General features: G+C 62.1%; 47 protein-coding genes (1 of these 47 running past the window's edge). 13 read left to right on the forward strand and 34 right to left on the reverse strand.

The window, feature by feature from the left end:
- On the forward strand, window positions 1-3,429 hold a 3,429-nt coding region (locus BLR29_RS09680), incomplete at its 5' end, for a GAF domain-containing sensor histidine kinase (protein ID WP_143018431.1).
- Between the two features lie 20 nt (window positions 3,430-3,449).
- Here BLR29_RS09680 and BLR29_RS09685 read toward each other — a convergent pair.
- From BLR29_RS09685 to argH, 3 genes are all read right to left on the reverse strand, one after another.
- Entirely contained in the window at window positions 3,450-3,845 is a 396-nt protein-coding gene (locus BLR29_RS09685) for a hypothetical protein (protein ID WP_255371168.1), read from the reverse strand.
- Between the two features lie 201 nt (window positions 3,846-4,046).
- Window positions 4,047-5,009 carry a Bug family tripartite tricarboxylate transporter substrate binding protein gene (locus BLR29_RS09690; protein WP_092136742.1) on the reverse strand — a complete coding sequence of 321 codons (963 nt, stop codon included), beginning with the start codon at window positions 5,007-5,009 and terminating at the stop codon, window positions 4,047-4,049.
- A gap of 19 nt (window positions 5,010-5,028) precedes the next feature.
- On the reverse strand, window positions 5,029-6,549 hold the full coding sequence (argH, locus tag BLR29_RS09695; RefSeq protein WP_092136744.1) for an argininosuccinate lyase: 1,521 nt from the start codon (window positions 6,547-6,549) through the stop codon (window positions 5,029-5,031).
- A 164-nt stretch (window positions 6,550-6,713) separates the two neighbouring features.
- On the opposite strand from argH, the gene BLR29_RS09700 reads away from it, so the two are divergent.
- Window positions 6,714-7,604 carry a LysR substrate-binding domain-containing protein gene (locus BLR29_RS09700; RefSeq protein ID WP_092136746.1) on the forward strand — a complete coding sequence of 297 codons (891 nt, stop codon included), beginning with the start codon at window positions 6,714-6,716 and terminating at the stop codon, window positions 7,602-7,604.
- 33 nt (window positions 7,605-7,637) lie between these two features.
- Here the strand turns inward: BLR29_RS09700 and BLR29_RS09705 are convergent, their stop codons facing one another.
- Window positions 7,638-8,387 (reverse strand): oxygen-binding di-iron domain-containing protein, encoded by a 750-nt coding sequence (locus BLR29_RS09705; protein ID WP_092136748.1) that lies wholly within the window; start codon window positions 8,385-8,387, stop codon window positions 7,638-7,640.
- A gap of 224 nt (window positions 8,388-8,611) precedes the next feature.
- Here BLR29_RS09705 and BLR29_RS09710 point away from each other — a divergent pair, with 224 nt between their 5' ends.
- Both BLR29_RS09710 and BLR29_RS09715 read left to right on the forward strand, forming a co-directional pair.
- Window positions 8,612-9,052, forward strand: a complete 441-nt coding sequence (locus tag BLR29_RS09710) for a helix-turn-helix transcriptional regulator (RefSeq protein WP_092136750.1) — start codon at window positions 8,612-8,614, stop codon at window positions 9,050-9,052.
- Between the two features lie 75 nt (window positions 9,053-9,127).
- Window positions 9,128-9,538, forward strand: coding sequence for a VOC family protein (locus BLR29_RS09715; RefSeq protein ID WP_092136752.1), 411 nt, complete (start codon window positions 9,128-9,130; stop codon window positions 9,536-9,538).
- 51 nt (window positions 9,539-9,589) lie between these two features.
- Here the strand turns inward: BLR29_RS09715 and BLR29_RS09720 are convergent, their stop codons facing one another.
- The 6 genes from BLR29_RS09720 to BLR29_RS09745 form a co-directional block, all read right to left on the reverse strand.
- Complete coding sequence (locus BLR29_RS09720) at window positions 9,590-10,576, reverse strand: Bug family tripartite tricarboxylate transporter substrate binding protein (RefSeq protein WP_092136754.1); 987 nt, start codon at window positions 10,574-10,576, stop codon at window positions 9,590-9,592.
- Window positions 10,577-10,674: 98 nt separating this feature from the next.
- Window positions 10,675-11,961, reverse strand: coding sequence for a phosphopyruvate hydratase (gene eno / locus BLR29_RS09725; RefSeq protein WP_092136756.1), 1,287 nt, complete (start codon window positions 11,959-11,961; stop codon window positions 10,675-10,677).
- A gap of 9 nt (window positions 11,962-11,970) precedes the next feature.
- Window positions 11,971-13,389, reverse strand: coding sequence for a pyruvate kinase (gene pyk, locus BLR29_RS09730; protein WP_092136758.1), 1,419 nt, complete (start codon window positions 13,387-13,389; stop codon window positions 11,971-11,973).
- Between the two features lie 14 nt (window positions 13,390-13,403).
- Window positions 13,404-14,672 carry a glycerate kinase type-2 family protein gene (locus BLR29_RS09735; RefSeq protein ID WP_092136760.1) on the reverse strand — a complete coding sequence of 423 codons (1,269 nt, stop codon included), beginning with the start codon at window positions 14,670-14,672 and terminating at the stop codon, window positions 13,404-13,406.
- Window positions 14,673-14,689: 17 nt separating this feature from the next.
- Window positions 14,690-16,045, reverse strand: a complete 1,356-nt coding sequence (locus BLR29_RS09740) for a dicarboxylate/amino acid:cation symporter (protein WP_092136762.1) — start codon at window positions 16,043-16,045, stop codon at window positions 14,690-14,692.
- 146 nt (window positions 16,046-16,191) lie between these two features.
- Window positions 16,192-17,280, reverse strand: a complete 1,089-nt coding sequence (locus tag BLR29_RS09745) for a tartrate dehydrogenase (RefSeq protein ID WP_092136764.1) — start codon at window positions 17,278-17,280, stop codon at window positions 16,192-16,194.
- Between the two features lie 113 nt (window positions 17,281-17,393).
- Here BLR29_RS09745 and BLR29_RS09750 point away from each other — a divergent pair, with 113 nt between their 5' ends.
- Window positions 17,394-18,317: a LysR family transcriptional regulator gene (locus BLR29_RS09750; protein ID WP_092136766.1), complete on the forward strand. Its 924-nt coding sequence runs from the start codon at window positions 17,394-17,396 to the stop codon at window positions 18,315-18,317.
- A 74-nt stretch (window positions 18,318-18,391) separates the two neighbouring features.
- Here BLR29_RS09750 and BLR29_RS09755 read toward each other — a convergent pair whose 3' ends face one another.
- The gene (locus BLR29_RS09755; protein ID WP_176860915.1) at window positions 18,392-19,186 is read right to left on the reverse strand and encodes a DUF899 domain-containing protein; all 795 of its coding nucleotides are present in this window, start codon (window positions 19,184-19,186) and stop codon (window positions 18,392-18,394) included.
- Window positions 19,187-19,445: 259 nt separating this feature from the next.
- On the opposite strand from BLR29_RS09755, the gene BLR29_RS09760 reads away from it, so the two are divergent.
- A complete protein-coding gene (locus BLR29_RS09760) occupies window positions 19,446-20,126 on the forward strand; it encodes an alternative oxidase (RefSeq protein ID WP_092136770.1) in 681 nt (226 codons plus the stop codon).
- Between the two features lie 89 nt (window positions 20,127-20,215).
- Here BLR29_RS09760 and BLR29_RS09765 read toward each other — a convergent pair whose 3' ends face one another.
- Both BLR29_RS09765 and BLR29_RS09770 read right to left on the reverse strand, forming a co-directional pair.
- A complete protein-coding gene (locus tag BLR29_RS09765; protein ID WP_092136772.1) occupies window positions 20,216-20,821 on the reverse strand; it encodes a flavodoxin family protein in 606 nt (201 codons plus the stop codon).
- Window positions 20,822-21,114: 293 nt separating this feature from the next.
- On the reverse strand, window positions 21,115-21,981 hold the full coding sequence (locus tag BLR29_RS09770; RefSeq protein ID WP_092136774.1) for an RNA polymerase sigma-70 factor: 867 nt from the start codon (window positions 21,979-21,981) through the stop codon (window positions 21,115-21,117).
- A 359-nt stretch (window positions 21,982-22,340) separates the two neighbouring features.
- Between BLR29_RS09770 and BLR29_RS09775 the strand changes: the two genes are divergently transcribed.
- Window positions 22,341-22,802: a carboxymuconolactone decarboxylase family protein gene (locus BLR29_RS09775; RefSeq protein WP_092136776.1), complete on the forward strand. Its 462-nt coding sequence runs from the start codon at window positions 22,341-22,343 to the stop codon at window positions 22,800-22,802.
- Between the two features lie 135 nt (window positions 22,803-22,937).
- Here the strand turns inward: BLR29_RS09775 and BLR29_RS09780 are convergent, their stop codons facing one another.
- The 6 genes from BLR29_RS09780 to BLR29_RS09805 form a co-directional block, all read right to left on the reverse strand.
- The gene (locus tag BLR29_RS09780; RefSeq protein ID WP_092136778.1) at window positions 22,938-24,026 is read right to left on the reverse strand and encodes an NAD(P)H-dependent flavin oxidoreductase; all 1,089 of its coding nucleotides are present in this window, start codon (window positions 24,024-24,026) and stop codon (window positions 22,938-22,940) included.
- Between the two features lie 74 nt (window positions 24,027-24,100).
- Window positions 24,101-24,988: a LysR family transcriptional regulator gene (locus BLR29_RS09785; protein WP_092136780.1), complete on the reverse strand. Its 888-nt coding sequence runs from the start codon at window positions 24,986-24,988 to the stop codon at window positions 24,101-24,103.
- 281 nt (window positions 24,989-25,269) lie between these two features.
- Window positions 25,270-25,707 carry a nuclear transport factor 2 family protein gene (locus BLR29_RS09790; protein ID WP_092136781.1) on the reverse strand — a complete coding sequence of 146 codons (438 nt, stop codon included), beginning with the start codon at window positions 25,705-25,707 and terminating at the stop codon, window positions 25,270-25,272.
- Window positions 25,708-25,838: 131 nt separating this feature from the next.
- Entirely contained in the window at window positions 25,839-26,822 is a 984-nt protein-coding gene (locus tag BLR29_RS09795; RefSeq protein WP_092136782.1) for an SLAC1 family transporter, read from the reverse strand.
- A gap of 16 nt (window positions 26,823-26,838) precedes the next feature.
- A complete protein-coding gene (locus tag BLR29_RS09800; RefSeq protein ID WP_092136783.1) occupies window positions 26,839-28,044 on the reverse strand; it encodes an NnrS family protein in 1,206 nt (401 codons plus the stop codon).
- 483 nt (window positions 28,045-28,527) lie between these two features.
- Window positions 28,528-30,156 (reverse strand): hypothetical protein, encoded by a 1,629-nt coding sequence (locus tag BLR29_RS09805; RefSeq protein ID WP_092137289.1) that lies wholly within the window; start codon window positions 30,154-30,156, stop codon window positions 28,528-28,530.
- A 138-nt stretch (window positions 30,157-30,294) separates the two neighbouring features.
- Between BLR29_RS09805 and BLR29_RS09810 the strand changes: the two genes are divergently transcribed.
- Entirely contained in the window at window positions 30,295-31,155 is an 861-nt protein-coding gene (locus BLR29_RS09810) for an OXA-1206 family carbapenem-hydrolyzing class D beta-lactamase (protein ID WP_092136784.1), read from the forward strand.
- Window positions 31,156-31,158: 3 nt separating this feature from the next.
- Here the strand turns inward: BLR29_RS09810 and fliR are convergent, their stop codons facing one another.
- From fliR to fliL, 7 genes are all read right to left on the reverse strand, one after another.
- The gene (gene fliR / locus BLR29_RS09815) at window positions 31,159-31,944 is read right to left on the reverse strand and encodes a flagellar biosynthetic protein FliR (protein ID WP_092136785.1); all 786 of its coding nucleotides are present in this window, start codon (window positions 31,942-31,944) and stop codon (window positions 31,159-31,161) included.
- Window positions 31,945-31,954: 10 nt separating this feature from the next.
- Window positions 31,955-32,224, reverse strand: a complete 270-nt coding sequence (gene fliQ, locus BLR29_RS09820) for a flagellar biosynthesis protein FliQ (protein ID WP_061958832.1) — start codon at window positions 32,222-32,224, stop codon at window positions 31,955-31,957.
- Window positions 32,225-32,236: 12 nt separating this feature from the next.
- Window positions 32,237-33,031, reverse strand: coding sequence for a flagellar type III secretion system pore protein FliP (gene fliP, locus BLR29_RS09825; RefSeq protein WP_255371169.1), 795 nt, complete (start codon window positions 33,029-33,031; stop codon window positions 32,237-32,239).
- Window positions 33,028-33,549, reverse strand: coding sequence for a flagellar biosynthetic protein FliO (fliO, locus tag BLR29_RS09830; RefSeq protein WP_092136786.1), 522 nt, complete (start codon window positions 33,547-33,549; stop codon window positions 33,028-33,030). Before fliO ends, fliP begins: the two co-directional genes overlap by 4 nt.
- On the reverse strand, window positions 33,546-34,019 hold the full coding sequence (gene fliN / locus BLR29_RS09835) for a flagellar motor switch protein FliN (RefSeq protein ID WP_092136787.1): 474 nt from the start codon (window positions 34,017-34,019) through the stop codon (window positions 33,546-33,548). The genes fliO and fliN overlap by 4 nt, the downstream gene beginning before the upstream one ends.
- On the reverse strand, window positions 34,012-35,022 hold the full coding sequence (gene fliM / locus BLR29_RS09840; RefSeq protein WP_092136788.1) for a flagellar motor switch protein FliM: 1,011 nt from the start codon (window positions 35,020-35,022) through the stop codon (window positions 34,012-34,014). Before fliM ends, fliN begins: the two co-directional genes overlap by 8 nt.
- A 144-nt stretch (window positions 35,023-35,166) precedes the next feature.
- Window positions 35,167-35,655, reverse strand: a complete 489-nt coding sequence (fliL, locus tag BLR29_RS09845) for a flagellar basal body-associated protein FliL (RefSeq protein ID WP_092136789.1) — start codon at window positions 35,653-35,655, stop codon at window positions 35,167-35,169.
- A gap of 518 nt (window positions 35,656-36,173) precedes the next feature.
- Here fliL and BLR29_RS09850 point away from each other — a divergent pair.
- Window positions 36,174-38,765 (forward strand): bifunctional aconitate hydratase 2/2-methylisocitrate dehydratase, encoded by a 2,592-nt coding sequence (locus BLR29_RS09850; protein ID WP_092136790.1) that lies wholly within the window; start codon window positions 36,174-36,176, stop codon window positions 38,763-38,765.
- Window positions 38,766-39,223: 458 nt separating this feature from the next.
- On the opposite strand, the gene BLR29_RS09855 is transcribed toward BLR29_RS09850, so the two are convergent.
- From BLR29_RS09855 to BLR29_RS09865, 3 genes are all read right to left on the reverse strand, one after another.
- Window positions 39,224-39,964 (reverse strand): hypothetical protein, encoded by a 741-nt coding sequence (locus tag BLR29_RS09855; protein ID WP_092136791.1) that lies wholly within the window; start codon window positions 39,962-39,964, stop codon window positions 39,224-39,226.
- Window positions 39,965-40,258: 294 nt separating this feature from the next.
- On the reverse strand, window positions 40,259-41,722 hold the full coding sequence (locus tag BLR29_RS09860) for a DUF6035 family protein (RefSeq protein WP_143018432.1): 1,464 nt from the start codon (window positions 41,720-41,722) through the stop codon (window positions 40,259-40,261).
- An 80-nt stretch (window positions 41,723-41,802) separates the two neighbouring features.
- On the reverse strand, window positions 41,803-45,756 hold the full coding sequence (locus BLR29_RS09865) for an NACHT domain-containing protein (protein ID WP_143018433.1): 3,954 nt from the start codon (window positions 45,754-45,756) through the stop codon (window positions 41,803-41,805).
- A 257-nt stretch (window positions 45,757-46,013) separates the two neighbouring features.
- On the opposite strand from BLR29_RS09865, the gene BLR29_RS09870 reads away from it, so the two are divergent.
- Both BLR29_RS09870 and BLR29_RS09875 read left to right on the forward strand, forming a co-directional pair.
- Window positions 46,014-46,592, forward strand: coding sequence for a hypothetical protein (locus BLR29_RS09870; protein ID WP_092136794.1), 579 nt, complete (start codon window positions 46,014-46,016; stop codon window positions 46,590-46,592).
- 189 nt (window positions 46,593-46,781) lie between these two features.
- Window positions 46,782-48,176 carry an AlbA family DNA-binding domain-containing protein gene (locus BLR29_RS09875; protein ID WP_092136795.1) on the forward strand — a complete coding sequence of 465 codons (1,395 nt, stop codon included), beginning with the start codon at window positions 46,782-46,784 and terminating at the stop codon, window positions 48,174-48,176.
- Between the two features lie 216 nt (window positions 48,177-48,392).
- On the opposite strand, the gene BLR29_RS09880 is transcribed toward BLR29_RS09875, so the two are convergent.
- The 3 genes from BLR29_RS09880 to BLR29_RS09890 all read right to left on the reverse strand — a co-directional run bounded on the left by BLR29_RS09880 (window position 48,393) and on the right by BLR29_RS09890 (window position 54,407).
- On the reverse strand, window positions 48,393-49,313 hold the full coding sequence (locus BLR29_RS09880) for a hypothetical protein (protein WP_092136796.1): 921 nt from the start codon (window positions 49,311-49,313) through the stop codon (window positions 48,393-48,395).
- Entirely contained in the window at window positions 49,310-50,116 is an 807-nt protein-coding gene (locus BLR29_RS09885; protein WP_092136797.1) for a HipA family kinase, read from the reverse strand. The genes BLR29_RS09880 and BLR29_RS09885 overlap by 4 nt, the downstream gene beginning before the upstream one ends.
- 145 nt (window positions 50,117-50,261) lie before the next feature.
- On the reverse strand, window positions 50,262-54,407 hold the full coding sequence (locus tag BLR29_RS09890) for an NACHT domain-containing protein (RefSeq protein ID WP_176860916.1): 4,146 nt from the start codon (window positions 54,405-54,407) through the stop codon (window positions 50,262-50,264).
- 722 nt (window positions 54,408-55,129) lie between these two features.
- Between BLR29_RS09890 and BLR29_RS09895 the strand changes: the two genes are divergently transcribed.
- Window positions 55,130-55,705: a hypothetical protein gene (locus BLR29_RS09895; RefSeq protein ID WP_092136798.1), complete on the forward strand. Its 576-nt coding sequence runs from the start codon at window positions 55,130-55,132 to the stop codon at window positions 55,703-55,705.
- 50 nt (window positions 55,706-55,755) lie between these two features.
- On the opposite strand, the gene BLR29_RS09900 is transcribed toward BLR29_RS09895, so the two are convergent.
- Together BLR29_RS09900 and BLR29_RS09905 are read right to left on the reverse strand one after the other, a co-directional pair.
- On the reverse strand, window positions 55,756-56,232 hold the full coding sequence (locus BLR29_RS09900; RefSeq protein ID WP_143018434.1) for a hypothetical protein: 477 nt from the start codon (window positions 56,230-56,232) through the stop codon (window positions 55,756-55,758).
- Window positions 56,233-56,302: 70 nt separating this feature from the next.
- Window positions 56,303-57,319, reverse strand: a complete 1,017-nt coding sequence (locus BLR29_RS09905; protein ID WP_092136800.1) for a GlxA family transcriptional regulator — start codon at window positions 57,317-57,319, stop codon at window positions 56,303-56,305.
- A 98-nt stretch (window positions 57,320-57,417) separates the two neighbouring features.
- Between BLR29_RS09905 and BLR29_RS09910 the strand changes: the two genes are divergently transcribed.
- Window positions 57,418-57,671: the beginning of a DJ-1/PfpI family protein gene (locus BLR29_RS09910; RefSeq protein ID WP_092136801.1), read on the forward strand. It continues 433 nt past the right edge of the window; 254 of the gene's 687 nt are visible here — the first part of the coding sequence; its start codon is at window positions 57,418-57,420; its stop codon lies off the right edge, out of view.

Genomic DNA, 57,671 nt, shown 5'->3' on the forward strand with positions numbered 1-57,671 from the left:
CGCACGCCTGCCGAGAAACGGGAGGAGGCGATCTTCGAGATCGTCAATCAGCTCAACCGCGGCGCGCCGCTGATCACGCAGCCAGCGGAGCGGGACCAACTCGCCGAGCTCAACCTGATGGCGGGAAAGCGTGCCAAGGGGTCCACCGCCTATGCCTCGGCACTCACCTATCTGAATATCGGCGTGGGGCTACTGGCGGAGGATAGCTGGGAGCGTCAGCACGAGATCATCTTCGCGCTGGAGCTGAACCGGGCCGAATGCGAATTCCTGACCGGCCAGTTATCGGTCGCGGACGAGCGATTGGCGGCACTGGCGAATCACGCCACGACAACGGTCGAACAGGCCATCGTCGCCTGCTTGCATATGGATGTCTGCCTGGTTCTCGATCAGAGCAGCCGCGCCATTCTGGTCGGCCTCGGTTGCCTCCGGCATTTCGGTATCGATTGGTCGCCGCATCCGAAAGACGAAGACGTACGACGCGAATACGAGCGCGTCTGGTCAACGCTCGGGGACCGGGCCATCGAAGATCTGATCGATATGCCGCTGATGGAGGACCCGGCGCCCCTGGCAACCGTCGATGTTCTGATGAAGCTCTGGACGCCGGCCTTATATACGGATGAGAACCTGGCTTCCCTGACCATCTGCAAGGCTGTCAGTCTGAGCCTTGAGCACGGCAACTGCGATGCTTCCTGTTTCGCGTATGTCATTCTCATCAGAATCGCGGGACCGCATTTCGGCGACTACACGGCGGGATTCCGATTCGGCCAGCTTGGCTACGACCTCGTCGAACGGCGCGGGCTGAAACGCCTCGAGGCGAGAACCTTTGTTTGCTTCGCGCTGTTTGTCGTGCCCTGGATGAAACACGTCGGGGCTTGCCGTGATCTGCAGCGCCGCGCTTTCGACGCGGCAAACCGCTGCGGCGATCTCCAGTACGCGGCCTACACGCGGAACGATCTGAATTCGAACCTGATTTTCTCCGGCGAGCCGCTCTCCGAGGCGCAGGACGAAGCCGAACACGGCCTCGCGTTCGCGGAGAAATCGCGGTTCGGCCTTGCCATCGACATCATCGCCACGCAAGTCGCGCTGATTCGGACGCTCCGGGGCCTCACGCCAAAATTCGGTTGCCTTGACGATGCGAAGTTTGACGAGCTTCGCATCGAGCGCCGTTTTGCGGAAAACCCGGAACTGGCGATTGCGGCATGCTGGTACTGGATCCGGAAACTGCAGGCGCGCTGTATCGCCGGCGACCACGCAGCGGCGATGGATGCCGCAGCGAACGCGAAAGCGCTGCTCTGGACCACAGCTTCGTTTTTCGAGGAAGCCGAATACCACTTCTATGGCGCGCTGTCCCACGCCGCCTGCTGTGATTCCGCATTGGCTGGCGAGCGACAGCAACACCTCGATGCGCTGGCCACGCATCACAGACAATTAGTGGTCTGGGCGGAGAATTGCCCGGAGAACTTCGAGAATCGCGCCGCGCTGGTGGGCGCGGAGGTCGCCCGGATCGAAGGCCGCGATCTGGATGCGATGCGCCTTTACCAACATGCCATCCGCACGGCACGCGCCAACGGCTTCTTGCACGTCGAGGCGCTTGCCAACGAACTCGCGGCGCAGTTCTACGCGGCGCGTGATTTCGACGTCATCGCCGAAACGTATTTGCGTAACGCGCGTTACTGCTACCTGCGCTGGCGTGCCGAGGGGAAGGTGCGGCAACTCGAGCAAATGCATCCGCACCTCAGGACGGAAGCGCCCGCACCCGGCCCAACGGGCACGATCGCCACGCCGGTCGAACACCTCGACCTCGCAACCGTGATCAAGGTGTCGCAGGCGGTCTCGGGCGGCATCGTCCTGGAAACGCTGATCGAGATGGTGATGCGTACGGCGGTTGAACAGGCCGGCGCCGAACGCGGTCTGCTGATTCTTCCGAACGGTGGCGACCAACGGATCATCGCGGAAGCGACGACTGGCGGCGAAGCCGTCGCCGTACATCTGTACGACGAGCCCGTGACTGCGGCGTTGCTGCCGGAGTCCGTCCTCTACTACGTCCTGCGGACCCGGGAGAGCGTCATCCTCGACGATGCTGCGGCCGATCCGGCGTTCGCCGCCGATCCTTACATTGGTCAGCGTGGTGCGCGTTCCATTCTCTGCCTGCCGCTGATGAATCAGGCGAAGCTCACCGGCGTGCTCTATCTCGAAAACAACCTCACTACCCGCGTGTTCACGCCAGATCGCATCGCCGTACTGCGGCTGGTGGCCTCGCAGGCCGCCATCGCGCTGGAAAATGCCCATCTGTACCACGAGCTTGTGAAGCGCGAAGCGAAGATCCGGCGCCTCGTCGACGCCAACATCATCGGGATCATCGTGTGGAATGTCGCGGGCGACATCATCGAGGCCAATGACGCATTTCTTCGCATGGTGGGCTACGCGCGCGACGATCTGGTCGCGAGTCGCATCCGCTGGCGGGATCTGACCCCGCCGGAATGGCGCGAGAGCGACGAACGAGCGCTGCGAGAGATCGAGGAAGCAGGGCGCACGCAGGTCTACGAGAAGGAGTTTTTCAAGAAGGACGGCAGCCGCGTGCCCATCATGGTCGGTGCGGCCACGTTCGAAGCCAGCCGGATGGAAGGTGTTGCATTCATGCTCGATCTGACAGAGCGCAGGCAGGCGGAGGAACTCGTCCGCGAGAGCGAGCGACGCTATCGCGAGGTGCAGACGGAGTTGGCCCACGCGAACCGCGTCGCCACGATGGGGCAGCTAGGGGCCTCGATTGCGCACGAAGTCAAAAGCCCGATCGCCGCGACGGTGACCAACGCCAAGGCTGCGCTGCGGTGGCTGAGCGCCCAGCCGCCTGACGTGGAGGAGGTTCGGCAGGCGCTCGGCCGTATCGTCAACGACGGCGATCGGGCGAGTGCCGTGATCGGCCGCATCCGCGAACTGGTCAAGAAAGCGCCGCCACGGAAAGAACCGTTCGACATCAACAAGGCCATCCGCGAGGTGATCGAACTCACCCGCGGCGAAGCATCGAAGCACGGCGCCTCGGTGCGGACGCATCTCGCAGACCCACTGCCGCTCATTCAAGGGGATCGGGTCCAGTTGCAGCAAGTCCTGCTCAACCTGCTCATCAACGCGATGGAGGCCATGAGCGGTGTCAGCGACGGCGTGCGGGAATTGCTGATCAGTACAGGAATAACGGACGCCGGCGGCGTGCTGGTGACGGTGAGCGATTCCGGGCCAGGCCTGGCACCGGCCAACGCCGAGCGCATTTTCGCGCCGTTCTACACCACCAAGTCCACCGGCCTGGGGATGGGGCTGTCCATCTGCCGCTCGATCATCGAAGCGCACGAGGGCCGCTTGTGGGCGAGCGCGAACGAGCCTCGCGGCGCGATCTTTCAATTCACGGTGCCCGCCCATCCGGCTGATTCATCGTGATACCACGCCATGTGGGCCATTCAGCGTGCCGTCTGCGGGCAATCCGCACCGCCAGCCGCGCCGGGTTGCCCCGCATTCCTGAACGTCACCACCAGCTTGCTGTCCTTGGCCATGGCGAGCGTGTTGCCATACGTGACGGTGGGCATGAACGCGATATCGGGTGCGACACCCACTGGCGACTCCTTGGTGCCATCCACACTGAGCGCGAGCTCGACGGTATAGGAATCGACACCCGTGCGCTGCCCTTGCGGCGTTTGCGCGAACTTCTGCTGGAACGCACACATGTCACTGACGATGGCGTCCAGCGCGCTTTGGATGGAGAGAGATTTTCCGGGTGGGATCGGCGCGGTATTGCAGGCGGTGAGCAGCACGGGCGCGAGACTCGCCAGAACCACGGAGCGCATGGGCATATTCATTGTCATCTCCTGCACGGCGCCTGCCGTACATTCGATTCACTCTAGCGCCGACGCATCCCACGCTCCATTGGCCCAAAGACCAATCCGGCGACATGACGGCGGCGTCGTGATTGTGATGCCAGCGGCTCATGCAACCGCCGCTCCGCTCCCGGCGCTCCCGAACTTGCTGCCTTCAGGAAATTGCCAGCGATCTCGGCACGATCATTCCAGTTGAATGTTGGCCTGCCTGATGACCTCGCTCCAACGCTTGCTGTCGTCGGCAATCAACTTGTCCATTTCCGACCCGGTGCCATAGAACGGTTGCGCGCCCTGGGCCGTCAACTGCCTGACCATCGCAGGGTCGATGGTGATGGACCTGACCGTATCCTGGAGCTTCTTGATCACCTGTGCGCTGGTGCCGGCCGGCGCCATCAGTGCTGACCAGGACTCCGTTTCCGCATCCTTGATGCCAAGTTCCCCAAAGGTCGGCACATCGGGGATCGCGGCATTCCGCTGCTTGCTGGCCACGCCGAGCAACCGGACGCGGCCTGACTTCACGAAGGGTTGCAAGGCGGGAAGATTCGCGAAAAGAATCTGTATCTGACCGCTCAGCAGATCGGACGTCGCGGGACCCGCGCCCTTGTACGGGACGTGCGTGAACTTGACGCCCGACCGGAGCATGAAGAGCTCGCCGATCATGTGATTGACGGACCCTTGCCCCGCGGAGCCCATATTGAGCTTTCCCGGATTGGCTTTCGCGTACTGGAGCAGCTCCGCCATGTTCTTTGCCGGCGTGTTGGCGGAGACGGCCAACACGTTTGGCACCGTGGCAAAGAGCGCAATGGGCGCAAAGTCCTTGGACGGTGAAAACGGCAGGTTCCTGGACAGCAGCGGGGCAATGACCTGATTGCCCATCGTCGCATACAGCAGCGTGTAGCCATCGGCGCGCGCCCTGGCGACGAATGCCGCGCCAATGGCTCCGCCTGCGCCGGGCTTGTTATCCACAATGACCGGTTGGCCCAGCACCTGGGACATGCGGGTCGCCAGCAGCCGCGCGGTCAGGTTGACGGTTCCGCCGGGTGCAAACGGCACGACGAGGTCGACCGGCTTGTCGGGATACCCTTGTGCGCTGACGCCAGAGCAGAACCCCAAGGCAGCCACGAGCACCGTAGTGAACTTGAACATGGTTATTTCCTTGCGAACGTCAACGGGCTTGCGGGTCGGACGAGACGAGCGCCTGGGTACGCCGCTCCAGCAACGCCGATGCCTCGCGAATCCTCCGGTCGGTCGCCTCGACGGCGTCAGCCCGGTGCTCAAGCGCGATCTTCTGTTCATCGAGTCGAGTCATCACGGCTTGCGGCGCGGGCGCGCCGTATGACTGGCGAGCCTCCACATTGCGGATCGGGTCCAGGCATTTTGCAACGTCCTCGCGGGAGAGCGCCACCGGTCGTCCGACTTGCTGTTCCGCGGCGGCATCGATCATCTCAGGCGTGATCGCGGCAGCCGGGAGGCCCTCGTCGAGCGCACGCCGCACGACAGCGCCGATGATGTGATGGGCGTCCCGGAACGAGAGGTCGGCCTTCCGGACCAGCAAGTCGGCCAGATCGGTCACCGTGGAGAAATCCCCTGCGGCCCGCGACGCCATGCGCTCGCGATCCGGTTGAACGTCCCGCACCAGCAGCGTCATCAGTTCGAGGCATTTCAGCGCTTCCTCACAGCTCTCCCAGCAGGTCCGCGTGCTTTCGCGACTGCTGTCGCCGGAATGCGTGAAGTGGGTGGACTTCACCGTCGTGAGCGCGGCGGAGGTCAGGCCGATCAGATGCGCGGTCTTGCCGCGCAGGTATTCCAGCACAACCGGGTTTTTCTTTTGCGGCATGATGCTGGACGTCCCGGCGATGCTGTCCGGAAAGTTCAGATATCCGAACTCGGGCGTCGACCAGATATAGAAGTCCTGCACCATCCGGCTGCACGTGATCATCATGATCGAGAGCGTCGTGCTTAGCTCCAGTGCAAAGTCGCGTGACGCGACGCTGTCCAGCGCGTTCCCGAGTGGCCGGCTGAAGCCCAGCAAGCTGCTGGTCAGGGTGCGATCGATGGGGAATGACGTCCCGGCCAGCGCGCACGCCCCGAGTGGGCAGCCGTCGACCGTTTCCAGTACATGCAGCAGCCGGTCGATGTCCCGCGACCACGCCTCGACCAATGCCGAGAAGTAGTACCCATACGTGATCGGCTGCGCCGCCTGCATATGGGTATATCCAGGCATCACACAGGTGGCGTATTCGGCCGCCTGGGCCAACGCCGCATCGCACAGCCCTAGCAGGGCCGCACTGATCCGTACGACAAAGCCGCGCGCACGCATCCGGTCATTTGTCGCGCCAATATCATTCCGGCTCCGTGCCGTGTGCAGGCGACCGCCGAGATTCTGGCCGACCAGCTTGATCAGGTGCGCTTCGTAATTGAAATAGGCGTCTTCTCGCGCCGCATCCAGCTCGACCACTTCGGGGCCTTCCCGCCGCATTTTCAGGAGGGCATTGGCAAGGGTCGAAGTCGTCTTCCTGTCGATGATGCCCTGCTGATCCAACATAATCAGATGAGCGAAATTAATCTGCGTCAGCACCTCGAAATTCTTGGTGAAGAATTCCCGTGTGGTGCGCGGCTGGAAAATGTACTGGATGACTTCCCTTGCAGGAGGTTGCTTGAGCCGGCGGCTAACTTTGGATTCCATTATCAAAACCTGTCGAAGAAAAACATGAATTGAGTTTGGATTCCGGCAACCCATACGTCAAATCAGCACCTCGCAGCTTCTTATACAATCCTGATATGGGTCGCGTGGTGATGCGGCGCGCACGGCACGGCGTGCCACAATCCGTTCCTTTTTGGAGCCGCTGGATGAACTTCAAGCAGATCGAGGCGTTTCGCGCCGTGATGATGTCGCGCTCCATGACAACGGCCGCAGGCCTTCTGCATACCTCGCAACCCAATATCAGCCGCTGGATCGCCCTGCTGGAGCACAAGGTTGGCTTTCAGTTGTTCCAGCGTAGTGGGACCAAGCTCATCCCGACTGCGGAGGCGGAAGCGTTTTATGCCGAAGTCGAGCGGGCATTCATCGGGCTGGAATCGCTCGATGAAAGCGCGAATTCCATCCGGCAGCGGGGCACTGGCTTACTCCGGATCGGCGCAGTCGGCTCGATTGCCGAGAGCGTATTACCCGATGCAATCCGGGTATTCAGGGAGACCTTTCCCGATATTCCGGTGCTCGTCAATATGGGCAGGTCGGACGTCGTTGCAAAATGGACAGCGACCGGGTTTTGCGATATTGGTTTTTGCTCCGTGCGTACCGAATTACCCAGCCTGGATTATGAAGAGATCAACCTGGCGCGCGGGGTTTGCATCGTCTCCACATCACATCGCCTGGCGACGAGGACGGTTCTGGAACCTGCGGATTTCGAGGCGGAGCACTTTATTTCGTTGCCGATGGAAAGCTCGAACCGGCGCGAGATCGACAGCCACTTTCCGGCGGGGTCCCGAGTGCTTGCCATCGAAACGCCGTACGCCACGACCATTTGCAAGATGGTGAGCAAGGGGCTCGGGGTGTCGATCGTTAGCCCGATCGTGAGCCGTGCGCTCAGGCTCTCCGACGTGCGCGAAGTACCGTTTTCGGGCGACGTGCTGTTCCGAAGCTACGCGGTGACGTCCGACCACTTTCCCCTGAACGTCCTGGCAAGCCGCATGGCGGCATGCGTGCGCAACACCTTTGACGCCTTCAATGCGCAATCCTGACGTCGCCTTCGCCATCCGCTCCCGGGCGATCCTTCAGCGTGGAGCCGGGTCGCGTTCGACGCTGTCGGCGAGCGCGCGCAGCAAGGCCGCGCCATCGCCGCGCCACGCGCTGCCGTGCATGCAGGCGAGCGTTGTCGGTTGCAACGCAGCAAGGCGTTCCAGCATGGTGCGGGCGCTTTTGGTGTGTGAGAAGTAGTCCAACTCGCGGCGGAACGCCTCGCTTGGTTCGAGGATGTCGCTCTCGGTCAGCGGGGGGTGATGCGAGCCGCTCTGGGTAAACAAGTCGCCGCAGAGCAGCGTTGCCGAGGTGGTCTCCATGAGGAATCCGCATTCCCATGCGTGCGGCAGATGCGGGGTATAGAGCCAGCGCACGCTGTGCTGCCCGAGCGAGATCGTCTCGCCGTCATCCAGCGCGCGTGGTGGCCGGTCGGCATAGTCACCCACCGAGACCATGGCCGCGATCTGGCCGCACAGTGGCTCCGCACGCGGCGCAGCCGCGAGAAACTCATTGAGTGCGCCGCATTCGTCGGCCTCGAAATGCGAGAAACCGACATAGCGCAAACGATCGATCGGCATGACCCGCTCGACCGCTTCCCTGACGACCGGAAACAGCTTGCGCAGGCCGGTATGAAATAGCAGCGGCTCGTCGTCGTCGATCAGGTACTGGTTGAAAGAGAATCCGCCACCCCCAGGAATCTCGACCGGCGTGGAGATGCGATAGATGCGGTCCGCAATCTCGTCGATTGTTGTACCGCTCGAAAGGGAAAGAGACAGGGTCGCCATGGTGCGCTCCTTCTTTCTTGGGGAACCGACTGGGGCAACTGCCGTGGTCCGTGCCCGGCCGGATCGGCGGTGCACGTCCGGCGATTGTCGGCCATCCGGATACCGCTGTCCATCGACCCCTTCCGGCCCGAAAATGCCCCGTGGCCTGCCGATCCCTCCGTCCCCCAGCCGGCGCCCACCGGCGCCGGGTTGAACGTGCCCGCCGGGCATGGCAGGATACCCCGATGCCCGCCGCCGCCCCCGACACCGTTCTCCGTGATCTCGCCCGCCTGCGCCGCGTCCGCGACCGCATCGACCGCGACTACGCCCAGCCGCTGGACGTCGAGGCGCTCGCCCAGGGCATCCATATGTCGGCGGGCCACCTCAGCCGGCAGTTCCGGCTGGCGTACGGCGAGTCCGTCTATTCGTACCTGATGACGCGGCGCATCGAGCGCGCGATGGCGCTGCTGCGCCGCGGCGATCTGAGCGTTACCGAGGTCTGTTTCGAGGTCGGGTGCTCGTCGCTGGGCACCTTCAGTACGCGGTTCACCGAGCTTGTCGGCGTTTCGCCCAGCGTTTACCGACGCGATTGCGCGCGCGAGGCCGAGGGCATCCCGTCCTGCGTCGCGAAGCAGGTGACACGACCGATCAGGAATCGAGAAGCGCCCGAAAAGGAGCCCACGTAGACTGCCTTCCATGGTTCCGGACCAACGCGGCGACGGCCGCGGCCACCGCTTCCCTATCCACCACGGAGACTGATCTTGGACATCACCATTCACTCGACCTTCCTTCCCCACACCGATCCGGACGTCTCGCTGGCGTTCTACCGGGACGCGCTCGACTTCGAGGTCCGCAAGGACGTCGCCTTTGGCGATAACCGCTGGATCACCATCGGCCCGAAGGGCAAGCCCGAAACCTCCATCGTCCTGTACCCGCCCAACGCCACGCCCGGCGTCACCGACGAGGAAAAGCGCACCATCGCCGAGATGATGGCCAAGGGCACCTTCGCGATGCTGCTGCTTGGCGCGAAGGACCTGGACGCCGCCTTCCAGCGCCTGCAGGAACGGGATGCCGAGATCGTCCAGGAGCCGACCGACCAGCCCTACGGCGTGCGCGACTTCGGCGTACGCGATCCGGCCGGCAACATGATCCGAGTCCAGCAACTGAAATGAGATTGGATGGGCCGGCGCCCGCGCGCCGGCATTCGCAGGCCCGCCGTCGGCCTACTCGATCGCCACCTTGCCCTCCTTGACCAGCTTCGCGAATTTCGCGGTTTCCGTGTCGATGCGCTTTGCAAACTCATCGGACGTGCTTGCCATAGGCTCGGCACCCGCGGCGAGCATGCGTTGGCGGAAATCCGGAGAGTTGACGATCTTCACGATCTCGGCGCTGAGTCTGGTGACGATGGGTTTCGGCGTGGCTGCCGGGGCGAGCACGCCAAACCACGTTCCGATATCGAAGCCCTTGAGCCCTGCCTCCTCGAGTGTCGGCACGTCGGGCAACACGCTGGAACGCTTTGCAGTGGTGACCGCGAGTGGCCGAAGCTTGCCGGCCTTGATATGAGGAAGCACCGTCGTCAGCGTATCGAACGACATCGTGACCTGGCCGCCAAGCAGATCCGTTGTCAGCGGGCCGCTACCCTTGTATGGGACGTGCAGCAGCGGCGCGCCGGTGGCCGCCTGGAACTGCGTGCCGATCAGGTGTTGCGCGGTTCCATTGCCGTTCGAGCCATAGGCGAACTCCGTCGGCGCCGTCTTTGCGAGCGATACCAGTTCCGCGACCGTCTTGGCCGGCGTCTTCGCGGGGTTGATCACCAGCACATTCGGCACCATCGCCACGGTAGCGACCGGCGCGAGGTCCTTCTGGAAGTTGTAGGGCAGCTTCTTGTAGACGCTCGTCGCGATGGTGTGGTGTACCGCACCCATCAGCAGCGTGTAGCCGTCCGGCTTTGCCTTGCTGACGTAGTCCGCGCCGACCGTGGCGCCGGCGCCGGGCCGGTTCTCCACAATGACAGGCTGGCCAAGCTGCTTTGACAACTGGTCGCCGATGGCCCGTGCCAGGACATCCGTGGTGCCACCGGATGGAAAAGGCACCACAAGGCTGATCGGTCGCGTGGGCCAGTCTTGCGCACTGCACAGGGCCGACGCGCCGAGGCCGAGCGCCAGAAGCGATACACGGATGAACTGCTGCACTGCATGGGAAGTACGCATGGCTTGTCTCCTGTCGTCAATAAGTGTTCGATCTCTGCTGGATCTTCGATGCATGAATTCCCGCCGCCCAGCGTGGCGAGGCGGCAAGGCGGGTGTTGCTAGGCCGGGACCGCCAAGGCATCGCGGCCCGCGAACGTCGCTGCGCAACCGAGTTCCGCCTCGATGAAAAGCAGCCGGTTGTACTTGGCCACGCGATCCGAACGGGAGAGGGAGCCGGTCTTGATCTGCGTGGCGGCCGTGCATACGCTCAGGTCGGCAATGGTGGTGTCTTCGGTCTCTCCGGAACGGTGGGAGATCACGGACGCGTACCCCGCCGTCTCGGCCAGTTCGATGGCGTTCAGTGTTTCGGTGAGCGTGCCGATCTGATTGGGCTTGATCAGGATCGCGTTGGCGGCGCCCCGGTCGATGCCTTCCTGCAGGATCGCCGTATTGGTGACGAACAGGTCATCGCCGACGAGCTGCACCTGCGCGCCCAGCCGCTGCGTCAACAGCTTCCAGCCGAGCCAGTCGCCTTCCGCCATGCCGTCCTCGATGGTCACGATGGGATACTGCTTCACCCATTTGACGAGCAGGTTGACGAAGTCGCCCGCGTCGTAAGCCCTGCCTTCCGACTTCAGTTCGTAGAAGCCATCGCGATAGAACTCGGAGCTCGCCACGTCGAGCCCCAGCGCGATATCCCGTCCCGCCTTGAAACCCGCCGCCTCGATGGCGATCATGATGATTTCCAGCGCCTGCTCGTTCGATTTCAGGTCGGGCGCGAATCCTCCCTCGTCGCCCACTGCGGTGGACATCCCGCGTTTTTTCAGCACAGCGCGCAGCGTGTGGAAGACCTCTGCGCCCCAGCGGAGCGACTCGGAGAAGGAGGGCGCTCCCACCGGCAGGATCATGAACTCCTGCATGTCGACGTTGTTGTCGGCGTGCGCCCCGCCGTTGATGATGTTCATCATCGGCAACGGCAGGCGCGTGCCCCTGTCCCGCCCGCCGATGGCGCGATACAGCGGCAGGCCGGCCGATGTGGCGGCGGCCCTGGCGTTGGCCAGTGACACGGCCAGCAGCGCATTGGCGCCAAGGCGCGACTTCTCCGCCGTGCCATCGAGGCGGATCATGCAGTGGTCGATGTCGGCCTGATTTCCGGCTGCCATGCCCTGCAAGGTGCGGGCGATGTCGACGTTGATGTGCTCGACGGCCTTGCGTACGCCTTTGCCGAAGTAGCGTTGACGATCGCCGTCGCGCAGTTCCAGCGCTTCGCGTATTCCCGTCGACGCGCCAGAGGGCGCTGCCGCAAAGCCTTGCGCGCCGTCGGAGAGCACGACCTGGGCGGCGACGGTGGGATTGCCGCGGGAATCGAGAATCTCGTAGCCGCGAATGTTCTGGATGAAGGGCATGTCGCTTCCTTACTGGACTTGCGCAATGCGCAGGAGATTGGTCGTGCCGGCCACCGTGAAGGGCAGGCCCGCCGAGATGACGATGGAATCGCCGGCCACGCCGAAGCGCTCCTTGAGAACGGTGCGGCTGGCAAGATCGGTCATCTCCAGCACGTCGATCACCTCATGGCAGAGCACCGCATGCACCCCCCAGGCCAATGCCAGGCGTCGCGCGGTGGCGACTCGCGGTGTCATGCCGAGGATGGGCACCTCCGGGCGCTCCCTCGCCATGCGCAATGCCGAGTAGCCGGAACTGGTGTACGCCACGGTGGCGGGCACCTTGAGCAGGCCGGCAACGTGGCGCACGGCGTAGCCGATGGCATCGGCGGCTTCCGCGCGCGGCGGCGTATGCGAGGCCTGGATGGCATCGTGATACAGCGGGTCCGACTCCGTGCGGGTGATGATGCTGTCCATCATCCGGACCGCCTCCACTGGATACTTGCCCGAGGCGGATTCGGCCGACAGCATCACCGCATCGGCGCCGTCGTACACGGCGGTGGCGACATCGGAGGCCTCGGCACGTGTCGGGACCGGCGCCGAAATCATCGATTCGAGCATCTGCGTGGCGACGATGACCGGCTTTCCCGCCTTGCGGCATGCCCGCACGATCTGCTTTTGCAGCGACGGCACCAGCTCCGCAGGCATTTCCACGCCGAGGTCGCCGCGCGCCACCATGACGGCATCGGCCTCCGCGACGATCGTTTCCAGGCTCTGGATGGCGGCGGGCTTTTCAAGTTTCGCGACGATGCCGGCGCGGCCCTTCACGATCTCCTTGATCTCCAGGATGTCCTCGGGCCGTTGGACGAACGACAAGGCGATCCAGTCCACGCCGAGCGTCAGCCCGAAGTCCAGGTCACGCCTGTCCTTCTCGGTCATCGCCGACAACGGGAGGACCACGCCGGGTACGTTGACGCCTTTGCGATCCGAAAGCGTGCCCCCGTTCACCACGGTGGTCTCGGCAAAATCCTTGCCGCACCGCTCGACGCGCAGGCGGATCTTGCCGTCGTCGAGCAGCAGTTCGCTGCCTTCCTGCAGCGCAGCGAAGATCTCGGCGTGCGGAAGACTTACCCGGGTTTGCGATCCGGCCACGGCGCTATCGAGATCCAGTCGGAACGACGCCTCGGCTTCAAGTTGAACCGGGCCTTCGGCGAAGGTGCCGATGCGAAGCTTGGGCCCCTGCAAATCCAGCAGTACGCCAATCGGGCGGCCCCGGTCACGCTCGACCGCGCGAATGGTATCGAGCCGTTGCTTGTGGTCCTCGTGGCTGCCGTGGCTGAAGTTGAGCCGGAACACATCGGCGCCGGCTTCAAACAGGGCGTCGATGATCTCGGGCGCCGTGCTTGCCGGCCCGAGTGTTGCCACGATCTTTGCATTGCGAAGGCGTCTCATCGTATTACTCCAGGTCACCGCGCGATCAGGATCGCGCGGAAGTCATTGACATTGGTCCTTGTCGGGCCGGTGATGACGGCATCGCCAAGCGCTTCGAAGAAGCCGTGGCCGTCGTTGGCGGACAGTGCGTCCTGCGGCCGAATGCCGAGTCGCCACGCCCGCTCCAGGGTGTCCGGTCCGGCGATGGCGCCGGCAATCTCCTCCTGGCCATCTACGCCGTCGGTGTCGCCGGCGATCGCGTAGACCCCCGGCTCGCCACGCAGCGTCAGCGCAAGCGACAGCAGGTACTCCACGTTTCGCCCGCCGCGTCCGTTGCCTCGCACCGTCACGGTTGTTTCTCCGCCGGAGAGCAGCACACAAGGCACTTGAAACAGCTGGCCGTGCCTGGCCGTCTCCAGGGCAAGGGCACCCATCACCTTGCCGACGTCGCGTGCCTCGCCTTCGATCGCATCGCCGAGGATGTGCACGGGAATCCCGGCACGTTCCGCGACGCGCGAGGCGGCTTGCAGTGCCATGCGGGGCGTGGCGATCAGCGAGGTGCGGATATCGGGAAGGCGGGGGTCGCCAGGCTTGATCGTCTCGGCGGCATCGGAAGCCAGCACTGTCATCACGTGCGCCGGCACGTCGATGCTGTAGCGGCGGATGATGGCGACGGCGTCCGCGCAGGTGGTCGGGTCCGGTACGGTCGGGCCGGAGGCGATGTCGATGGGGTCGTCGCCCGGCACATCGGACAGCAGTAGATTGCAGATACGTGCCGGATGGCAGGCGGCCGCGAGACGTCCGCCCTTGATGGTGGAGAGGTGACGGCGCACGCAATTCATCTCCGAGATCGTGGCCCCCGACTTCAGCAGCGCCTGGTTGATGGCTTGCTTGTCTTCCAGCGAGATGCCGGCGAGTGGCAGGGGCAGCAGCGACGAGCCACCGCCCGAGATCAGGCAGATAACGAGATCGTCGGCGGTGAGGTTCGCCACCAGTTCCATCATGCGGCGTGCAGCGCGATGGCCTGCCGTGTCAGGCACCGGATGCGCGGCTTCCACGATCTCGATGCGCGAGCATTCCACGGCATAGCCGTAGCGCGTCACGACGAGTCCCTCGACAGGACCTTCCCAGGCGGCCTCGAACGCGTTGGCCATCGCTGCCGAGGCCTTGCCGGCACCAATCACAATCGTGCGGCCTTTCGGCGGTGGCGGCAGATACTGCGCCAGCGTGCCGGATGGCTGCGCGGCGTCGATGGCGGCCTGGAACATGTCGTGGAGCAGGGCGCGAGCCTGTTCAGCTTGCATGATCTTGACTCCCTTGCTCAATGGACAACGGACGCGTGCGCATCGGCGGCACGGGCCAGGCGGGACCCGATCGTCTCCGCCTCGGGCTTTGCGTCGACCGATGTCGGTTCATCGATGACCTTGCCATCGAGCGCGTCCTGAAGCTGGCGCTGATCGACGGCGCCCACCCATCGGGCAATGGCCAGTGTGCCGACGGCATTGCCGATCGTGTTGGTGATGGCGCGAGCCTCCGACATGAAGCGATCCACGCCGAGCAGCAGCACCATGCCCGCGACGGGGATCTTGCCGAGCGACGCCAGCGTGGCGGCCAGCGTGATAAAGCCCGAACCTGTCACCCCCGCGGAGCCCTTTGACGTGAGAAGCAGCACACCGAGCACGACCAGTTGGTCGGTCAGCGTGAGCGGCGTGTTGGTGGCCTGGGCGATGAAGATGGCCGCCATCGTGTAGTAGATGCACTGGCCGTCCGGGTTGAAGGTCAGCCCGGAGGGCACCACCAGACCAACTACCGACTTGGAGACCCCGGCGTTTTCCAGCTTGCGCATGAGCTGCGGCACCACGGATTCCGACGAACTCGTGCCAAGCACCGTGAACAGTTCGTCCCGGATGTACCGGAGGAACTTCCAGAGACTGAACCCTGCGATGCGGGCCACGCCACCCAGGACGACCACCACGAACAGGAAGCAGGTGATGTACATGGTGCCCATGAGCTTGCCGAGCGAGACCACGGAGCCCAGGCCGTACTTGCCCACCGTGAATGCCATCGCGCCGAACGCGGCAAGCGGGGCGAGTCGCATGATCATGCCGACGACGGTAAACACGCCGTGGGTGAAGGAGTCCAGCACATCGACCACCGGTTTTGCGCGGGGGCCGATATGCGAGAGCGCGATGCCGAACAGCGTGGCAAACACGAGGATCTGCAGAATGTCGTTCCGGGCGAGCGCGTCGATGACGCTTGTCGGCACCAGGTTCATCATGAAGTCGATGAAGGAGTGCGGCTTCTCCGCGGCATGGGTGTAGCTGGCAATCGCCTTGGTGTCGAGGTGTGCCGCATCGACATTCATGCCGTGGCCGGGCTGGACCACGTTGACGACGATAAGGCCGAGCGCCAGCGCGAAGGTGGAGAGCAGTTCAAAGTAGAGCAGCGCACGGACGCCGACGCGGCCAAGCTCCTTCATGTTCTCCATCCGGGCAATGCCAAGGACCACCGTCGCGAAGATGATCGGCGCGAACACCATCTTGATCAGCTTGATGAACACGTCGCCGAATGGCTTGAAGTCGCTGGCGATGTTGGGGGCCCAGACGCCCAGCGCAACGCCGGCGGCGACGCCAATCAGCACCTGGACATACAGCTTTCCCAGTAGTCTTTGAATCATTGCTGTCTCCTGCTTGCTCGATGAGATGCGCTTGCAGACCAGCTCTGAAGGCTGTTTCCGTATCTGCAAGGCAGGGGCGGGCCGCGAGGGGGCCCGCAATGCCGCCGCGGCGCGTGCCGGGCGGCAGGTACTGCGCGGCGTGAGGGTTATGCGGCCTTCGCTTGCCGGCCGGAGGCCAGGTAGTCGCAGACGGCCTTGGTGACTTCGACCGTGGTGGCCTGGCCACCGAGATCGCGTGTGTGAAGGGCGGGATTGGCGGTGACGGCCTCGATGGCACTCATCACACGCTTTGCGGAATCGAACTCGCCCAGATGCTCAAGCAGCATCACGACGGACCAGAACGTGCCAACGGGGTTGGCCAGGCCCTTGCCCATGATGTCGAAGGCGGAGCCATGGATCGGCTCGAACATCGACGGGTAACGGCGTTCCGGATCGATGTTGCCAGTCGGAGCAATGCCCAGGCTGCCTGCCAGTGCCGCGGCGAGGTCGCTCAGGATGTCGGCATGGAGGTTCGTGGCGACGATGGTATCCAGCGACTTCGGACGATTCACCATCCGCGCCGTGGCGGCATCCACGAGTTCCTTGTCCCACGTGACATCGGGGAAGTCCTTCGCAACCTGCACGGCCACTTCGTCCCACATCACCATGGCGTGGCGCTGCGCATTGGACTTGGTGATGACCGTCAGCAGCTTGCGCGGACGCGACTGGGCCAGCTTGAATGCGTAGCGCAGAATGCGCTCGACGCCGACGCGCGTCATCATCGACACATCGGTCGCGGCTTCGATCGGGTGCCCCTGGTGCACGCGGCCACCGACGCCGGAGTATTCGCCTTCGGAGTTTTCCCGCACGATCACCCAGTTCAGGTCTTCGGGTGCGCAGCGCTTCAGCGGGCCGTCAATGCCGGGGAGGATGCGGGTCGGGCGCACGTTGGCGTACTGGTCGAAACCCTGACAGATCTTCAGGCGCAGCCCCCAGAGCGTGATGTGATCCGGAATCTGGTTGTCGCCCGCCGAGCCGAACAAGATCGCGTCCTTGCCGCGGAGCGCATCGAGGCCGTTCTCCGGCATCATCACGCCGTGCTGGCGGTAGTAGTCGCCGCCCCAGTCGAAGTTCTCGAACTCGAAACTAAAGTTTGCGCCGCCCGCGGCCAGTGCCTCCAGCACTTCACGCCCTGCCGGCACGACTTCCTTGCCAATGCCGTCACCCGGAATCGTTGCGATCTTGTAGGTCTTCATCTTTCGTCTCCTTGTCGGAATCACCGCTGAATTGCGTGAGTGGATTCTGGTCGGTGGACGTGGTTTTGGATCGGCGCTAAAGTTAAACCATTCTTAACCTGAGATTAAAGATCATGGGCTCGACCAGTGGCATTCAGCCCTCGGAGCTGGGTTTCTTCACTTCCGTGGCGACGGCAGGCAGCCTGAGCGCGGCGGCGCGTGACCTGGGGATCTCCACGGCGGCGGTGAGCAAGCGCCTTGCCCAGATGGAGGCGCGGATCGGCATGCCGTTGCTGACGCGAACCACCCGCCGGATGGGCCTGACGCCGGAAGGCGAGGTCTTCCTCGAACACGCCAGGCGGATCCTCGGCGAGATCGACGACCTGGACCAGTTGCTCACCAGCGCGAAGGGGCGGCCGAGCGGATTGCTGCGGGTCAACGCCACGCTCGGCTTTGGCCGCATGCACGTGGCGCCGGTGATCTCGGAATACAGCAGGGCGTATCCGGACGTCGACGTGCAGTTGCAGTTGTCCGCCGACCCGCCACCGCTAACGGAAGACGCCTTTGATGTGTGCGTCAGGTTTGGCGAGCCGCCCGACGCACGGATTGTCGCGAAGCTGCTGGCACCCAATCGCCGGCTGCTTTGTGCTTCGCCGAAGTACCTGCGGGACCGTGGCGAGCCCATGACCCCCTCGGATCTGGCTCGCCACAATTGCATCGGTATCCGCCAGGGCAGCGATGCCTATGGCGTGTGGCGATTGAGTTCCGGCAAGGGCGCAAAGCAGCGCACGGAGTCGGTCCATGTGCGCGGCAATCTCACGACGAACGATGGCGAGATTGCCGTCAACTGGGCGCTGGAAGGTCACGGCATCGTGATGCGCGCGGAATGGGACATCGAGCGCTATCTGCGAAGCGGCCGCCTGGTGCACGTGCTGCCGAACTACTCGACGCCGGAAGCGAGTATCTATGCGGTCTACCAGCAACGTCACCAGCTATCATCGCGAATCAGGCTTTTCGTAGAGTTTCTGGCGTCAAAGTTCAGCGAGTTCGGAAAGTAGGCCGCGATCCCGTGGGCAACGCGGGCCGTCGATCGTTGCCGCCCCGGCCGTCCGATCCACCGGAGCGGGCCTGTTCATGGCTTGGTGCCTTTGTGCTGGTTCCGGAGCGCCGCCTCTCCGGCCTCCGACACCTCGACCCACTTCTTGTCGGGCGCGGCGTCGGCGACGTAGCTGTCGTGCCAGTTCCACCACTTGTAGGTCGGCGTCTGGGGATAGCCCTCGGGCGAGTCTTCCCAGACTTCCTGCCGGCCCAGCGGCGTGATGTCGAGGTAGTTCCAGGTGTTCCCCATCTGTTCGTCGCCGCGATTGTTGAGGAAGTAGGTGCGGAACACGCTGTCGCCGTCGCGATAGAACACGTTCGTGCCGTGCCATTCGTTCACGCCGAAGTCGGCATCGAAGCTGTCGATGAGGGTGAACCACGGGATCTCCCAGCCCATCCGCGCCTTCAGCCGGGCGATGTCGGCCTGAGGCGCGCGCGAGACGAAGACGAGGGTGGTGTCGCGGGCGTTCAGGTGGGAGAGGTGGGCGACCTGGTCGGCCACCAGCGAGCAGCCCCGGCAAGCGTGGTCAGGCCAGCCGAACACGCCGGGCTCGAAGAAGGCGCGGTAGACGATCAGCTGGCGCCGGCCGTCGAACAGGTCGGTCAGGCTGGCCTTGCCCGCGGGCCCTTCGAACGCATACGCCTTCTCCACGGCCATCCAGGGCATTCGCCGGCGCTCGGCGGCCAGCGCGTCACGGGCGCGAGTCTGGGCCTTTTCCTTCACAAGCAACTGCTGGCGGGCCGCTTCCCATGCCTGCGGCGACACGACCGGTGGTGTGCGCATCGCAGGCTGTCCGCCGTTCCGTCCGTTTTCGGCTGATGTCGTCATGGTTTCCGCAATTTCCCAGGTTGGGCGAACGTGCGCGCCGCGTGGCTGAAGCGCGATGCGATTCGCTGTTCATCGCTCGTCGTGGCCTGAGATAGTGTGGCACCGGAAATCGAACGCTGGGAGTAACAACCGTGGCGGCATTCTCACGCCCTTCGCCGAATTGACCGGCCGCCTCAAAAGAGGTATTTTAAATGCATGATTAACGCGCTGATTCGATTGCAGCCGTTATCGACTTTTCGAGTCCCCACAGGAGTTCACCATGCATGCCCCCGTAACGACCCAAACCACCCAGCCAGCGCTCGAACGGCATCACGCCGCCGAGGGGATGTCTGACCGCATCGCGCTGGCGATCACGCTGACGCTCCGGTTCTTTGCGGACACGTTCTTTGCAAAGCGGTATGGGAACCGGGCGATCGTGCTGGAAACCGTGGCCGCTGTTCCCGGGATGGTCGGTGGCATGCTGGTGCATCTCAGGTGCCTGCGCTGGATGATCGAGGACGAGGGCTGGATTCGCACCTTGCTCGATGAGGCCGAGAACGAGCGGATGCACCTCATGACCTTTATCCAGATCGCGCAGCCGAGCCGCTTTGAACGGGCCGTCATCTTGCTGGCGCAGGCCGCGTTCTTCGTCTTTTTCTTCCTGCTGTACCTGGTATCGCCGCGCACCGCGCATCGCATGGTGGGTTACTTCGAGGAACAGGCGGTGATCAGCTACACGCTCTATCTGGCCGAGATCGATGCGGGCCGCGTGGCAAACATCGCCGCGCCGGACCTGGCGATTGCCTACTGGAACCTGCCGGCCAACGCACGGCTGCGTGACGTGGTGCTGGCGGTTCGGGACGACGAAGCCGGGCACCGGGATGTCAATCACCAGTACGCCAATCACCTGTCCCAACCGGATCTCCAGCATTCCGCCGCGTCGGGCCGGCCGGTGGAGTGACGCGCCAAATGGTACTGAGTCCGCCATCCCCGGTGACGATCAGTACCACCTTCCCTTCGTAGTGCCGCATCGCCGGATGCGGTTTCCGGTCATGGCGCGCTGATGACCAGGCGACCGGCGGCAAGCTGGTACGCCACCTCGGCGACGCGTCGTCCGAGGTATTGGGACGTCTGCAAGTCCGCCGGATGTGCGGCCGCCTCGGCATCGCGGTCGGCATCCGACTGGGCGCCCGCGCCAAGGAAGAAGCCGTGACGATTCAGCGAATCCTCGCTGGTCGTGGAGGCGTTGTGGCCCGCCGGCAGGCCAAGGTTCACCCAATGCATGCCTTGCTGCGCGGCAAACACGGCCAGTTGCACGAGGGTGCCGAGTTTGTCGCCCGAGCGCGAGGCGGCGTTGGTGAAGCCGGCCGCCACCTTGTCCTGCCATCGGCGCTGCGCAAACGCCGCGCGCGAACTGGCGTCCATGAACAGCTTGAACTCGCCTGAGGCGCTGCCCATGTAGGTCGGGCAACCGAAGATGATGGCGTCCGAGTCCTCCAGCGTGTCCCAGTGCCTGTCGATATCCTCGACGCGGATCAGCAGGCTGTTGGCATTCGGCAAGCTCGCGGCGCCGATGGCGACCGCCTCGGCCTGCCTGGCCGTGTGGCCATAGCCGCTGTGGTAGACCACCGCGACGAGTACTCTGGTGCTGGACATACGAATTTCCCATTGCGTGACGGAGCGATGCCCTTGCATCGCTCTCTACACGGCTAGACGTGCCGACTGCAGGATTTGTGACAGCTGATTTTTGACAGCTTAGAGGCGCTATCAAAATGAAGCGCCAGCGGTTCTGGCTAGGGCGAAGCAGGGGTTTCGGATCGCACGCGATCCGCCTGCGTAGCGGCATGCGCCTGCCAGCGCATGCGCGCCCTGCAAGGGCGCGGCCGCAGACAGTACAAGTGGTACGGCAAGGCCGCGCAACGACGCCAGAATCATTTTGATAGTGCCTCTTAGAGCGCCGGTATCCCGCCGAGCTTGTCGGGGTTACGCATGACGTAGACCGCGGCGATGCGGCCCGCCTCGATCCTGAAGGAATTCGCGGACTCAAGCTTGCCGTCAACATAACGCAGCAGGCCCGGCTCGCCGTTGATCTGGACGAGCCGATAGGTCACCTTGCCCGGCGCGGCGTGCTCGACCGACCAGAAGACGCCGGCAATACGCGCGGCACCCTGCAGGATGCGCCCGTACGACGACACCTTGCCGCCGCCGTCGCTGATCAGCTCGGCATCCGGGCTGAGCATCGTCTTCATCGTGTCGCGATCTCCGGTGCTGGCCGCCTGCATGAAGCGGGTCAGCAGATTGCGGTGTTCCTGTTGCGACACGTCGTAGCGCGGCTGCCCGTCGCGCACACGCTCGCCGGCACGGCGCACGATCTGACGGCACGCCGCTTCGGACTTGCCGAGGATCGCGGCGATTTCCTTGTAGTCCACGTCGAAGGCCTGCCGCAGCAGGAAGGCCGCACGCTCGTCGGGCGAGAGGCGCTCCAGTACCCAGAGGAATGCCATCGACAGGTCGCTGGCCAGCTCGGCCGCCGCCTCGGGGGTGTCCTCGTGCAACTCGACCAGCGGCTCGGGGAGCCACCAGCCGACGTAGTTCTCCTGTTCGTTCTTGCGAGCGCGCAGGCGGTCGATGGACAGCCGTGTCGTGACCGTGACCAGCCAGGCATCCGTGGAGCGCATCTCGGTGTGATCGGCGTCGTGCCAGCGCAGCCATGCGTCCTGCACCACGTCCTCCGCGTCGGCGCGCGTGCCCAGCATGCGATACGCAATGCCGAACAGGCGAGGTTTCAATGCAGTGAAGGTTTGTACGGTATCCATAAGCCATGACCCTGAATCTGATCATCAGACGTTTCAATGGCGTGTTTTGTGACATAGGCTCGCCACCCGGTCCGCAACCGGTGCCGCAGCGCTGCCACGCCATATCGCGATGCTATAGAAATTCCGACGCAGCGCGCGCTGGGGGTGGAGTGGGCAAGCCCGATGCCGTGGGGCATGCGGTGGAAAGCGGATCGAGATTTAAAAGTGCCTCTAACGCCGCTTCTTGAGTGTGAAATCTGGTGTTCGCGGAAAAAAACGAAAAAAAATCGCTGCGGCTGTCACAAGCCGGCTCGGCCCCCCGTCTTGTCATCATGCAAGGCGCACAGGGCGCCGGCAAAACCCGATACACGGAGTAATCCATGACCGCAGCACGACTCAACTTCTTCCAACTCGCCCCGGCCAATCTGCGCGCAATGATTCAACTCTCCGGTTCCGTCAAGGAGAGCTCGCTCGGCCATCGCCTGGTGGAACTGGTGCAACTGCGCGTTTCGCAGATCAACGGCTGCGGGGTCTGCATCGACATGCACTGGCGCGACCTGGTCAAGCAGGGTGCCGACGTGCGCCACCTGAACGCGATTGCCGGCTGGCGTGAGGCACCGTTCTTCAACGCCCGCGAACGTGCGGCGCTGGCCTGGGCCGAAGCCGTCAACGCACTGCCGCAGCGCGACGATACGGATGCCGTTTATCCGGCGCTGCGCGAGCAATTCAGCGAAAACGAGATCGCCGAACTGTCCTACACGATCGCCGCCATCCGCGGTTGGAACGTGATGAACCTGAGCCTGCGCAACCAGATTCCGGAACATCCGGCCCCCGGCTTCTGATCGCGCGCGGTTCCTGACTGGGACCGTGACAGAAGACCTGTGCACAATCCCGGGCTTCAATAGGTAGCCGGCCGGCTACCATGCGTACGGCGCGCCCTCGGGCGCGCCGCCGTCGCTTGCGGACTTCGCAACGACTCAGTGCCGCAGTCCTGCGATGGCGTCAGCCAGTTCCTTTGCCAGTATCCCAACCAGTTCGCCCGATGGCACCGCACGCGCCAGCGGCGCCGCCTGACCGGCCCACTGCGCCGCGTAGTCGGCATTGCCCTTGGCCTTCGCCGCTGCATGCAGGGCCTTGCCCGCGTCGTACGTGATCGGATAATCCGGCAGCGGCGCGTGGTCAGGTGCTTCACCGAGTGCCATCAGCCGGTTGTGGAGTCCGCGTGCCGCGCGGCCCGAGATCGAGCTGGTGAAGGCCGTGCGCTTCGGCGGCCTGGCGAGCAGGGCGGTGCGATAGGCCGCATCCGCCGACGACTCGGGCGCGGCCACGAACGCGGTGCCCAGTTGCGCCGCCTGCGCGCCGAGCGCCATCGCTGCGGCAATGCCGGCGCCATCCATGATGCCGCCCGAGGCGATGACCGGCAGCTTGCTGTGCGTGGCGATCAGCCGCACCAGCGCAAACGTCCCCAGACCTTCATCGGCGGCCCGCGTATCGAATACGCCGCGATGACCGCCGGCCTCCACGCCCTGCGCAACGATTGCGTCAATGCCCGCGTCGGCGATCCGCCGCGCTTCATCGATGCTGGTCGCCGTGGCGAGCAGCACGATCCCCGCCGCATGCAGTTGATCGATCCAGTCCTGTTTCGGCAGGCCGAAGTGGAAGCTGATGACCGCGGGCTTCTCTTCCCGCAGCATCGCGAACATCTCGTCGTCCACGACAAAGCTCTTGTAGATCTCGCGCAATGTGGCGGGCGGCGTGGCATCCCATTTGGCGAAATCGGCGGCCAGGTATTCGAGCCAGGCCCGCTCGCGTGCGGCGTCCGCGGTGGCGGGCGGATGGCAGAACACGTTGATGTTGAACGGCTTGCTGGTCAGCGCGCGGGTTTCCTGGATCATCTTGCGTGCGCCGGCCGCATTGGTGGCGCCCACGCCGAGCGATCCGAGCCCGCCGGCGTTGGAAACTGCCGCAGCCATGGCGGGCGTGCTGACGCCGGCCATCGGCGCCTGGATGATGGGCAGCGCAATGCCCAGGCGGGCGAGCAGTGGATTGGAGGTGGAGTTCGTCATGATGGGTGCGAGGTCCGTGTTGGGCAGCGGTCAGGAGGACGACGATCAGCGAGGCGATGGTCGGGGACGATGACTCAGGCGCGTTGCAGTTCCTCGAAGAAGGCCTCGTAGGCCAGCGTCGAGAAACCGCTGCGTCGAATCAGGTAGGAATGCACTTCGCGCACGGGCACGGTCTGTACGTCCAGCGCGTAACGATGATGCTCCAGCAGGGACTTCGGCACGATCGCCACGGCGGCGCCGGCCATCACGCAGGCGAAGATCGCGTGATAGGAAGACATCTCCATCACGCGCATTTCGTGCGGTTCGTGGTCGGGGCCGGAGGCCAGCCAATCCAGCGCGCATTGCCGGTAGGTGCATCCGCGCGCAAAGGCGGCCAGATTGCGGACCTGGAGATCGGCGGGATGGCGCACCGGCTTGTGGCTGCTGGGAACCAGGAGAACGAGCTGCTCGGCAAACAGGGGCACGCCTCCCAGTCCGGCGCCGAATTCAGGGACCAGGCCGGATTGCGCTGACGGCGCGGTGGCATGTGCGACGATGGCGCAATCGAGGCGGTGTGCCGTGACGCCATCGATGAGCGCCTGCGTGGTGCCGGTCTCGATGGCGATGTCGACTTCCGGCCAGCGCGCATGAAAGCGCCCAAGCGGCATGGGCAGGCGGCTGGCGGCCGCGGCTTCCATCGATCCGATACGCAGCCGCCCCGTTGGCACGGCCTGCTGCATCGATTGGCGGGCTTCCTCGGCCAGCGTTAGCAGTCGGTCGGCATAGGAGAGAAAGCGCTGGCCTTCCGGTGTCAGGATCATGGGCTTGCTGTCGCGCATGAACAGCGAGACGCCGAGCGTTTCCTCCAGCTGCTTGACGCGTGTGGTCACATTGGATTGGGCGCGGTCCAGCGTACGCGCCGCCCGGGTCACACTCTGCTCCCGGGCGACGGCGCGAAAGATTTCCAGCTCTGCCAGGTCCATGTTCCTGCGTTCCCATACCGCGATCGACATGGGTTTTATATTCTTTTATGAAGAACGTAAAGTCAAGGTTGATCTGAATTCAGGATGGATATCGACAAGGAATGACGGCGCGATGAGGACCACGAAGACTAGGCAAGACGCGGGGGAGGTGAGTGATGCGGCGGGGTCGGGGAGTGGTCGGCGCACGGAACGGCGCCGGAAATGAAAAATGCCTCCGTGTTGCGGAGGCATTCTTTATATGACGGAGGTGATAGGACGTCGCACTTCCATCCGTGCCGATTTCAGGCCTTCACTGCCTGACGGGCCAGCAGGCGCCAGTTGCCGCCTTGCTTTTGCCAGACCTGCAGCACCTTCAGCAGCACCGTGCCCGGCTTGCCGCTGTCCAGGGTGTCGCCCGACAGGGTGTGGCGGACGACGGCAACATCGCCCGACAGACTCACGGTCTGGTCGGTGATCGTAATCGACACAAAGTCGGACTTCTTGTCGAGCAGGTCGCCAATGAAGCTGGCCTTGGTGTCCAGGCGGCCGCCCGAGTGCCCGTAGCTCAGGCTGTCGGCCACCAGCGCGGACAGGGCAGCCTGGTCCGGATCGATCATGGCGACGCGCAGCTTTTCAGCAGCGGTGGCCACGGGTTGCGTGTCGGCGGACTGCGCCATGGCCGGCACGCTGGCGACGGCGAAAACGGCAGCGCCCAGCAGGGCGGCGGTGAACTTGATCATGTGGTGTCTCCCGTTATTTGGTCGTATTGGAACGGTTAGGTCACTGATCGCGTTCTCCGCAATCAGTTGTAAGTCATCGTATCACATAGATTCTGGTGCGACGCGAGCCCATGACCGTCAGGGGCGAGGTGTCAGGTCGCGGCAACACCGGGGGCCGGGCGAGCCCACTGGAACAGCGTCCGGAGACCGAGCCAGCCGATGACCGCATTGGCGGCGATGAAGACCGGCAATGCCAGGACATGGGCGGCATGATTGCCGGTCTCGGCCAGTCGCACGGCGCAGATCGCGGCGCAGCCAATGCCGAAGCTGTAGGCCCACGCAAACCGCGCATCGAAACGCGAGGCGCCAAGCCACCCCGCCATCCGCAGGCCCAGCAATAACTGGAACAGCCCATAACCCCACAACAACGGCAGCCAGGGTTGGTCGGCATGTGGGGCCAATGCGATGCAGGCGGCGCCGCATACCATCGGCGGGGCAAACTGGATGCCGAGCTGCGCACGCTGTGCCGGGGGCAGGCCACCCGGTTTCCACAGGCGGCGTACCACCAGCGATTCCAGGGACAGCCACGAGAACAGGCCCGCGCCCACCAGCAACCAGCCGAAATCCGGCTGGCCCAGCATGCCGAGCGTGGCGCCGCTGGTGAAGTTGCCAGCCACCGTGGGCAGGTAGAGCGCCGGTGTGGCGTCATGGCCGGGATGCCCGCCGCGCCAGAGCCGGCCGGTGTGCCAGAGCGCGAAGGCGAGTTGCCAGCCGATGCCGAGCAGCCCGAGAACCCATGCCGCGAACAGGCTATGCGGCAGCAGCGCGGGAACCAGTTGCAACGTGGCGATGGCCGGCAACGCATGGCCGCCATCCTTTAGCGCATGGGGCAGCGTGCTGTCGTCGTGATGGCGCCATTGCATCAGGTAGGGCACGACGAGGACCACCCACGCCAGCGCCGCGGCCGTCAGCAAGCCTTCGCCGATCAGGGGCGGCACATGCCACGTATCCGCGGCCAGCCGCCAGGCTCGGCCTAGCGCGGCCAGGCCGAGCACGATGCCGAAGGCGGTGGGTGGAAGAAGATGAGGGGTTTGGGGGGCGCTGGCTTGCGCGGGGGCATCGCAAGTTGGGGGCATGTGTCACGGGGTTGGCCTAGCCTTCCTTGCCGTCGATACGCGGCCGAAGCAGGTAGGGGGTGTATTTGACGAGGTAAAGCAGGAAGGCGATCACCCAGAACAAGCCGGCGGCGGCAATCGCATGCGTCTTGAAGGCGGGCAGCCAGATCGGCACGGCCACGCGTACCAGCGCGGACAGTGCGATGCAGAGATAGGCCAGGTGCTCCATGCGGCCCGTTTCCAGGCGGCGGCCGGTGTGACCCAGGGCGGTACGCGTGACCATCGCCATGATGGCGCAGCCGATCACGCCGACAGTCAGGGCATGCAAGGCGGTGGAAGCGTCCAGCCAGCCCAGCGCGGCGCCGCCAATCAGCGCAAAGCCGATGGGCAGGAAGGCATAGGCAAGGTGCAGGATGCTGACGATCGGCTTGCGCCACGTGCGCAGCGGGTCCCACCCAGCCAGCCGGATACCGTGCGCGCCGGCCGCGCCCAGCGCCAGTGTCGCGGTCATCAGGGCGGGTGCCTGCACCGCGTGCGCGATGATCGCCAGCAGGGTCAGGCCGATCACTGCTTTTTCCACCGCTGCCACGCGGCGAATACGCACGCCCGGGATGGCATTGGCGGTGAACATCGGAATCACGCGGCCGCCGATCACGGTCACAAAGATGGCCACCAGGCCGGTCGCGGCCTCGGAAGCGTGAAAGGCCGCGCCAATGTGCCCGGTCGCCATGGCCACATGAAAGCCGATGTTCAGTGCCCCCATCACGCCGAGCGCGATGGCCAGGCCGAAGTTGCGCTGACTGTTCGCGCGACGCAGGATCCGATAGAAGGTGAGGCTGCACAGCGGCAGGAAGGCGACGTCCACGGCGATGGCGGCCCACGCCGGCCCCGTCCACATCAGCACACGCGCCAGCACCCAGATGCCGGCCAGCGCACCGAGCCACGTTCCCTGCGGCGTCTGCAGTCCCGTCCAGTTCTTGCCGGCGGTGAACAGGAATCCCACGACCACGGCCGCCGAAAAGCCGAACACCATCTCATGTGCATGCCATGCCATGGCCCCCATCCATGGCTGGGCGGCAGGCTGCCACCAGCCTGCGTAGATGGCCACCCACGCCGCGATCGCCAACGCGCCAAAAGCGGCGGCCAACAGATAGAACGGACGGAAACCGAGCGCCAGCACGGGCAGGCCGCGGTAGCCGGCATCAGGCCTGGAGGGCGGGGAAATCTGCAAGAAGACTGACATGATGACTCGCGTAGGGATCAAGGGGCGCGGACACCACGGCCGGCATCCACCGGTCATGATGCGATCGATTTTATAAAAGATGCATTTCTAATGCAATTTAAACTTTGCGATGGCCATGCAATCCGTTGCTCACGCGTTTACCCAGCCCTCCTTTCGCAGCATCCCTACTCCGGTAGGGGTCAAGCCAGCGAGCCCTCGCCGTTAAGCCTGCGGACAACACGAGCACGGCGTGCACCCCGCCTAAAGCGCGAATCGATCACTCGGCCAATCAGCGCAGTGGCCGACATCGCGATGTGCCAATCCAGCTGGAACGGGCTTTCGCGGCACATGCATCACATTGTGATGTGATCGTCATAAGCCTTGCGTTTCGGCAGGCAACCGGGAAATGAGGGGATAACGTGAGCTTCCGCAATTTGTCGATCAAGACCAGGCTCCTCGCGGGGTTTGGCATGCTGGCGCTGGGGCGCCAGCATCGGGCGAGGCTTACGCGCGCTTGCGCTGCGCCCGCAACGTTTCCGCCGCCGCCGCGCGCAGCTCGGGCGGAAAGGCCTGGATGCCGGTCCGGAAAAAGCCGCGCTCCGCAGGCCGCAGCGCGGCGATCTGGCACGCCAGCCGTTCCATCGCGTCGTAGGCTTGCGCCGTGGCACCCTGCTCATGCGTGAGGTACCACGCCGATTCCATCAACAGGTTGGCCAGTTGCAGCGCGTTGTAGCGCACGTGCCCGGCATCGTGTTCCTCCAGCGCGAACGCCGCCACCGATGACCAGCGCACAAATCCCTTGGCCGGAGCGAATGGCGCGTGGAACGGCCGCAGCGCATCGATCGCGGCGGACACGGTGAGCGGCCGCTGCGCGCGGAATGCGGCCACCGATGCCGGCGCGGGCGCCCCGGCCGTGCCCCGGGCCACGCGCAGCAGGAAGATCGTGTTCCACGCGGAGCCGCCGCCCACGCCAAAGCGGTCGCAGATCCATTCGGACAGGCCGAGCCAGCGCATGGCCTGACGCTGTACGTCCCCGGGCGCCAGTGCGCGCGCTTCGTCGACCAGTCCGTGCTGCCAGAACAACCACAACGACCAGCCGATGTTGGCGGCGGCATGCTGGACGGCGTCGACGGAGTCCGCTTCATAGGCAGCCTGCAGCGCGCCGGAGAAATCCTGCAGCGCCTGCCGGGCGGCGGCATGACGATCCACCGACGCGGAGGGACCCTGCTGCAGGGCGAGGCTCTTGCGCACCAGCGCCTCCAGGTTCAGCGTCTCGAACCGCACGCGCGGGTTGTAGCGCACCACGGGACGCAGTTCGGCATCGGCCGCCAGGCGCGTCAACTCGGCCTGTGCCGATGTCAGATCCGCGCGAGCGTAGTGCTCCCACGCGCGCACCACATGGGCCATGGCCGCGAACGTCGGCAATGCCGCGCTGACGCCGCCGGTGGTCACGATGCGGTTGAAGCGTCGCAGTGCCGCGCGGCTGCGGTCCAGCCGGTCGCTGCGGCGCCACGCCAGGCTTTCCTTGAGCAGCGACAGCGCTTGCTGGAAGTCGTCCGCCGCGCTGCGTTGCGCGGCGCGAAAGGACTCGGCGACGCCGGCATCGAGCGATCCCGCGAAGCCGTCCTGCGCGCCGCGCATGGCCTGCGTCAAATGGCTCCAGAACGCCATGTCGCGCATGACGTAGTGAAGTCCGTCGTGCGAGCCGTTGCCGCGCTCCGGCGCGATCGGGTCGCCGGACGGTGCCTGCCCCAGCCAGCGTGACACGCCGGCCACGCCCAGCGCTCTGCCGTTGGCCGTGAAGCGCAGCCGGCGCGCGGTGGATGCCGGCATCCAGAACGGTCCGCGGCTGCGTCGCGCCGGGGCAAGGCTGGCGATGTCCGCGGACTTGTCGGCGCCCCAGCCCACGGCGATGCCCCACCGGGCGAAGTCCGCGAACGCGCGCGACACCATCATCCGCACGTCGGCGGCCTCCGCAAAGCGGGCGCGCACGGCGGCCGCTGGCAGGTCTTCCCCATCGCGCGACACCGCCAGCCAGGTGCGCGCCAACAGCCAGACGGACTGGTAGCGCACAGGCTGGTCATCGATACGGTAGGGCGGCGACAGGTCGATGCGGATGGGGGCGGCGGGCATGGCCGCCATGTTACGCGTGTTACAGCGGCGGCGGTTGGCGGGCTTTCCGCGAACACCTATGCTCCGCACCACGATCCGGGCCTGGATTGCCGACGTCTGCGAATGACGATAAACCACCCCCTCAAAGAGAGTGTCGAGATGCGAAACAGACTTGCCCGTCTTGCCATGCCGGTTGCGACCGCCGTCGCGCTGTCCCTGTTCTCCCTGATGCTGCCGCCGGGCGCGAATGCCGCGAACCCTGCGCCGCCCGAGATCGCGCTGGACGCGAAGGCGTCATTCGACGCCGCCGGCGCCAACGGGACCATGCTCGTCTACGACATGCGTCGTCAGCGCATGCTCGCCTACAACCCGCAGCGCGCCCGGACGGCGTACTCGCCGGCCTCGACGTTCAAGATCTTCAACTCCCTGATCGGGCTGGAAACGGGTGCCGTGGCGGACGTCGACAATGACAAGCTGCCGTGGGACGGCAAGTTGTGGACGCACAACGGGACGCCCATCCTGCCAGCCGTGTGCAATGGCGACGTGTCGTTGCGGCTGGCCCTGAAGAACTCCTGCGTGCCGGCCTACCAGGTGATCGCACGGCGCGTGGGCACGGCGCAGTACCGCAAGTTCCTGACCGCCGCGCACTTCGGCAACGCCGACGTCAGCGGTCCGGTGGATCGCTTCTGGCTCAATGACCACCTGAGGATCACCGCGTACCAGCAGATCGATTTCCTGCGCGCCGTGGTGGAGCGCAAGGTGCCGGGCATCTCAGCGCGCAGCTATGACGCGCTCGACGACATCCTGACCATCGAGCAGACGCCGGACTACACCTTGCGTGCGAAGACTGGCTGGCGCGCGTCGGGGAAGAACGACATCGGCTGGTGGGTTGGCTGGGTCACGCGCGGGCAGGACACCTATGTGTTTGCCATGAACCTGGATATGCCGCGCATCGAGCTGGCGCCGAAACGCCAGGAGATCGGGCGCGCCGTGCTGAAGCAGGTCGGCGCGCTGCCCTGATCGTTACTGGACGAACTGGTCGAGCACGGTGGCCATGGCCTGGAGGCCGGCATCGACCAGGTGCTGCATATAGGCGCCCATCTGCGGCATGACCAGCATCATGATCACCATGCCGCCCCCCAGCGTGACCGGGAAGCCCACGGCGAAGATGGAAAGCTGCGGCGATGCGCGGTTCAGGATGCCCATCGACAGGTTCAGCGTCAGCAGCGCCGCGATCATCGGCAGTGCCAGCAAGGTGCCCGACGCGAAGACCATCGATCCCGCTCGCGCCACGGCACCCCAGCCGTGGCCAGAGAGCGGCGTGCCGGCGATCGGCACGCTGTTGAAGCTGTCCACCAGCGTGGCCAGCATCATCAGGTGGCCGTCCAGCGCCAGGAACATCAGCGTGGCGACGATGTTGAGGAAGCGCGACAGCACCATCGTCTGCCCGCCGGAGGACCGGTCGTAGAACGATGCGAACGACAGGCCCATCTGCAGGCCGATCACTTCACCGGCGGTCTGGACCGCGGCGAAGATCAGGCGCATGGTGAAACCCATGGCCACGCCGATGCCGATCTCGTTCACGATGATCAGGAAGCCATCGAAGGAATAGACGGGCGCGGCGGGAATGTTGGCGAGGGTCGGCGAGATGATCGTCGACAGCCCCGCCGCCAGCAGCACCTTGGCGCGACGCGGAATGGTCGATTCGCTGAACAGCGGTGCGGTGGCGATCAGCCCCAGCAGGCGGAACATCGGCCACAGGAAGGCCGCGATCCACCCGTACAGCTGGGCCGTGGTGACGTCGATCACGGCCGCAGGCTCAGTGCGCCAGCGCGGGGATGCCCTGGAACACCTCGCGCATGTAATCCACGAAGGTGTTGATCATCCACGGACCCACCAGCACCATGGTCACGAACAGCGCGACCAGCTTGGGGATGAACGTCAGCGTCATTTCGTTGATCTGGGTGGCGGCCTGGAACAGGCTGACCACCAGGCCGGCCGCCAGCGCCACCAGCAGCAGCGGGGCGGACAGCATCAGGGTCATCTTCATCGCCTGCGTGGCGATGGTCATTACCATTTCCGGTGTCATGGCGGCCTCCGGTCAGTTCATGAAGCTCTGGGCCAGCGAACCCAGCAGCAGCTGCCAGCCATCCACCAGCACGAACAGCATCAGCTTGAACGGCAGCGAGATCGTGGCGGGCGGCACCATCATCATGCCCATCGCCATCAGCACGCTGGCCACGACCAGGTCGATGATCAGGAAGGGGATGAAGATCGTGAAGCCGATCTGGAACGCGGTCTTGAGCTCGCTGGTGACGAACGCCGGTACCAGCACCGAGAACGGCACGTCATCCGGGCCCTGCATTTCCGGGGTCTTGGCCATCTGGGCGAACATCGCCAGGTCCTTCTCCCGCGTCTGGCGCAGCATGAACGCGCGCACCGGCACGGCCGCGCGGGACGCGGCGACCTCCAGGCTGATCTTGTTGTCCGAGAGCGGCTTGTAGGCGTCGGTGTAGACCTTGTCGAACACCGGCGACATCACGAAGAAGGTCAGGAACAGCGACAGGCCGACGAGTACCTGGTTGGGCGGCGACGAGGCCGTGCCCAGCGCGTTGCGCAGCAGCCCCAGCACGATGATGATGCGGGTGAAGCCCGTCATCATCAGCATGGCGGCCGGCAGGAACGACAGCGACGTCAGCAGGACCAGCGTCTGGATCGACAGCGACCAGGTCTGGCTGCCGCCGGCGCCCGGCTTGCTGACCACGCCGGGCAGCGACTGCGCCAGGGCCGATTCGGGCGCCAGCCACAGCACTAGTGGCAGCAACGCCAGGACGGCGGCGGCCACGCGCGGCAGGCGCGCAGGATGCCGCCCGGTGGCGGCACGCAGCGTGTTCATTTCTTGAGGTTATCCTGCATCGATCGCATCAGCCGTTCCGCGAAACCGCCTTGCATGGACTGCGGCGATTGCGGGCCCGACGAGGCGGTCGTATCCGGCTGGGCCGGCAGCGTATGGAGCGGACGGATTTCGCCGGCGGACACACCCAGCACCAGCCAGGTGTCGCCGACTTCGACCATCACCACTTTCTGGCGCGCGCCCAGCATCAGGCTGCCGACGACTTTCATCGACGCGCCACCGGCGCCGTGGCGGACCAGTCCGACGCGGCGTGCCACCCAGGCCAGGCCCAGGATCAGCGCGATGACGGCAAACAGGCCAAGACCGGCCTGCGCCAGGCTGGCGCCGCCGCTGATGACGGGGGCGCTGGCCGTGACATGACTGGCCGGGGCCGGATTGGCGGCCTGGGCGGTGCTGAGTACGGTATCAGCGGCCTGCGCGCCGGTCATGGCAAGCCCGGAGAGGGCGATGCCTGCGGCAAGGCGCCCGGCAGCCAGCAGCCGGCGCGAGGCGACTGTCATTTGTTGAGCTTCCGGATGCGTTCCGACGGCGTGATGATGTCCGTCAGGCGGATGCCGAACTTGTCGTTGACCACCACCACTTCGCCCTGGGCGATCAGGTAGCCGTTCACCAGCACGTCCATCGGTTCGCCAGCCAGGCCGTCGAGTTCCACCACGGAGCCCTGCGCCAGTTGCAGCAGGTTCTTGATGGGCACCTTGGTGCGGCCCAGTTCCACGGTCAGCTGCACCGGAATGTCGAGAATCATCCCGATATCGTTGTGGAAGCCGCTGGGTGCGTCCTGCGCCAGCGGCGGGAACACGGTGGAGGCCGCCGGCGTGGCGGTCGCCATGGCCGAAGCCGCCGGAGCGGTTGCGGTCGCGGTGGCGGCCGGGGCGGCAGCGGGTGCCTGCTCGGCGCTGGTCTGCTCCGCCAGGGCGCTGGCCCAGTCGTCCATCGGATCGACCGGCTTGTCCTGAGTGCCGTCAGTCATGATCGGTTTCCTTGTTGGAATCGCTGTCTTGGTAGTTGATCATTCGCTGTACGCGCAGCGCGTACTGGCCGTTCATGGTGCCGAAGCCGCACTGCATCACGGGCACGCCGTCCACCTTGCCGAAGATGTGCTCGGGCAGGTCGATCGGCAGTACGTCGCCGGCGCGCATGGCCAGCACTTCGGCCACGGTGCTTTGCAGATGGGCAAACTCGGCCACCAGTTCCACTTCGGCGGCGCGCAGCTGGCTGGAAAGCTGGCCGAGCCAGCGCTTGTCTACCTCGACCTCGTCCTGCAACGGGTTCATCAGCAGATCGCGCAGCGGCTCGATCATCGAGTAGGGAATGCAGATATGCAGTTGCCCGCCGACGGCGCCCAGTTCGATGTGGAACGCGGTGGTGACCACGGCATCGTTGGGGCCGGCGATGTTGGCGAACTTGGTGTGCATCTCCGAGCGGACGTAGTCGAACTCGATCGGATGCACCGTGCGCCAGGCCTGGCCATAGCTGTTGAGCGTCAGATCGAGCATGCGGCGGATGATGCGCTGCTCGGTCTGGGTAAAGTCGCGGCCTTCCACGCGGGTGTGGAAACGGCCATCGCCGCCGAACAGGTTGTCGACGACGAGGAAGACCAGGTTGGGGTCGTACACGAACAGCGCGGTGCCCCGCAGCGGCTTCATGTGGACCAGGTTCAGGTTCGTCGGCACCGGCAGGTTGCGCACGAAGTCGCCGTACTTCTCGATCCTGACCGTACCCACCGAGATGTCGGCGCCACGGCGGATGAAGTTGAACAGCGCCGAGCGCAGCGCGCGGCCAAACCGCTCGTTGATGATCTCGAGCGTGTGCAGCCGGCCACGGACGACCCGCTCCTGCGTGGCGAGGTTATACGGGCGTACCCCGCCTTCTTCGGCAACGGGCGCGCTTGCCGTGGGCGCATCGGATTCGCCCGATACGCCTTTCAGTAGTTCGTCTACCTCGTCCTGCGAGAGGAACTTGTCGTAGGCCATCTAGTGTCCTGCCCCGTGAACGGCTAAGAGGATGAAACGGTCCATATCCGGCTTCAGCCGGCGCGCGCGGCGCGGCGGCAGGAAGGAAGAACGGCGGGCAGTTTCATAACGGTTTTGCGTGGGTTCGCGCGGCAGGGGTACGGCTTACTGCACCACGAACGATGTGAACAAGACATCCAGGATCTTCTGCGCCGGCAGGCTCGGGGCAAACGGCTGGCTGATCGCCGCCTGGATGTCCTGTGCCAGGCGGCGCTTGCCTTCCACGGTCGCCAGGTCCGCCGGCTGACGGGCCGACAGCAGCAGCAGGATGCGGCTGCGTGCCTCGGGCTGGTACTGCGCCAGGCGAGCCTGGGTTTCGCTGTCCGCCACCTTGAGCGAGAGCCCCGTGTGCAGGAAGCGGTCGCCGTCCTCGCTCTTGAGGTTCACGGTGAACGCATCCAGCGGCACGAAGATCGGGGGCGGCACCACCGGAGCCGCTGCCGCCGCCGGCTGGCGATTGCCACCGATGACGCTGCCCAGCACGAAGCCGCCAACGCCCAGGGCCACCACCAGCACGCCGCCGCCGATCAGCAACAGTCGGCCGCGCTTGCTCGGATTGCCGCCGGTCTGGGAGGGGGAAAGCGTGTTCGCCATGAGATGCCTGTGTCGGAATGCCTGCCATTCTTCCCGAATCGCAGGCAAGCAAAGGGCCGATAAAAAGGGGGAAACCCGTTCAGCTTGGCCGTTTGAGCTGGACGGGCATCGGACGCAGGAGCGCATCGGCGCGCCATTTGCGCCTGCAAGGTGGTTAACGAATACGGGGCGCGGAACTTAAGACGAACGTGCCCGACGGCGCATGGGCAAGGCATAAAAGTGATGTATAAGGCTCTGTAAAGGGCGGCTGGCGTGGGACTTCCGCGCGCCGGAATCTCCACTCCGGGTTTTGCCCGCTTGCATGGCGGCCGGTGGCTGACATGTCAAATGGATGCAGTCATTCACCCGAAATCCCTTGTCAAACAGTGCTTCATGATATTTAACTCTTATATAAGATATAAGACATTTGATCTCGGGCGGACTTCGGTCTACAATCACGCGGCACCTGGCGGTGTTGCGCCGCCAGCCCCACAGAGACAAGAGCAGTACCGTTAAAACCCTATTAACAGCAGGTTCCCATGCTTGATATCTATCGCGCCCATGTCGCCGAACGCGCCGCGCTTGGCATCCCCCCTCTGCCGCTGACCGCCAAGCAGACTGCCGAGCTGATCGAACTGATCAAGAACCCGCCGGCGGGCGAGGAAAAGACCCTGCTGGACCTGATTACCTACCGCGTGCCGGCCGGCGTGGACGACGCCGCCAAGGTCAAGGCCTCGTACCTGGCCGCCGTGGCGCTGGGCAAGGAGTCGACCTCGCTGATCTCGCGCGCCCGTGCGACCGAGCTGCTGGGCACGATGCTGGGCGGCTACAACATCTCCCCGCTGATCGAGCTGCTTGACGACGCGGAAGTCGGCACCGTGGCCGCCAATGCGCTGAAGACCACGCTGCTGATGTTCGATGCCTTCCACGACGTGAAGGAAAAGGCCGACAAGGGCAACGCCAATGCCCGCGCCGTGCTGCAAAGCTGGGCCGATGCCGAGTGGTTCACCAGCCGTCCGGAAGTGCCGCAAAGCATGACCATCACCGTGTTCAAGGTGCCGGGCGAAACCAATACCGACGATCTGTCGCCGGCCCCCGACGCCACCACCCGCCCGGACATCCCGATGCACGCGCTGGCCATGCTGAAGAACAAGCGCGAAGGCGCGGCGTTCCAGCCGGAAGAAGACGGCAAGCGCGGCCCGGTGGCGTTCATCGAATCGCTGAAGGAAAAGGGCCACCTGGTCGCCTACGTGGGCGACGTGGTCGGCACCGGCTCCAGCCGCAAGTCCGCCACCAACTCGGTGCTGTGGTTCACCGGCGAAGACATCCCCTACGTGCCGAACAAGCGCTTCGGTGGTGTGTGCCTGGGCAGCAAGATCGCCCCGATCTTCTACAACACGATGGAAGACGCCGGCGCACTGCCGATCGAGCTGGATGTGTCCCAGATGGAAATGGGCGACGTGGTGGAACTGCGTCCCTATGAAGGCAAGGCCCTGAAGAACGGTGCCGTGATCTCCGAATTCAAGGTGAAGTCGGATGTGCTGTTCGACGAAGTGCGCGCCGGTGGCCGTATTCCGCTGATCGTCGGCCGTGGCCTGACCGCCAAGGCCCGCGAGGCGCTGGGCCTGGCCCCGTCCACGCTGTTCCGCCTGCCGCTGAACCCGGTGGATACGGGCAAGGGTTACACGCTGGCCCAGAAGATGGTGGGCCGCGCGGTTGGCCTGGCCGAAGGCAAGGGCATCCGTCCGGGCACGTACTGCGAACCGAAGATGACCTCGGTGGGCTCGCAAGACACCACCGGCCCGATGACCCGCGACGAGCTGAAGGACCTGGCCTGCCTGGGCTTCTCGGCCGACCTGGTGATGCAGTCGTTCTGCCACACCGCCGCCTATCCGAAGCCCGTGGACGTGAAGACGCACCACACGCTGCCGCAATTCATCAGCACCCGTGGCGGCATCTCGCTGCGCCCGGGCGATGGCGTGATCCACTCGTGGCTGAACCGCATGCTGCTGCCCGATACTGTCGGCACCGGCGGCGACTCGCACACCCGCTTCCCGATCGGCATCAGCTTCCCGGCCGGCTCGGGCCTGGTGGCCTTTGCCGCCGCCACCGGCGTGATGCCGCTGGACATGCCGGAATCGGTGCTGGTCCGCTTCAAGGGCAAGATGCAGCCCGGCGTCACGCTGCGTGACCTGGTCAACGCCATTCCCCTGTACGCGATCAAGCAGGGCCTGCTGACCGTGGCCAAGCAAGGCAAGAAGAACATCTTCTCGGGCCGCATCTTGGAAATCGAAGGTCTGCCCGACCTGAAGGTGGAACAAGCCTTCGAACTGTCGGACGCCTCCGCCGAGCGTTCGGCCGCCGGTTGCTCGGTGCGCCTGAACAAGGAACCGATCATCGAATACATCAACAGCAACATCACGCTGCTGAAGTGGATGATCGCCGAGGGCTACCAGGACCCGCGCAGCCTGCAGCGCCGTATCAAGGCCATGGAAGCATGGCTGGCCGATCCGAAGCTGCTGGAGCCGGACGCCGACGCCGAGTACGCCGCCGTGATCGAGATCGATCTGGCCGACGTGCACGAGCCGATCGTGGCCTGCCCGAACGACCCGGACGACGTGAAGACGCTGGCCGACGTGGCGGGCGCCAAGATCGACGAAGTGTTCATCGGTTCGTGCATGACCAACATCGGTCACTTCCGCGCCGCGTCGAAGCTGCTGGAAGGCAAGCGCGACATCCCCGTGAAGCTGTGGGTCGCGCCGCCGACCAAGATGGACCAGAAGCAGCTGACCGAGGAAGGCCACTACGGCGTCTTCGGCACGGCCGGTGCGCGTACCGAAATGCCGGGCTGCTCGCTGTGCATGGGTAACCAGGCACAGGTGCGCGAAGGCGCGACGGTGATGTCGACCAGCACGCGTAACTTCCCGAACCGTCTCGGCAAGAACACCAACGTGTACCTGGGTTCCGCCGAGCTGGCCGCGATCTGCTCGCGCCTTGGCCGCATTCCGAACAAGGAAGAGTACATGTCGGACATGGGCGTGCTCAGCGCCAATGGCGACAAGATCTACAAGTACATGAACTTCGACCAGATCGAGGACTTCAAGGAAGTGGCGGATACGGTGAACGTGTAAGCGTCACCATCGCGCGTGACCTGCCATGTGGCTCTAAGCATTACTAAGAGCCAATGAACGCATTACTTTAAGCCAATGGCCACCCCCCGATTGCCCGGAAACCCGCGCCGGGCGTGGCATTGGCTCTAACTAATGCTTAGGCGGTTTGGAGCATTTTGAGAAGGGCGACCCCTAGGGTTGCCCTTTCTTATTTTTCGGCGTTTGTGCCTTATATTGCACTTTAAGACGTCGCTTCCCGACGCTCTTGCATGCCCCTGACGGCCCGCTCGCCCGTCATTCTATTGTGCTTAATCAGGCACTCGCTAGAGCCTTGTACTGAGACTCGCCGGCCGGCCGTTTGGCCCGCGTATCTCCTTTCCCGCCCCTCTCTTTCCCCCTTTTTGAGTCGCGACCCTAGCGGTCTCCTCGCTGAGCCTTTGAAGGTGCGACGTGCCTTGAGCATGTCTCCAGTTCAGGCATTACGCTGAAGGCGGCTGCAGCCGCTCCTTCATGCGCGCCTCACAGACATCGCGCACCGCAGTCAGTACGCCTACCGCAATGTCTAGCGGGGAGCTCTCGTCCGTTTTGAGCTTTGCATATTCTTCCCGGCTGGGCATGGGTTGGCGAAACTCTCCTATCGCTGGATGCAGCATCGCTGCGGCGAACCAATCGTAGTCGTAGTAAGGCCCTTTCAACTTCGCGCTCTCGGGAAGCTCGCGCAGTCGTGCGGATAGCTCGGCCGAGAAGCTTCGGACATACTCGAGGCACAGCATTTCCGCATCTTGCTCGGGCGCTTCGATTTCCACCGCTTCTCCTCGCATGCCTTTGCGTCGGATGTTTACGGCAACGTAGAACTTTCCCTCCGCCCAAAGAGCAATCAGCCTGTAGCCATCATGAACCAGGCTATTCCGCATCCGCTGCATCAAATCAGCATGTGCCACGTCCGCGATTAAGCTCCCCCAACTGAAGCCCAGTCCCGCCTCCTTTATTAAGTCCTTGTATGTCTGGACGAGGGCTATGAGAGAGGTGAGGCGATATTGGAAGACATTGCCTGGCGATTTCTCGGTCGGTTTCTGCGTGCGAATGGACTCCTTGAACGCATCGATGGACGCCTTGCTTGCTTGTATGAGTTCATCCAAGCGGAAGTGCAGTTCTTTCGACGTTGCTGCGACTTGGTGCTGGAACGCGAGGGCGTCGACGTGATGGAAGTACGTGCTCATTCGTTACGTGGGTGAAGGTAAGCGTCTGCCTAGCCTAAGAGTTGGCGCGTTGGCGCAGGTCCGGTGCTCAGGGCCCCGAAAGGAAGGCCCGACAAAGATGTGGCTTCGCGTCAAGAACGGTCCCCCTGTCGCCTGTTCTGTCCGATTCTTGACTTTTCGGGCGCATTGCGTAGGACGGTTTGTCCGAATCCTGTATGAATCTGGCCCAGAAATGTCCGAAAAGTGTAGGAAACAGGGACCCAAGGCTTCACGAGACACTTCACGGATGGCAGGGCCGAATCTCGCGACTGACTTCTAACGCGCCGGCTGTAGTTCGGGAAAAAGAATGTAGAACGCCCTGTCAAAGTCGGCCGTTCGCACCTCGTCGTTGGCGTTCGTCTTCTGGCGGTAGATACCGTAGTTGCGTGAAGCGATTGAGTCCCGAACATCGTAGCCAATATCCGACAGCCGCCCATGTATGCCTGCGGCATACCAGAAGACGCTGTAGTAGCCGAAGGCAGCGCCAAAGACCATGTCTTCCAGATGCTTGAGGTTGACGGCGCGACTCCCCACGATTCGTCCCAACCGGAGTGAAATGAGTGCACCCAGGATGAGACGAAGGTCTTCCCGACCCTCGAGCGTCTTGGGAGCGGTTGGGCATGCCGCGCGGAGGTACGGTGCTAGGACGGCATAGGCGTAGTCTTGAACGCGTCGCGTACTAAATTTCGTGGCCTCATCTGCAGCAAGCCATACTCGCTCCAGGTCGCTCGACATCGTCGCGTAACTCGCTTCAAGGCCCACCCATTCGGCGATATCCGTATCCAGCTTTGCCTCGACGCGCGGCGAGATGTATGGTCTGTTCTCAAACTGGCGGGCTCGCCTTTCCTCGTGGAATGCTGCTGCCTTCTCGCCCATCAGCTTCGCGTTAGCTTCTTTAAGGGCTGCTTCGAAGTCGAAATAGAAGGCGCGTTGGCGGCCAAAGTCGAGCGTGAGCTCCGAGAAGCCCACTAGCTTCTTATGCCAACGGTATTGGATAGAGCCGCCTTGCGCAACGGGTTCCTGCCAACGACACCAGAGATGTAACTCTCCAGCCTGGCGTGTCGTTTCGACGCTGTGGGCGTCGATTGCGAAGATGTTCCAGTTATTGTTGTAGAAAACGTCGCGCTCACTGAACCGCATCTCGCTCTCTGAGAGGGTGAACTCGCGAAATATCCAAAAGAGCAGGGCACCTTCGCCAAGGTAGAACTTCCGTCTGGCTGCTATGGTTGCGACGAACGTGGTGGAGAGTTGAGCCTCGAAGACCAGCGTCTTGCCATCCCGAGTCGCGCGCACATCAGGTTTTCGCCATTTGGACCGGTCGCGCCAGCTTTGCATACGTTCATCTTCGACAACAGAGCCGGCGTCGATATTGCGGTCCGCCCGTAGGCTCTCTGCTATCCATGATTTGACCTGCCGGTGTGCCGCGGATTCCTTCGCGCCGTTGTAACTGAGCGCCTCCCATTCGTCTTTAGACAGCACAAAGCCCGAGCGGTACGGACACTCCGCACCAGGATTTCTCGGGTGTGCAAAGTGGTAGATGCGGTCGGTGGAGCCCCGGATGCTCAATGGCTCAAGGCAATACGGGCAGGTGTAGCGTCGACGCCCATCTTCCAGCCTGACAACTTCGTCTTCTAGCCGTAGCTGGTGCTTGTGGGCGTCATCGCCGTCGAGCACGGAGTCTGCCGTGACCTGTAGATGGCTATGGTTGTCGTAGACAAGCTCGATGGTGCGCGTTGCCATGTGTCCGTATACCGGGGTGAATTGACGGATGCGTATGTCGATTTGCATCCAAGGAGGAAGCGCAAAGCCTTTTCACCTACTTAAGAACGCAACAGCAAGCCGTCCTCATTTACAAGGAGCTCGCGACGAATCTCTCCAATCTCTCGTAATAGCCACTGCAAGTTATCACTAAGATGTTCCTTCCTCGGAGCGGAGAGGAGTTGTTCCAGGTGGATTAGCAATACGTCAGTGGCGTAGTTGCGAAACATGTTGGCTACATATCTAACGTTGTGCAGATTCAGCGGGCTACTGACGACCACATTGAGCAACTCCAGGTGCGTCTCATAGAACGATGGGTCGCTTGCCGAGCGCAGGTCGTGGAGAAGGCGGTCGATATTCAGCGCGCCACTTTTGGCGAAGATGAGAAGTTGCTCAGGTGGAAGTTCGTTTATGACGTTACCAAAAACCTTTGGAATCAGAGGCATCAACGTCGAACTCGCCATCATCCGGTCAAGAAGTCTTTGGTCGAATTGTTGCAGGCTTCCGACGGCCTCCAAAATCTGGGCGGCCTTCTCATCGTCGTCGGCGAACGGCTGCAGCACCGCTTCAATCGCAACTTCGGGAACAAGTTTCAAGACCTGTGCAGAGAAATGCTTCTCCCAGTTGTCGACGAACTGCCTTGCGAACCGGACTTCAAAGGGAGCATTGCTAACCGGCGTAGCCGCTCCTAGTCGAATCCCAGTTTGCTTGCTCCATGTTAGGTAGCGTTCAAGTAGAAGTCTTCCGTGATATGCGCCCAACCTGAAGCCCGATAGATATTGTCGAACGAGCCAGGGAACGCCAACAGACTGCACTTGTGCTGCTACGAAGATAATTGTCTCGCCGACCTTTGGGCTGATGCCAAGAGATTGGGTTGTGGGGTTATAGAGGCGCCTAGACACCTCGTCGAGAATCTCGCTAGGTAGGTCTTCAAAAAATGATATCGCTTCGAGTGCCGGCAAATGTTGATGACCACCGAAGGAGTCAGGCAGCTCTGCTATTAGCTCTGGCAACACATCGTTGCCATGTCGAGCAATCAGAACTCTCCACCCTTGCTCATAGTATCCCCGCGCAATCCAATCCCGTGCCGTAACATCATCGATGTCGAGGCTGACCAGGTCTCGCAATCCGTTATGATGGGTGTGACCTTCCGCAGCAAAAGCAACCCGCTGGAATCTGCCTATCCAAGGCTCACTCATTTCCTTGACGGCCATCCCCACAAGATGCTGCGCCCGAGTTTCCATCTCTGGGAAGCAGGCTAGCAACGTGGCATAGACATTGTCGTCTCCACAAGAGAGCAATACCTTATTGAGATGCCACCAGCCGCCAGAGAGGTTCTCGCCACCATTCGGGTAGTTTTGCGCCACCCAAAGGGCGAACTCTTTATTGGCGCGTCTATCGCTGACAAATCTGAGCAACCATGCTGACTCTTCAGCCAGTGGCTTGAGATACGGCATCGTCCACTGAGGAACCCGCGTTCCGCACGCCAATGTGCAAGCGACAGCTCGTTTCGGTTCGATTCGACCAAGTCGGTACATCCTCTCAATCCACGGCAGCCAGTTTTCGTCTCCCCTTGCCGCAATCTCGTCGAGTACGGTGTCCGTTCCTTCAGCACCGAGCCAAGTTGCAAGAACTTCCTTGTGAGAAAAAAGAATGGATACGTCTATGGCTGCGCTAAACGCTGCGACATAGAGCTTGAGCTTTGATGTCTCCCGGATTACTTCGAGGGCCTTGCGTACGAAGGACGCCTTGTTTGAGCGCATCCCGGCAACGGCGGCTCGGCATCTCACCGCGAGATTAGGGTGAGTGAACATTGCGTCGAGCTTTGCAACCAGCGCGGAGTTCATAGAAGGCATGCCGAGACTCGCATCTAGCCCTATCGCGAGAACCGCATCGACGTCGGCGACGCTTGGGATATCCTCCGATTCCGCGGTCTCACCCGACTGTAGTGCAAGATTCAGGCTCTCGCGGCTGTCCAGCTGGCCGATGGCTTGCCACAGGCGTGAGCCTCGTAGAGTGCCCACGCCGGATAGCCAACTCCAGTACAAATCATGGACAGGTATGGCCAGGTTGCCTCGTCGGGTAATGGTGCCGAGACTGTGCAAGAGATGGAGTGGGTTATCGACCTTGTACGAGCCTGCGTGCTTTACCAGTGCCGCCTCTAGCTTGAGGTAAGACCTGTCCTTGCGTAGGGAAATCAGCGAAACAGCGTCGCTCAGAAGTCCACTGTACTGCTCTGGTAAGCCTTTTGATACGTGCCGGTGGAAATAGGCAATGAGCTCTCCTGGCGTCGACGCTGCACCGCCCAGCAGCAAATAAAGGGAAAGCATAAGGGGAAGCTGAAGCAATCCCATAAGCGCGTCATCGAGCCGCTTTGCATCGCCAAAGGCTTGTGCCACCGTGTGCCGAATGTCATGAGGCGCCAGTCGTTCCAGTACCCAACACTTGAACGTGGAGTCGTTCTCGTCAGCATGTCGTGCGCAGGCGATGACTTTCACATCAGAAAGAATGCGTAGCAGTTCCGTTCGTTGGGAAGGGTCTCCGACAGCATACTCAGACCATCCGTCTAGCAAGACGCAAACTCGCGGATTTCTCAATGCGCTGACTGCGCTCCCTGTCGGAAGTAGGTCCGACAGCTGATTCAGCACGTCGTTGGCGGTCTTCATGCCTCCGATGGGCAGAAGAAGCGGTATTGGTTGCGTTGACTTAACGCTGCTCGGGTCGGCGCGTTCGTCAGTCTCCGACGATTCCGTCTCCAATACTTGCCGCTCTGCTGCTTCAAGAAGGAATTCTGCCAAACGGAAGAAAGTGTGGCTCTTCCCGGCGCCGGGCGTTGCATAGACGAGGTGATGCAATTCTGAGTGGATGACGAGTTCCGAGATTCGTACTCGTCGAGGATTGCGCTTGTCTAAGCTATTGTTGTCCGTTGCCCAACGCTCAGCTTTGGACAGGGATTCCAAAGCCAACCGTACGCCGGAGGACGCCTCAGGAAACAGCGCAGTGATGGAAGGCGGCCTCCCAACGTTGCAGAGTTGACGTGCGACCTTGACCAACAGGGCTTCGTTGATTGCGAGGTTGTCGGGGCGCTCCGCCGCGACTTCCGGCCCTGCACGCATCGCTGCGTCACTGAGGTCAATGTAATGTTGCGACGGAACCGATACGGCGGTCGCGGACTGGAAGGCCGAAATGAACGCGTCCCGGTCTAACATGCGCGACCCTGACCGTAGCACCACGCGGAATAGGTGTCCCATTAGCGCATCGTACGAGTTCGACGCGGATATCGCTTCCGCACGAACAAGCAACCTGTTGGCGACCAAGAATTCTCGTCCCTCTTCTTCAAGCGCGTCCCACGAGGGTGCGCCGCAAGCGAACGTAATTCGGTTCAGTAATCGATGGCGAAAATCCTCTTCGGAACAACTAGTGAGAAATTTTCCAAGCTCGCCTTCTGTTATTCGGGTGCGAAGAGCTTCGAGCAGTTCGACAACTGAATGATTCCCATTTTTGGCGAGTGTCCAGGCCTCCAGTGCAGGAACGCCGCTCATCAAGGGAGTAAGTTTCTCCTTGCCAATGGGTGACGTACTTAGAAATGTCACAAACACTTGCTTCCCCGCATTCTCCTCTTGGAGAGAGAAGAGAGACTTCAGGGTAGTTAGTACCTCTTGCGAGTTCAGTGTGACGCTTCCCGACTCTCTAGTATCCTTGACTTGCACTGCATGAAGAGTCTTCTCGGTGTGACCGGGGCCGGCAAGCAGCTCTGCGTAGTCTTCAGCCACCTCAAGATACAACTCCCCATCGTCGGGTAGGCGCATCCAGGCTCTAAGAGAGGCATGGAGTTGATAGATATATCCGCGAAGCGACGATATCGCTTGCCTGGCTGCTTGTTCTGCATTTAGCTTCCAAGTGTTCGGCTCGGTGCCAAAACGGTCAATTTTTTGCGCGGCCATGACGAAAAAGTAAGGCAGGTACTCGATATGCTTCGGGTATGGATATCTGCAGGCGGAAGAAGTAGCTGGCATCTTGTTGGTGCCACCCCCTAGCCTAGCACTGTTTTTGGTTCTGAAAGAGTTGGTGAAAGAAACCGGACAAGGCGACGCTGCCAGGGAATTACCAAAAATTGGTTAGCATTGAGGACATATTTCCGGCTTGGATATCCTTGGCTTACGCCACCGCAATTCATCCTCGTTCGCCAGCCCTATACTCTCCCGCAGCAAGTTCAGCGCTGCGTGAGCAGGCCAGCCGGCGTGCTCACATCGTGACGATGCGGGAACTGAGAATGTACGTTTACGAGGTGTTCAAGAATCTGAAGCTTGTGGAAGACAGTGTCGAGTCAGTGGATGATTGGGTCCATCCGACAACGGGCCTGAAGCTGGAAAAAGCGGTGTACCTGGACGGCAGTGCGGTCGCTCGTCGAGGCTACCGCACACATGAATTTGTTGGGTCGGCAATCTATAGCTATGACCTTCGCCTGGAGTACTCGCTGGCGCTGGGATGCCAAGGCCGCGACTGGCACGACGTTCTTGCCAAGATGATTGGCTACGACCGCACGAAGCCTGAGGTGTACCCAGATGACAGCGCTTTCGTGGAATTGCTTGACCCGTACTACTCGGGAGCGACCTTTGGACCTAGTGTCTCCCGCAAACTGCTCGAAGATTTCGACAATTGGCAGGAGCGGGCATCGAAGGTGATGGAGGCGGTGTCTATCCGGAGCGAACCAACAGACTTGTTTGCAGCGCCTCCCGCACCGGAACTTGTCTACGATGATGCGTTCACTCTTGCCTTCTGGTGGCTGCGCAACTGCTTCGCCCACGCTGCCGAGAATGGCATTGTCCGGCTGTACAAGAAGCCTGGTTGACGTACTGCAGTGGCCTATAGGTGAGCGTGAGCCAAGCGGGGCTTGGTCATCCGGCGTCCTGCGCTCGTGCTCCGAAGTGAGCGGCTACCTCGCGAAGCGACTCCTGGTATGCGATACCAAGTGCTCACAACACAGTAGCCCGATGCGATACTGATGCGCTTGCAACGACTTGCCGGGAGTGGAAGCGCAATGGTGGATACCAACCGTGAGCTTATTGAGCAGCTTGTGCTGCGTCCAAGTGAAAATCTGAACGTTGAAATCAAGACTTGGATTTCGCCGGCGCACGCGGCGGGCCAAGCGAAAATCGTGAAAGCGGCGCTTGCATTGCGGAACCGAAATGGGGGCTTCCTCATTATCGGATTGAACGATGAGACGCTGACCCCTGACATGGAAAACGCGCCGGCCAGCGTACGAGATGACTTCCATGCGGATGTCATCCAGTCTCTCGTATCCAAGTACGCTTCGGAGCCGTTTCAGGTGGGTGTGGAGTACGTCGAGCGCGACGGCATCGAGCTTCCGGTTATCGTGATTCCGTCGGGGTTGCGGACGCCCGTCGCAGCCAAAGCTGACCTTTTTGTCGACGGGAACCCCCAAATCCGCGCAGACGAGGTGTACTTTCGGACCCTCGTTGCGAATAACTCAGTCAGCTCCACGAAGATTAAATGGAAGGACTGGCGGGACCTCATTGAAATTTGCCTCGACAATCGCGAGGCAGACATTGGCCGCTTCGTCCGTCGGCATCTCGCTGGCGTCGGCCCTACGATGCTCCAAGAATTGGTTGCAGCGCTTGGGGGCGTTTCGCCGCCGCAGCAACCATCTGACAGCGACCTAATGGAGGCAGTCCTGGATGAGGGGATGGGACGCTTTGAGGCCGTCGTCAAAGAGCGTGGCTTAGCGTTACCACCCCATGGTTCATGGGAGGTTGCACTAATAATCGATGGCGAGTTCACGCCTCTTCCGCTAGACCAGTTTGCATGGCAGTTGAATGCGAGCAATCCCGACTACACTGGTTGGCCAGTGTGGCTGGACAGCCGACAGTTCTCCGACGAATCCGCTCGTCCCTATGTTCACAACGGCGGATGGGAATCGCTCATCGTGACGATAAATTCGGAGTACTTCAACCATATTGACTTTATGCGGCAGGCCCCCATCGGTCGGTTTTACAGCTATAGGGCGCTCGAGGACGACATTACATCTGGCAAGAACGCCCCTAAGCCGATGAAGTTCCTGGACGCCATTCTTCCTGTACTCAGGGTGACCGAGGCAATCGCTGTCGGTTTGGCCTTTGCGAAGGCGTTGCAGGTCAACGAGGAGGCTACCCTCAAATTTGCTTTCCGCTGGAGCGGTCTCAATAATCGTGAGCTAACCTCTTGGGCAGACCCGATGCGGTATGTTTCATCGCGCAAGACGAGGCAAGACGTCGTCGTGTCGATGGTATCGGTACCCGCAGACACGCCGGTGTCTGCGCTTAGCCAGCACGTAAAGACGGCCGTTCAGCCGTTATACGAAGTCTTCAGCGGATTCATGCTGCCCGATTCAGTGCTTGAGGACCTGACGCAAAAGCTTATTGAACGGCGGCTGTAAGTCAGTGCTGGTGGGGGTGTGCAACGCGTAATCGGCGTCGGGCGGAATGAGTCAATATGGCGTACGCCATCGCAGCCCGTCACTCCTGGTTGCCCTGGACAACGTGCTTGAGCACAGGAGCGTTCACCCGACGGCTAAGGTCACGACCACCGAAGAACCTCGCCCGCGATGAACTGCGCGGTGGTGTGCACCGCGAGGACATTGTCCGGGCAGCTGCTATTGCTCAACCGACGCCCACTCCCACACATCACGCGCCAGGGGCCCCGCGGCATCGTGCATGGAAACCACAAAGCCTTGCTTCTCCAAACTCCAGCTCTGCTCGCCGAGAATGTTCTCGATGCGCTCCAATTCCGACGGTGGCATCGAACCGTCCGCAGGAACCATCACGAAGAGCCCGATTTGCCGGTCTTCGAGTTCCCTAATGCGCGAGTATGTTGCCAGGTCTCTGGACGCGCGGAGGAAGTTCAGCTCGACACTGGTTGGAGTCTTGTAGATTGCTGAGATAACACTACCAACCTTACCCGCTGGTTCCAGATTGAACTCGAGCATATGTGACTGCCCTGATGTCCTGTCGACCACCGCCCTTTGTGGGTAGACACTCAAGCGTTCGAAAGACAATCCCGCAATACGTTTCAGCTCGTCATCCACAAGCCTCCGAACCGCAGCATTATCTAGGGTGACAAAATCACGCGTCTTTCGTTCTTCCCTTGGAATAAACGGAACGACGTCTACAAAGAGACGGCTTAGTACGGCATCCACTGACCTGCCAGAGGTTGGCCACAGGTCGCCCAACATCACCATCCCGGTGTCAAACTGCGTATCAGCGAGAGCAATCTTCGACTTCTGTGCTCGCAGCAGCCCGTGCTCAGCAGCCTCAATGAGCGTGCGAATCTCGGCCGCATCATCTCGACCGTAGAGGCAATCAAACTTGCTCACATCCTCGAGCAAGCGAAAGATGAAGTTGCCATCCTGGTCCGCCACTGCGACGCCTACTGTGTACCGCTGCCTGGCAAAGGCGTCGGGCTGCAGTTCAATCGTTGCCCAAGTGCCCTCAAATTCGGCCCTCGGCACAGCGGTAGCATGCTTTCGCAGATGAGCGTAGGGGTCGTCCCCAGCGGATAAGAACATGCTCTTCATACGATGTGTCCAAGTTCGTTGGCAAGCCAATCTGACTGAGCACGCTGCCCCAAGAACTGCAGGATGTCCGTTGCGCGTGCTGTACCTTCCGCCGCATCGGCATACATCGCGGTGATGAACTGCTGCAGCGATGGCGTCACTTTCAGGAATGCTTGCTCGTGCTGTTGAGAAGCCACGACCATCGCAGCCTCGAACTTAGTATAGCCAGCGCTCTTGAGCATCTCGCGTGCTTGTGCGCGAAGACTGTTGGGCGCGCACGTAATTCCGCCGGCTACCCAGACCAACGTGTATAGAATGAATTCGTTGTCGATGGGTACGAAGTCACCAGCGCTGTTACGTAGAAAATTTCCGGTGTGCCGGTCTTGATTTTCTACCCAGGCATCAAATGCGGCAATCCGTGCGACGTCCTGGTGGCGAAAGGCGCGCGCAGCTCGGAAGGCGGCAAGCCAATTCCACCGACTGGTGATGTGCTTGCCGGGTACAGCGGACGAGCAAAAGGCCAGCACATGCTCGTAGTGCATCCAGTGCTGGTCTAGCGGCATGCATTGCCGTAGTTTCTGGACTGGAAGTAGGATTAGTGCGGCAAACTTGGGGCGTGGCAGCTCGAGTGCGTCAGCGACCAGCCAGGCGAGCCCCTCAGTGAACGCCATGGGGTTACCCTGAGGAGCCGCCTTCACGAAGCACTTGTGCTCTTGCCCTGTATGGTCAACGATAAGCGCTTGGTGGATGGTGTGGTTTTGCCCCCGATTTGAAGGCGCGCTACGAAACTCTCGCCAAGCCGAATCCGGCAAGATTGGAATCATCGGGTCTCCTTCGCCCTTTGCCCTTGGTCACGCGCGATGATATACCGTCAAATACTCTGTTGGCTGCCCCACTAAAGTGGTCTCAAGTCTCCGGATTATCGTGTGGGAATGGCTCCGTAATCGTCGCGGTGACCTCGCCGGGGTTCTACGCGTCGGGGTCAGGTCGCAATATCGGCCACGGCTTCCCGGAGGCTAAATCTGGATGCCGTGTCTCATTTTCTGGAACGCCAAGCTGGTCACGCACTGAATCAATATGCCGCAGCCATCTAGCGGCAGAATCCGCCGGTCCGCCATCCCCTGTCATTGCAAGCAGCCGCCTTCGTATGCTGGTTGCAGCGACTGGGAGCACGTCAAAAGCACCTTTCCACGTATCCGACGGGACCTGCTTCGAAACAAGACTATTCACCATGCGCCACGTTACAGCTGGAGGTGCTCCCGTTTTATCTAGCGCGAGAAGTATCATGAGCCCCTCTTCATCCGGCGCCTCGACGACGCATTGGACCAAGAGCGCGTGTCCTTGTGTCGGTGGGTGAGCCTGCAATGCCTGATACGCCATCGCACGAAGCTCAGGATGCTTGCGCAGTAGGCTGGCAAGCTCTCGACCCATCTGCCATGCGTCGACGCCCACGCCGTTGAACGTCCCGGCGATGACGAGCTCCATGAGTGGATGTGCTGAGGAAAGCGTACCCATTTGAACTGCCGCCTGACGCCACTCAGTTTTGGCATAGAAGCGAGGGTCATCCTCCGCAAGTGCGAAAAGAAGCTGTTCGGCCTCGTTGGACGGGGAATCAACCAATAGCGACACCAAGTCCTTCAGGAGCCGGGGTTCGCGTTGTGCAGCGGGCATACGTCTAATGACGTCAAGTGCCTCCATGGGGCGGCTACCAAAGGGCACTAACGCAAGCCATTCTCGCAGCTCGTATCCGTCGCTTTGGGTGAGTATCCATGGGTCTCGTTCGGCCGCTACAAAGGTCTCTGTAATGCCTTCGAGGATGAGCTTGATGTCGACGATTTTTCCCGACTGAATCAACTGAGCAAACAAAGAGCGCCGCGCTCGTAGTGAAGCCGTCGCGATGAGTTCGACAATGACGTCGTCACGCTGACCATGCGGCAACCCACAAGCAATAATGCCCAACGCGACTGCAACATTGTTTTGTTTACTGGTCGCCCCGTTTTCTAGGCGCGGCGTAATTGCGGCGAAAATTGCATCGGCTGCATCCGAACTTGCGTCCGGTTCGGCGAGATGGGCGGTGCGCTTTTCCTTCACTCGTGAGAAGTCGCGTCCGAAGCGGAGCCGTTTACTTGCTACGGGTTCGTTGGCGTCTGTCCAATGTATCCCCAAGACACGCGCCGCCGATTCGGCGAAGTCGTCATCCCGCAGATACTCCTTCATGAGTGCGTCAGCCTCTGGCGCTTTGATGGCTGAGAACGCCCATTGATACTCGCCGGTTAGAGGATTTCTGGCCTCATGTGTTGCCTCACATGGCCTCCATTGGTTCGCCTGGGCCTCTGCACGGAAGGCTCTGAGGCGCTCCAAATTGTTGTCTAGCATCCGTTTCAGCGTGGGCAGAAGGTCTGCAGAAGGGGCTCGACTCGCCAATACAGCGACATTGGCTATCTCCAAGCGAGGCGCGTTGTCGGCGAGCAGTCGCGTTGCCCAGTCCACAACGAATGTTTGGATGATGGCGGCCGCCGTAGGGTCCGGTATGCTCGCCACGCCATCGTGGTCCTGAGTTCGGTGTGCGATAAGCTCAGCAAATTTTGACAGCTCCCCGTTTGTGGCATGGGCGGACCTCTCGCGTATGGCTTCCAGCAAGCTTCCCAACGGCACATTCAAAAGGCGCATTTCCAGCTGTTGGCTTCTCGCGCGTGCGGCTTCATCTGCTGGTTGCCCTGAGATTTCCAGCTTGCTGGATTCCAGGAAGGCATCCAACACGTGCGCAGTGGCCATTGGTCCTAGCGCGCAGGCCGCGGCTTTTGCTCGGTAGTCATCGCTCTTGTCTGATAAGACAATATCTCTGAGGTTCTCGTCTTCCACCACTATGTTCGCTTCGCTCAGGATATCCCGGGCGTTGTAGAACAGAGTGCTGCCGGCCAGCACACGCGACAAAGTGCCGGCGACTACGGCCTTTGGGTACTTGAGGTGCGCCTCATATATGAGACGCTCCTCGACATCGAGCTGTTGGCCAAGTTCCATACTTTCTATGATGCCGGCCACGTCAGTACTTCTGTCCGCGCCGTCAGTCTCCGCCAGGATTGCTGCTAGCCGCTCCGTGATGGATTCACCTTGTGCAGCCTTTCGGGCAACCGCTGCGTCAATCTTCTTCCTCACGACGCGGTCCGAGATTTCTTCCCTGATAGATTTCATGGCTACCAGGTCGAATGTTGCTTCGCCCGCAGTCTCCAGTACTGTTGCGACATGACGGTCGGCTCGGCGAAAGGCAAAGGACTCTGCGACGGACGCCTGCACTTTCGGGACCGGCTCGTCCTTGGCAATGGCACTTACAAGGTCCATACCATCGACGTCGCCATACATCGCGATTTCTGTCAGCAGGATTTCTCGGATGCCGTCCGGCAGGGCGCGAATTTTCGCTTCGGCATCGTCCCCAAGAATTGATATGCGGAAGCGGGCGCAGTTGCGAAGGGTGCTAAAGCTTATCTGGTCGTCCTCATGAGTGATGAGCGGCCAAATGATGGTTGAGAACTCCGGCCTGCCAGATGTCATCATGAATCGTACGGCGCGGTCGACCTTGCCAGGTGCATGCCAGCGAGAGACGCAGTCTTGGATGACGCCGCTGACCTCTGCCCAAACCTCGTCCGTAGTTCGGAAAATCATTTCTGCCGCGAGAAGAGGGTCGACCTCCAAGGCAGCCAGAATTGCTCGCGCACAGGCGTTCTTCGCGTCTTGGTCGCCGAGCGCGAGCCGCTCGATAGCGAAGAAGATGGACTCTTCCCACGCTGGTATATCGAGAATCTGCTTCTTTAGTGCTTCCGTCGCTTCCCCATCCGCAGCGCTGGCGAAAAGGTGACGCTCGACTTCGTGAGAGGCGTACCACTCTTGAAACTGCTGGTGCTGGAAGGAGTATCCCGCGGCGTCGCCCAGTCGCATGAGGACATGATGGCTAACCAAGACATTTAGCAATTCTCCTGGCTGCGGCTTGTTGGAAATCTGACCATCGCCGGCCAGGTGGTCGGATGTCTGTGAGACGGCGCGTCGAGCGCTATCGTCGCTGAAAGCCGTGCTGGCATTGCGCGTGGCGACAACGGCCAGGTCGTCTAGATACTGCCCTTGGAACCCTTGCGCAACAGCCAGAAGAGCTTCGGCATTAGCATGGTTGTGTTCATGTGTTGCGACGAAACCTCGCAGGATTTCCTCTTTGGTCGTCGGAAAATCACTGCCTGGTGGCTGCGATAGAAGTGCTGTGAGATACAGCGGATTAGTGACGAGTTCACGTACTCCTGGTGTTCGCCAAGCATGGTCGACGATTCTCTTGCCGTCCTCGCCCAGGAGCGCAACGCCTATCGCCATCTGCTGGTCTTCACTGAGCGGCAAGAGTTCGACCTTGAGGCCGGAGAAGGGTAACTCCAGTCCTTGTTTACGCGTTGCGATGAAAAAGCCGAGATTGGGTAGCTCAGCCTTCAGCGTGGTGAGCTGCACGCGTGCCCGATTTCGCGAGGTCGGGTCTAGCTCATTCCATCCGTCGAGTAACAACGCGACACCCGGCTCTCTAGCGACGCGCCGGAAATCGTCTTCAGAGATTTCTCGGTAGGCGGGCCTCGAGAGGATAGATGCAAGGATGGTTGAGTTTTCCGTTGCCCAATCGCCTAATGGTACGAAGAGAGGCGTGCTTTGCGCGTTGGCCAGCATATGCTCGGCAACTTGGAACAGGCTCGTCGTCTTTCCCATTCCGGGAGGCGCCATGAGTATCAGGTCGTCTAGCTCTGTTACTGCGTTAGACAGCCCCTTCGTCGTCACAGGCTCATCGAGTCCTTCGACCCTCACAGTCAGTTCGATAGACGATGCCGGCCATTTCGCGGTCTTCCTAAAGACATCGAGGTCCGCATGCGCGGCCGTCTGGAGTTGCCTTTCAAGTTCGGACGTCTCGCGTCGGTGGCCGCCTTGGCTTCCCCTGACCTGCAGCACTTCGAGCATGGATTCACGCTCGGCTTCCTGTTTCCATAGACGGAGTTGCGCGACGGTGAACTGGGAGTCGGTCGAATCGATGGCCTTGCCGTGGTCACGGCACATCCACATGCCATTTCTGAACGACGAGCGCTCCTCGGGGGACATCGTCGCGTCGTAGCGGGGCCCGTTTGGAGCAGCGGCGCAAATGTGTGCGGCTGTGCCGATATTGATGACATCTGTTCCGTCAGATGTGGCGCCAACAGTCGCCTTTCTACATCCCGGATATGAGCAGCGCCACCCGGCAAGCTTTCCAATCTTCGTTACTGTCGCGGACGGAAAATCGTCACGGTTTTTTCTAGCCACAGATAGCTACTCCGATTGGTCGGCCCAGGGGCTCCACAAGTTGCGCATGGAAGGGCAATACACGCGGGAAGATGGGTCGAATTTTAGCCCGCGCGACCTCGTCGGCAGTGGGTGCTCCTCTTGGTCTGCCGGCTTGGATGCCCTGCTTTAGTGGGGACGCAAGGGACGTTCTACTACGACCATTCGATACGGCCCAGTCGATGCTGGGTCGGCGCGCCTTTTGTCCATTTGATATGTTACATATTCACCACATTTTGTCGGGCAACGGAGGCTTGCGCAGGACAAGGTCAGGACGTTAAACTTCGCCTTATGTGCTCGACTTGTCGGGTGCTAGGGCCCATTGCGACCTTGGTTTTGAGCGACCTCAAACGCAAGCTTTACGTTTTACCCAGTGAATCCGTTGCCGACGGCATCGTTGACATCACGCTTCTATTTGTTGGCCAGTACAGGTCTTTTTTGTCATGTGCGACGGCCGGCTTAAGCGCTCAACCGGCATGCACGTTTTTGACTAAAAGAGGCTCGACATGCGCCAAAACGATATCGATTACACCAAGCAGGCCGCCCATTTCTTGAGGGATGCCGTAAAACCCCTACGCATCGAAATTGGGTCAAGTCACGCCCACATGCTCGTTGCCGCCGCGTTACGCTATGGCTCGCGCAGGGCGATGCTTGACGACCCGAACGGCCCGTACGTGTACGACCAATGGCTGAGCGGCCAGGCCGATTGCGTGGATGGCATTCGCGATGCCATTTCAAAAATGAGGGACGCTTCGCTGTCTCCGGACCAAGCTCCGATGATTGCGCAGCTGATTCAGGACGGCCTGACACCTGCGTGCATGGAGTGCGGGACCATCGACTCTCGGAACATGCCCATTGGTGCGGTCAGACAGGGCGACGAGGCTGAATGGGTCTGCATAAAGTGCGCGTCTGACCGCGACAACTACGGGCACTGCCGCTGCTGCGGGGAGGAGGTTCTCTACGAAGCAGACCAATTGGACGAAAACGGTCTATGCGAAGAGCACGAGGGTGAGTTCGACCTCGACCCGGAAGAAGAGGAAGACTGGGAAAGCTACATCGAGAACATCCAGAAGGACGATTAACTTCCTAACGACAATGGGCTCCGCATCGGAGCCCATTTTGTTTGTTGCGGCTAGCTTTTCGGTGCCTTTCCGAGCTTGGAGAAGGTCTTACCCGCTTCCTTCAGTTCCTCATCCCGGGCTTTCTTCAGGTCTTTCATCTGGCTAATCATGCCTGGGCAGTCTGCGCGATTGATAGCCACGACGTCGCGCGCAACGGATACCTTGGCAATCTTCTGTTCCGAACCTGCCGGATACAGCGCCTTCACGTAGCGTTTGGAGTGCCGCACAAAGTCGTCTCCGAACGACTTGTCGCCGCAATGATAGGCGGCTGCACGGGCAAACGCTTCGAACGAAATGTCGTCAAGTTTGTTGTGTGCATCTTGGGCAGTCATCGAGTGTGCGGGGAAAGCACTGCCGAGAAGTAGCGCTACCGATGTCGTAGCGGTCAAGAGCAATCTGCGCGTCATGGATTCCTTGTGCGAGGCTGTAAATTCGAGGATGGCGCTTTTTTTGCGCACCGCCCTTACGATGGAATTGCGCCATAGCAAGGGCTGGTCCAGAAGATATCGGCAACCCAACACGGGAGCAAAACCCCTCTAGAGTTGGAGAGACACCTCATCAAGGTGAGGCGCTAGAAAAGCGCTGCCGATAGTCAGACGGGGAGACGTGCAGATGGCGGATGAAGCTTCGCCTCAGTATTTCCTCGGAAGAAAATCCACACTCCTTGGATACCGCCTTGATGGAGAGGCGGCCGGACTCGATGAGTCGGCACGCGTGTTCAAGACGGATTCTCTCCAGCGCGTGAGCAGGCGTAGTGCCAGTTTGTCTGCGAAAGAACCTCGCGAACGTCCGAGACGTCATGCCGAGATGTTCAGCCATTTGCTCAACGGTGAAGGCCCGGCGTAGGTTTTTTCTCATCCAGCCGTTGAGTTCTTCAATGCGCGGGTCTTCTGCCGTTTGCTCCAGTAGCGCACTGCTGAACTGGGACTGGCCTCCGGGGCGCTTGTAGCAAACCACGAGCTTCTTGGCGACTGCCATTGCAATATCGCGCGCCATGTCGGCTTCTACCATGCCAAGCGCCATATCAATGCCGGCAGTAACCCCGGCGGACGTCCAGTAGGCGCCCTCACGAGCGTAGACGGCATCTGGTTGCACGTCTATCGCGGGAAACTGTGACGCCAATTGCTCGCACGCAGCCCAATGGGTCACCGCGCGTCTGCCGTCAAGAAGCCCTGATTGAGCGAGCACAAACGCTCCTGTACAGACAGATGCCATTCGTGCGACACGCGGCGCTGCGCCTCTAATCCACGCAATAAGGTTGTCCTGACGGCAATGTCTGCCGTCCGCGAATACACCTGGTCCCCCAGGGACGATAACTGTGTCGACTCCGCGCGCTGGGCGCCGAGGTAGCTGCTGAGCGTTGATAGCGACTCCGCTCGAGCTTTTGACGGAGCCGGCGCGTAGGCTATAGACGCCTGTCTCGTACCGACTGGCGTGCCCGGCAATTTGCAACTCGTCATTCGCCGTCGCGAAGACCTGAAGAGGTCCGCTGACGTCAAGCAACTGGAACTGCTCAAAAACGACAAACCATACCTGGTGAGTGCGCTTTCCTCGGTCGGGCGAAGAGCTTCGCATATGTGTGTTGGCTGAAATAGTGGGGTCATTGTCCTGAACGACACATTGGCCAATCCTACACTAGGCCTGCGTAACGAACATTCATAGGAGGAGAGACAGTGAACATCGGCATGCTTGTATTCCCAGACATCACCGCCATCGACTATGTCGCTCCGGCGGACCTACTCGCGCGTATTCCCCAGTCCGAGTTGAAGCTTGTTTGGAAGCACACGGAGCAACTCCGTACTGAGCTCGGCTGGGAATTCCGCGCCACGCATGACTTCGCCACTTGTGGTCAGCTCGACATGCTGGTTGTCCCCGGAGGGCCGGGAATCGGGCCGCTCTTACAGGATGAGGAGGTGCTTCGATTCCT

The sequence above is a fragment of the Cupriavidus sp. YR651 genome, assembly GCF_900101625.1.
Lineage (GTDB): Bacteria > Pseudomonadota > Gammaproteobacteria > Burkholderiales > Burkholderiaceae > Cupriavidus.

What these genes read in the sequence shown, in the direction of transcription:
- BLR29_RS09775 (WP_092136776.1), top strand. Translation starts at nt 22,341, where the DNA reads ATGACCGCAGCACGACTCAACTTCTTCCAACTCGCCCCGGCCAATCTG.
- BLR29_RS09780 (WP_092136778.1), bottom strand. Translation starts at nt 24,026, where the DNA reads ATGACGAACTCCACCTCCAATCCACTGCTCGCCCGCCTGGGCATTGCG.
- BLR29_RS09860 (WP_143018432.1), bottom strand. Translation starts at nt 41,722, where the DNA reads ATGGCAACGCGCACCATCGAGCTTGTCTACGACAACCATAGCCATCTA.
- BLR29_RS09685 (WP_255371168.1), bottom strand. Translation starts at nt 3,845, where the DNA reads ATGAATATGCCCATGCGCTCCGTGGTTCTGGCGAGTCTCGCGCCCGTG.
- fliO (WP_092136786.1), bottom strand. Translation starts at nt 33,549, where the DNA reads ATGACAGTCGCCTCGCGCCGGCTGCTGGCTGCCGGGCGCCTTGCCGCA.
- eno (WP_092136756.1), bottom strand. Translation starts at nt 11,961, where the DNA reads ATGCCCTTCATCCAGAACATTCGCGGCTACGAGATTCTCGATTCCCGC.
- BLR29_RS09790 (WP_092136781.1), bottom strand. Translation starts at nt 25,707, where the DNA reads ATGATCAAGTTCACCGCCGCCCTGCTGGGCGCTGCCGTTTTCGCCGTC.
- fliL (WP_092136789.1), bottom strand. Translation starts at nt 35,655, where the DNA reads ATGGCGAACACGCTTTCCCCCTCCCAGACCGGCGGCAATCCGAGCAAG.
- BLR29_RS09785 (WP_092136780.1), bottom strand. Translation starts at nt 24,988, where the DNA reads ATGGACCTGGCAGAGCTGGAAATCTTTCGCGCCGTCGCCCGGGAGCAG.
- BLR29_RS09800 (WP_092136783.1), bottom strand. Translation starts at nt 28,044, where the DNA reads ATGTCAGTCTTCTTGCAGATTTCCCCGCCCTCCAGGCCTGATGCCGGC.
- BLR29_RS09875 (WP_092136795.1), top strand. Translation starts at nt 46,782, where the DNA reads ATGGTGGATACCAACCGTGAGCTTATTGAGCAGCTTGTGCTGCGTCCA.
- BLR29_RS09705 (WP_092136748.1), bottom strand. Translation starts at nt 8,387, where the DNA reads ATGGCGACCCTGTCTCTTTCCCTTTCGAGCGGTACAACAATCGACGAG.
- BLR29_RS09810 (WP_092136784.1), top strand. Translation starts at nt 30,295, where the DNA reads ATGCGAAACAGACTTGCCCGTCTTGCCATGCCGGTTGCGACCGCCGTC.
- BLR29_RS09745 (WP_092136764.1), bottom strand. Translation starts at nt 17,280, where the DNA reads ATGAAGACCTACAAGATCGCAACGATTCCGGGTGACGGCATTGGCAAG.
- BLR29_RS09795 (WP_092136782.1), bottom strand. Translation starts at nt 26,822, where the DNA reads ATGCCCCCAACTTGCGATGCCCCCGCGCAAGCCAGCGCCCCCCAAACC.
- fliP (WP_255371169.1), bottom strand. Translation starts at nt 33,031, where the DNA reads ATGAACACGCTGCGTGCCGCCACCGGGCGGCATCCTGCGCGCCTGCCG.
- BLR29_RS09720 (WP_092136754.1), bottom strand. Translation starts at nt 10,576, where the DNA reads ATGCGTACTTCCCATGCAGTGCAGCAGTTCATCCGTGTATCGCTTCTG.
- BLR29_RS09850 (WP_092136790.1), top strand. Translation starts at nt 36,174, where the DNA reads ATGCTTGATATCTATCGCGCCCATGTCGCCGAACGCGCCGCGCTTGGC.
- pyk (WP_092136758.1), bottom strand. Translation starts at nt 13,389, where the DNA reads ATGAGACGCCTTCGCAATGCAAAGATCGTGGCAACACTCGGGCCGGCA.
- BLR29_RS09760 (WP_092136770.1), top strand. Translation starts at nt 19,446, where the DNA reads ATGCATGCCCCCGTAACGACCCAAACCACCCAGCCAGCGCTCGAACGG.
- BLR29_RS09895 (WP_092136798.1), top strand. Translation starts at nt 55,130, where the DNA reads ATGCGCCAAAACGATATCGATTACACCAAGCAGGCCGCCCATTTCTTG.
- BLR29_RS09740 (WP_092136762.1), bottom strand. Translation starts at nt 16,045, where the DNA reads ATGATTCAAAGACTACTGGGAAAGCTGTATGTCCAGGTGCTGATTGGC.
- argH (WP_092136744.1), bottom strand. Translation starts at nt 6,549, where the DNA reads ATGGAATCCAAAGTTAGCCGCCGGCTCAAGCAACCTCCTGCAAGGGAA.
- BLR29_RS09735 (WP_092136760.1), bottom strand. Translation starts at nt 14,672, where the DNA reads ATGCAAGCTGAACAGGCTCGCGCCCTGCTCCACGACATGTTCCAGGCC.
- BLR29_RS09865 (WP_143018433.1), bottom strand. Translation starts at nt 45,756, where the DNA reads ATGCCAGCTACTTCTTCCGCCTGCAGATATCCATACCCGAAGCATATC.
- fliM (WP_092136788.1), bottom strand. Translation starts at nt 35,022, where the DNA reads ATGGCCTACGACAAGTTCCTCTCGCAGGACGAGGTAGACGAACTACTG.
- fliN (WP_092136787.1), bottom strand. Translation starts at nt 34,019, where the DNA reads ATGACTGACGGCACTCAGGACAAGCCGGTCGATCCGATGGACGACTGG.
- BLR29_RS09885 (WP_092136797.1), bottom strand. Translation starts at nt 50,116, where the DNA reads ATGATTCCAATCTTGCCGGATTCGGCTTGGCGAGAGTTTCGTAGCGCG.
- fliQ (WP_061958832.1), bottom strand. Translation starts at nt 32,224, where the DNA reads ATGACACCGGAAATGGTAATGACCATCGCCACGCAGGCGATGAAGATG.
- BLR29_RS09770 (WP_092136774.1), bottom strand. Translation starts at nt 21,981, where the DNA reads ATGGATACCGTACAAACCTTCACTGCATTGAAACCTCGCCTGTTCGGC.
- BLR29_RS09690 (WP_092136742.1), bottom strand. Translation starts at nt 5,009, where the DNA reads ATGTTCAAGTTCACTACGGTGCTCGTGGCTGCCTTGGGGTTCTGCTCT.
- BLR29_RS09755 (WP_176860915.1), bottom strand. Translation starts at nt 19,186, where the DNA reads ATGACGACATCAGCCGAAAACGGACGGAACGGCGGACAGCCTGCGATG.
- BLR29_RS09870 (WP_092136794.1), top strand. Translation starts at nt 46,014, where the DNA reads ATGTACGTTTACGAGGTGTTCAAGAATCTGAAGCTTGTGGAAGACAGT.
- BLR29_RS09765 (WP_092136772.1), bottom strand. Translation starts at nt 20,821, where the DNA reads ATGTCCAGCACCAGAGTACTCGTCGCGGTGGTCTACCACAGCGGCTAT.
- BLR29_RS09890 (WP_176860916.1), bottom strand. Translation starts at nt 54,407, where the DNA reads ATGTCCCCCGAGGAGCGCTCGTCGTTCAGAAATGGCATGTGGATGTGC.
- BLR29_RS09905 (WP_092136800.1), bottom strand. Translation starts at nt 57,319, where the DNA reads ATGCGAAGCTCTTCGCCCGACCGAGGAAAGCGCACTCACCAGGTATGG.
- BLR29_RS09750 (WP_092136766.1), top strand. Translation starts at nt 17,394, where the DNA reads ATGGGCTCGACCAGTGGCATTCAGCCCTCGGAGCTGGGTTTCTTCACT.
- BLR29_RS09805 (WP_092137289.1), bottom strand. Translation starts at nt 30,156, where the DNA reads ATGCCCGCCGCCCCCATCCGCATCGACCTGTCGCCGCCCTACCGTATC.
- BLR29_RS09880 (WP_092136796.1), bottom strand. Translation starts at nt 49,313, where the DNA reads ATGAAGAGCATGTTCTTATCCGCTGGGGACGACCCCTACGCTCATCTG.
- BLR29_RS09855 (WP_092136791.1), bottom strand. Translation starts at nt 39,964, where the DNA reads ATGAGCACGTACTTCCATCACGTCGACGCCCTCGCGTTCCAGCACCAA.
- BLR29_RS09710 (WP_092136750.1), top strand. Translation starts at nt 8,612, where the DNA reads ATGCCCGCCGCCGCCCCCGACACCGTTCTCCGTGATCTCGCCCGCCTG.
- BLR29_RS09700 (WP_092136746.1), top strand. Translation starts at nt 6,714, where the DNA reads ATGAACTTCAAGCAGATCGAGGCGTTTCGCGCCGTGATGATGTCGCGC.